The following is a 55,457-nucleotide window of genomic DNA, read 5'->3' on the forward strand; positions in this document are numbered from 1 at the left end:
ACGGCGGGATCGAGCTGCTCGACCTGGACCGGCTGATGGAAGCGGCCGGCGTGCCGCTACAGTGAATCGCACGGAGGGGCAGGGATGACGACGGACAGTGAAGCGGCGATGCCGCCGGCCAGGCACGAGCGCATGCGAAGGGGAGCGCTCGGCGCCTGGTGGGGGCAGGGCGCCCGCACGGCTTTCCTGATGAGGCCCGACTGGACCGGCCTGCAGGTGACGCCTTTCAACGTGGCCTGGCTCGTCGCCGTCCCCTTCGGGCTGAGTGTGGCTTGGCAGCGGCTGTCGATCGATGGGCCGGCGAACTTCTACTGGCCTGCGCTTCTCTCGGGCTGGCTGCAGACCGTCGTGGCCGCGTGGCTGTGCTGGTGGCTGGTGCCGGCCGGTGGAACGCCGGGCTCGCCGCGCCATGCCCCCGGTCCCGCAGCGTTGTTCGGCCTGCTGGCCGCCCAGGCCCTGCCCCTGTTCACGCTCCTCGCCGTCGCCGGCTTGGCCCTGCGGCCCGGCGGCGACATCGATCTGACCAGGCTGGGGCCCTGGACCTCGTGGGGCGTGTCGATGGCGATGCTCGCTTGGTATGAGGCCGCCGTGCTGACGCTCTGCTGGCGCAGCAGCCCCGCCCCCACGCGTGTGAAGGTGACGGCCTGCCTGCTCTCGGTGGCCTGTACGGCGGTCATCCAGGCCTCGCCGGTCGGCCTGTGGTACCCGGCCGAGCCTGCCTCCCGGGCGCGCGAGCCCGAGCTGAAGCTGACCCAGGCCCTCATGGAGCGCCAGCCGCAGCTGCTGGCGGAGCAGCTGCAGGCGCTGCGGCCCTCTCGCCGCAACGTCATCGATCTCTACACCATCACCTTCGCGCCCTACGGGCATGCGGACGTGTTCCGGCGCGAGAGCCAGCTGGTGGCCGACGTCATGCAGCAGCGTTTCGACAGCACCGGGCGGACCCTGCAGCTCGTCAATCATCCGGGCACCGCGGAGCAAAAGCCGTGGGCGACGCCCCTGAACCTGGAGCGCGCCATCCACCGCGTGGCGGAGGTGATGGACCGCCGGCAGGACATCCTGTTCATCCACCTCACCTCCCACGGCGCCCACTCGGGGGCGCTGTCTGCCGGCCTGTGGCCGATGGAGGTGGAGGAGGTGACCCCCGCCATGCTGCGGCGCTGGCTGGACGAAGCCGGCATCCGCTGGCGCGTGGTGTCGGTCTCGGCCTGCCATTCGGGCAGCTGGATAGAGCCCCTGGCCGGGCCCGACACGCTCGTGATGACCGCCTCGGACATCGAGCACACCTCCTACGGCTGCGGCCGGCGCTCGGAGCTCACCTTCTTCGGCCGTGCGATGTACGAAGAGCAGCTGCGGCAGACGAGATCCTTCGAGCAGGCGCATGCCGAAGCCCGCAGGGTCATCGAGCAGCGCGAGCGTGAAGCGGGCAAGAGCGACGGCTACTCGAACCCGCAGATCTCGATGGGCGATGAGATGCGCCAACAGCTGCTGAGCCTGCGCGTGCAGCTCGAGCCCGGGGCGCCCTGAGCCAGCCACCTAAAATCGCAGCCCCTTCCCGAAAGACCGGCATGAGCATCAAGAGCGACAAGTGGATCCGCCGCATGGCGCAAGAGCACGGGATGATCGACCCGTTCGAGCCCGGCCAGGTCCGCCAAGCCGCGGATGGCCACAAGATCGTCAGCTACGGCACCTCGAGCTACGGCTACGACATCCGCTGCGCCCGCGAATTCAAGGTCTTCACCAACATCCACTCGACCGTCGTCGACCCGAAGAACTTCGACGAGAAGAGCTTCGTCGACATCGAGAGCGACGTCTGCATCATCCCGCCCAACAGCTTCGCCCTGGCGCGAACGGTGGAGTACTTCCGCATCCCGCGCACCGTGCTGACGATCTGCCTGGGCAAGAGCACCTATGCGCGCTGCGGGATCATCGTCAACGTGACCCCGTTCGAGCCCGAGTGGGAGGGCTACGTCACGCTGGAGTTCAGCAACACCACGCCGCTGCCCGCCAAGATCTACGCCGGCGAGGGCTGCGCGCAGGTCCTGTTCTTCGAATCGGACGAAGTCTGCGAAACCAGCTACGCTGACCGGGGCGGCAAGTACCAGGGCCAGCGCGGCGTGACGCTGCCCAAGACCTGAAATCGTTGGTCAAGCCCGGGGCAGGCTCGCCGCTTGCCGCAGGCCGGATGTCTGGAGGGTCAGACCATGAAGTGGGAAGGCAACCGGCAGAGCGACAACGTCGAGGATCGCCGTGACCAGGGCGGCGGCTTCGGCGGTGGCGGGCTGCCGTTCGGGATAGGCGGCCGCGGCATCGGCCTGGGCACGGTGGCCGTGGCCGTGGTGGCCGGCTGGATCTTCGGCATCAACCCGCTGACCATGCTCAGCATGCTGAGCGGGGGCGGCGGACCGCCGCCATCGACGCAGGCGCCGGCGCATGCGCCACCGGCCAACGACAAGGAGGCGGCCTTCGTCTCCACCGTCCTGGCCGACACGGAGGACGTGTGGACGGAGATGTTCCGCGGCAATGGCGGCCAGTACCGCCCGCCGCATCTGGTGCTCTTCCGGGGCGCGACGGCCACCGCCTGCGGCACCGGCCAGACGGCCATGGGGCCGTTCTACTGCCCGGGCGACCAGAAGGTCTACATCGACCTGGGCTTCTACGAGACGATGCGCCGCCAGCTGGGCGCGCCGGGCGACTTTGCGCAGGCCTACGTCATCGCCCACGAGGTCGGCCACCACGTGCAGAACCTGATGGGCGTCACCGGCCAGGTCGAAGAACGCCGCGGGCGGATGAGCGAGGCGCAGGCGAATGCGCTTTCCGTGCGGGTCGAGCTGCAGGCCGATTGCTTCGCCGGCGTGTGGGCCTATCACGCCAACGCGTCCCGGCAGATCCTCGAATCGGGTGACGTGGAAGAGGCGCTGAACGCCGCCTCGCGCATCGGCGACGACACGCTCCAGCGCGAGGGTCGTGGGCGGGTGGTGCCCGAGACCTTCACCCACGGCACCAGCGCCCAGCGGGTCGGCTGGTTCCGCCGCGGGATGCAAAGCGGCAAGGTCGGCGATTGCGACACCTTCAAGTCCAAACAGCTGTAGGAGCGCGATGCGCACCGGCCCCCGTTCAAAGGCCCTGATCTCGGCCTGGCTGGATTTCCAGCCACCGGCCCAGCGCGAAGTGGCGGTCTCCCTGCGCAGCGCGGTGCGCGAGGCCGAGCCGGAGCTGGAAGAAATCATCCGCTGGGGCCAGCTCGTCTTCGTCTGGAGCGGCTCGCCCCTGATGGCCATCGCGCCCCACCGCGGCCACGTCAACCTGCAGGTCTTCAACGGCCACCTGCTACCGCCCGATGTCGCGCCGCTCGAAGGCGGCGGCCGCGGGACTCGCAGCTACCGCTGCCGCCTGCACCAGCCGGTCGACGTCGTCCAGGTGCAGATGCTGGTCGCGGCCAGCGTGGCCCGCGCGCCACGGCCTGAACACATCGGCCTGCCGCGGGACGAGCCGGAGCCGGGCGAGCCTTGACCGCTCACTCGGTCGACCGGCTCGCCGTGGGCGGTTGCACCGCCTCCAGCCAGTCGCAACGCACGCGCTGGTGCTCGTGCAGCGTGCGGCGCAGTCCCAGGTAGCCGCGGGGCGCGAAGAACAGGGCCACGCAGGCCAGCACCGCCCACGGGTCGTCCAGCATGAAGAAAGCCGGGGCGCCCATCCAGCCCATCAGCCACAGCGTGAGGACGGCGTCGCAGGCGTGGTATTCGATCGGCTGCCGGGCGCGGTGAGCCACCATCCAGGCCTTCATCGCGGAGAGTTGGGAGACGGTCATGGCGGACTCCTGGGCGGCGGCTGGGGCGGTTCGACTTTAACGCTTCGTCAGTTTCGCGTCAGCTTTGATGTCGCTTCGAGTAGGGGAGGGCCGGCCCCATGGTCTGGAGCAAGGGCTGGGCCGACACTGCCCGCATGGACACCTCATCTCCTGTCACCGCCACGCCGCCCGGCCCGCGCCATTCGAACGCCCACGCCCGGATGGCCGCGTTGGCGGAGCGTGGAAAGGTCGTCTCGGCGGCCGACGCGGTGCGCCTCGTGCACGACGGCGACATGCTGGCCACCGGCGGCTTCGTCGGCATCGGCTTTCCCGAGAACCTGGCCGTCGCGCTGGAGAAGCGCTTCGTGGAGACGGGCGCTCCGCGGCGCCTGGGCCTGGTCTACGCCGCGGGCCAGGGCGATGGCAAGGAGCGGGGCTTGAACCACCTCGGCCACGCCGGCCTGTTGGGCAGGGTCATAGGCGGCCACTGGGGGCTGGTGCCCCGGCTCCAGGCCCTGGCCGTGGGAGGCGAGATTGAGGCCTGGAACCTGCCGCAGGGCGTGATCTCGCAACTGTTCCGCGACATCGCCGCGGGCAAGCCCGGGCACCTGAGCCGCGTGGGCCTGGGCACCTTCGTCGACCCGCGCCTGGGCGGCGGCAAGGTCAACCGGAACACCACCGAGGACCTCGTCCGCCTCATGCCCATCGACGGTGAGGACTTCCTCTTCTACAAGACCTTTCCCATCGACGTCGCCTTCGTGCGCGGCACCACCGCCGACCCCGACGGCAACGTGACGATGGAGCGCGAGGCGCTCACGCTGGAGGCGCTGGCCATCGCCATGGCGGCGCGCAACTCCGGTGGCATCGTCATCGTGCAGGTCGAGCGCCTGGCCGCGGCCGGCTCGCTGCACCCGCGCCAGGTGAAGATCCCCGGCGTGCTGGTGGATTGCGTGGTCGTCGCCGAGGACCCGCGCTACCACCAGCAGACCTTCGCCGAGCCCTACAACCCGGCCTTCGCGGGCGAGATCCGCCTGCCCGCCGGCGAGGTCGAGCCCATGCACGCCGGCAAGCGCAAGGTCATCGCGCGCCGTGCGGCGCTGGAGCTCAGGCCGCACGCGGTCGTCAACCTCGGCATCGGCATGCCCGAAGGCGTGGCCGCGGTCGCGGCCGAGGAGCGGGTGATAGACCTCATCACCCTCACGGCGGAGCCTGGTGTGATCGGCGGCATCCCGGCCGGCGGCCTGAACTTCGGCGCCGCGGTCAACACCCAGGCGGTGATCGACCAGCCCTACCAGTTCGATTTCTACGATGGCGGCGGGCTGGACCTGGCCTTCCTCGGCCTGGCGCAGGCCGACGCGCAAGGCAACGTCAACGTCAGCCGCTTCGGCAAGCGCCTGGCCGGCGCGGGCGGCTTCATCAACATCAGCCAGAACGCCAAGAAGCTCGTCTTCACCGGGACGTTTGCCACCGAGGACGGGCCGAAGTTCGTGGCCGAGGTGGAGCAGCGCACCTTCTCCGGCGCGGAGGCGAGAAGGCGCGGCCAGCAGGTGCTCTACGTGACGGAGCGGGCTGTCTTCCGCCTGCATCCGCAGGGCCTCGAACTGACCGAGATCGCCCCTGGCCTGGACCTGGAACGCGACGTCCTCGCACACATGGCCTTCAAGCCCATCCTGGAGCGCGAGCCTCGTCGCATGGAGGCCTCGCTCTTCGAAGACGGGCCGATGGGACTTCGCGCGCGCCTGCTGTTGCTGCCCCTGGCCGAGCGCTTCACCTACGACGCCGCCCAGCGCACGCTCTTCGTCAACTTCGAGCACCTGAGCATCCGCACGGCGGACGACGTGGAGGCCGTGCGGCGCGAGATCACCTCGCGCCTGGAGCCGCTGGGCCACAAGGTCAACGGCGTCATCAACTACGAGCACTTCGCGCTGGCACCGGAGGTGGAGGACACCTGGGCCGCGATGGTGCACGAGGTGGTCGAGCGCCACTACCTGCAGGTCACGCGCTACACGAGCTCGGCCTTCCTGCGCGCCAAGCTGGGGCCGGCGCTGGCGGCGCGCGGCGTGACGCCCAGCCTGTTCGACACAGCCGCTCAGGCGCGCGCGGGGCTGAAGACACCGTGAACCCGGGCGCCGCGGGCGCGGCGATTGCTCCGTCCAGGTCGATGGACGTCCGCCGGCCTTGGGTATCGCTGTGTGCGGCGCTGGCCACCGCGGCAGCGCCGGTGGTGGGCGCGCCGGCCGCCGCCCCGCCCGACCTGGCGCAGGCCCGCCGCGCGGTGGTGGCCGGTGCCAACAGCTTCAGGCAGTCCCAGGGACTGGCCTCGCTGTCGACCCAGCCGCAGCTCGATGCCGCCGCCGCCGACTTCGCCGCCTACATGGCGCGAACCGAGCGCTACAGCCACGAGGCCGATGGGCGGCAGCCCTCGCAACGCGCCGAGGCCAGGGGCTATGCCTGGTGCCTGGTGGCCGAGAACCTGGCCTACATGATGAGCTCGCGCGGTTTCGCGACCGACGAGCTGGCGCAGCGGCTCGTGAAAGGCTGGATCGATTCGCCCGGCCATCGCCACAACCTGCTCCAGCCCGGGGCCACCGAGACCGGTGTCGCGATCGCCCACAGCGCCGCGAGCGACCGCTACTACGCCGTGCAGATGTTCGGCCGGCCGGCGGCCCTGCGGGTGCGCTTTGCGCTCAGCAACCGCAGCGGCCAGTCGGTCCGCTACCAGCTGGGCGACAAGAGCTGGGCCCTGGCGCCCGGCGTGACGCGCGAGCACGAGCAATGCGAAACGCCCGACTTGCGCATCAGCCTGCCAGGCCGTGCCCAGGCCGTGCCTTTGCAGCCAGCCAACGGCGCGCGGCTGCGCATCGAGCCGGATGCGGCCGGGCTGCGCGTCGTCAACGAAGGGTAAAGCCATGTCACACGAACGAACTGCGCGAGGGGACTTCGGTCCAACTGGCATGAAGCGTTGGATGACCCCGCTGCTTTGCGCGATGACGGTGAGCGCCTGGGCGCAGGCCCCCGGATCGCCGGCCTGCCAGCAGGCGATGAGTGCGCTCCAGGCCGAAGAGGCCAGCGTGCTGTCATCTCGCGAGGCCGGGGCGAGCGGAGCTCCGAGCGCTACCGATTCCGCCGTCGCCTCCGCGCGCCTGCAACCGTGGCGCGAACGCGCCGCCCGCGCGTGCCTGGGCTCGGCGGGCAACGCCTACACGCCACCCGCGCGCACCGCGCAAGACCCGGTCACCGTGCCCCCCGTGTCGCTCGGCCCGCCGGTCAAGCTGCCGCCGGCGCCGACGACACCGGCCGCCCCCGTCGTCCCCGCCCGCTCCGATGCGCTGACCACCATCGTCGGCTGCGATGCCTCAGGCTGCTGGGCCAGCGACGGCTCGAGGCTGAGCCGCAACGGCTCGACACTCACGGGCCCGCGCGGCGCCTGCACCTTGCAGGGCGCCGTGGTGCGCTGCCCGTAGCGCGGGGGCGCGTCCTCAGGCCAGCCCCGCCACCGCGCTGCCTTCTTCGGCCGATGCCGGCGGCGCGATGGTGCGCAGCGCCAGCTCGGCGCTGTTGAGCGAGCCCTCGATGAAGCCCTGGTAGTCGGAATAGGTTTCGCCGACGATGTGCACGTTGCGCGCGCCGCTGCCGAAGTCGAAGGCCTTGAAGGCGTCCATCACCTTCCAGGAACGCACGCCCGGCTGCCAGCCGTGGTTGGCGGCGCCGTAGGGGGCGCGGGCCCAGTCGCGGATGCCGTAGGTGACGATGGACTGGCGCACGTGGGCCGTGGCTTCGTCCAGCGACATCTGCTGGAACACGCGCCGGGCCTGCTCGGTCAGCCGCACTTCGTCGCCCTGTGAAGAACTCGACTCAAGCGAGCGCTTGACGTCGCGTGCGACGAACAGGGCGAAGGCGTCGACGATGCGCCCGTTCTGGTCGACCTCGGCGCGGTCGTGGCGATGCGGATCGGTGACGTAGGTGCGCCAGAACTCGGTGGAAGGCCGGTCCATGTACAGCAGCACCATGCCGTGGCCGTCGGGGTCGTTCTCGCGCGGGCGGCGGAAGTAGTGCACCTCGCGTGTCGGCATGCAGTTCGCGTGCTGCTGGGGCGGCTGGTCGTGGTCCCACCACGGGGCGTTGCTCACGAGGAAGACCTTGAGCATCGGGAAACCGTTGACGCTGTCGAGCTGGCGGGCGATGTGGCGCGGCAATTGCGGAGACAGCTTGACCAGCGGCAGTCGCGGCAGGGCGAGGATGAGCCTTTGCGTGCCAATCTGCACGATGCCCCCCTGGGTACGCACGTCCAGCAGCAAGCGGCTGCTGCCCAGCCCCGCCGGCTGCAGGCCCAGCAGCGTGTGTCCGCCGGCCAGGGTGACGTTCGGGTGCCGTTGCAGATCGGCCAGCAGCCCTTCGGTCAAGCGGGCGGAGCCGCCCGAGATGGTGGCCAGCTCGCGGCCCACCGTCTTCAGGGCGCGCAGCCACCAGACGATCCATTCGATGGCGTTCAGGTTCTCCGGGATCATGTGATAGAAGGTCCCGGTGTCGCGCAGCTTCACCAGCGCACGGTGGCTCAGGATGCCCTGCGCCGACAGCGCGTTCCAGAAGCCCGTGGCCCACAGGGGCTGGCCGTGGAGCTGGGCGTGCTTGCGAAGACTCATGTAGTCGTCTTCGGTCAGGCTGTCTATCCAGGCCTGGTCGTCCGGTGCGCGGCCCATGATGAGCATCACCCCGCGCTGCAGCAACTGCAGCGAGTTCAGCCCCCGCTCTTCGGGCGGCAGGTCGAGATCGGGCGCGGCCACGCGATCGGAGCCGGGGCCGGCGAAGGGCAGCAAGTCGACCCCGAGCTCTTGGCACAAGGCCGCGAAGCGCGGCTGCAGCGTCGGCTCGAATCGCATCGGGCCCATCTCGGCGAGGAAGCCGTCCAGCTCTTCCGTCTCGATGCGGCCGCCCCAGCGGTCGGAGGCGGCTTCGAGGATCAGGAGACGGTGGCCTGCCTCGGCAAGCCGGCGCGCGCAGTACAGGCCGGCGATGCCGCCGCCTGCGATGACGATGGGGTGCTCGTTCATCCGACCTCCGTGCTCAGGCGCGGATTGTCGGCAGCACCAGGGTCACCGCCAATCCCCCGCCTTCGCGGTTGGCCAGCGCGATGCGGCCGCCATGGGATTCGGCGATCTCGCGCGCCAGGGCCAGCCCGAGGCCTGTGCCGCTGCGCTTGGTCGAATAGAAGGGCAGCAGGGCCTGCGCGAGCACGGTCTCGCTCATGCCCGGCCCCCGGTCGGATACGGTGAAGCGTAGATCGCCATCGCGCAGGGAGACGGCCAGCGCCACCTCGTCGGGCGCACTGCCCGACTCATGCGCGTTCTTCAGCAGGTTGATGAGCGCCTGCTCGACCTGCGCGGCGTCGAACCAGCCGTCCTCGACGGGCACGGCGCCTTCGAGCCTGAAGGCCGCATGGGCGGCCAGGCGCTCGATGAAGCCGGGCCAGTCGACCGCGGCGGGCTGCGGCTGGGGCAGCTTGGCGAATCGGGCGTAGCCGGCCAGGAAGGCATGCAGATGGGCGGCGCGGGCGCCAATGCTTTCGAACACGCCGGGCAGGCGCTCCGCCTGGCCGCGGCGCGCCAGCTCGGCGCCGGTGTGCGCGAGCGAAGAGATGGGCGCCAGCGAGTTGTTCAGCTCGTGGCTGATGACTCGGATGACGCGCTTCCAGCTCGCCACCTCCTCGCGCGCCAGCTCGCGGGTCATGCGCCGCAGGAGCACCAGCCTATGCGGCTGGCCCTGCAGCAGCAGCGCCCGCTGAGAGAGGTGGAAGTGCTCCTCGTGCCCCGCCTCGTCGACGACCGAGAACAGCTGGTCCTGGCGGCTTTGCAGGGCCGTGCGCAGGTCGGCCGGCGCATCGGCCAGGACTTCTTCGTCCAGCGCGAGGCCGAGCAGGCTGCGGCCTTGGGCAAGCAACTGCCGTGCGGCGATGTTGGCGTAGACGATGCGGCCGTCGGCTTGGGTGAGCAGCAGCGCGAGCGGCGTGTTCTGCACCACCGTGTCGAGCAGGAGCTCGCGCTGGGCCAGCTGCTGGCGCTGCTCCCGCAAGGCCTGGCCCAGCTCGCTGTGCAGTCGCAGCAACTCACCGAGATCGCCCGAGCCCTGGGCCCGGATCGACATGCTGAAGTCGCCCTCGCGGTAGCTCAGCACCGAGCCTTGCAGTGCGCGGAGGAGCCGTTGCAGCGGTGAGACGGCCCGTGCCGCGGCAGTGAGGATGAACGGCAGCATCAGCAGCAGCGTGAGGCCCAGTGCCGCGGTGCTGCCCGGTGCGGGCGCTGCCAGCGGCCACTTGAATCGGCGATGCAGTTCTTCGAGCAGTTGCGGCAAGGGCCATTGCGCGATGGCCGCGTGCACCAGGCCGGTGGCGATGACGATCACGAGCAGCAGCAGCGCGAGCCGTGCCTGCAGGCTGTCTCCCAGGCCACGGAGGGAGGGTGGCAGCTCCATCACTCAGAGATGCCGTAGCGCTCCATGCGTCGATACAGCGCCTGGCGCGACAGGCCGAGCGCCTGCGCCGCCCGGCTGACCACGCCGTGGGCTTCGGCCAGCGCGGCCAGCACGGCCTCCTTGCCGGGCTCTTCGAGGTCGCGCACGGCCGCGTGCCGCGCCGGCAGCTCGATCTGCAGATGCTGCGGCTGGATGGGACCTCCACCGGCCAGCAGCGCCGCGCGAGCCATCACGTTCTTCAGTTCGCGCACGTTGCCGGGCCAGCTGTGGGCCAGCAGAGTTTCGCGCGCCGCGTCGGTGAGCGTGGCCGCGCTGTCGCGCAGGAAGTGCGCGGCCAGGGCCAGCACGTCGTCTCGCCGCTGTGCCAGCGGGGGCACCTTGAGCTCGAACACGTTGAGGCGGTAGTACAGGTCCTGCCTGAAGCTGCCCGCAGCCACCATGGCCCGCAGGTCGGAGTTGGTGGCGCTGATGATGCGCACCTTGGCTTCGCGCGTGCGGCTGGAGCCCAGGCGCTCGAAGCGGCCGGTCTCCAGCACCCGCAACAGCTTGACCTGCCCGGCCAGCGGCAGGTTGCCGATCTCGTCGAGGAACAGCGTGCCGCCGTGCGCGGCCTCGAAGCGGCCCTCGCGGGCACGATGGGCACCGGTGTAGGCGCCGCTGTCTGCCCCGAAGAGCTCGGCCTCGATGAGCTCGGAGGGCAGCGCCCCGCAATTGAGTGCGACGAAGGGCAGCTTGCGCCGCGCCGAGTTGCCATGCACCAGGGCCGCGACGTGCTCCTTGCCAACGCCGTTGGGCCCGGTCACCAGCACGGGCAGGTCCGTGCGGGCGACCTGCGCGGCCAGTTCCAGCATCGACAGCATCGCCTCGCTGGCGAAGACGAGGCCGTCCAGGTCGAAGCCCGCCGTCAGCGCGGCGCGGCGGTCGCGCCTTTCCTGGCGGGTGCGGATGAGTTCGCGGTTCGAATCGCCGAGCTCCAGCAGGTTGCCGACGGTGGCCAGCAGCTTGGCGTCGTCCCACGGCTTGGCGAGGTAGTCGGCGGCGCCGGCCTTGACCAGCTCGACCGCGCTCTCCAGCCTCGTCCACGCCGTGAGCAGGATCACCGGCAGGTCGGCATTGCGCTCGCGCAGGGCGCGGAACAGCGCCACGCCTTCTTCGCCCGAGGTGGTGTCGGCGCTGAAGTTCATGTCCTGGATCACCAGGTCGACGCGCTTGCCCGCCGCCATGGCCAGCCCCTCGGCCGGCGTCGCCGCGTGCAACGCCCGGATGTCGCGCAAGGACAGCAGCAGCGTGAGCGCCTCTCCCACGCCCGGGTTGTCGTCGATGATCAGGACGGTGTGCATCGGATGGTGGCGATTCTCTCCTCAGCTGCGCAGCGCCTGTACCGGCGGCAGTGCGGAGGCGCGCCGCGCCGGTGCCAGCACCGCGAGCTGCCCCAGGCCCCACAGCACCAGGGCGCCCACGGGCAGGTACCACAGCGGCAGGCGCGGCATCTCGTAGCTGTTCATGAGCACCAGGCTCAGCACGAAGGCGCCGCCCATGCCCAGCGCGATGCCGAGCGTCGAGAGCAGGAAGTTCTCGAGCTGGAAGTAGCGCAGGATCTGGCCGCGCGTGGCGCCCATGGCGCGGCGGGTGCCGATCATCCGCGTGCGCTGCTGGACCCAGAAGCTCGCCAGGCCCACGATGCCGAAGGCGGTGACCACCAGCAGCGCGACGATCACGCCGACCATCAGCCCCACCATCGAGTGATCCTGCGCGTAGAACGCCGCACGCATCTCGGACAGCGTCTTGGCGTCGTGCAGGATGCGGGTCGGGTCGTTGCGCTCGATGATCGCCGGCGCCGCCTTGAGCACCGCCTCGCGCTGGTCCGGATCGGTGCGCACGAGGAAAGTGCCGCCGCGGAAGCTGGGACGGACCGGGAACAGCATCGCGTAGCCCTCGTCGCGCTCGGACCGGCCGGGATAGGGATGCGTCAGCCGCTCGACCACGCCAACGATGGTGGACGGCCGCTCGACGTAGCCGTACAGCGGCTGCCCGACGGCCGACTGGCCGGGGTAGAGCTTCTCGGCCAGCTGGCGGTTGACGATGACCTGGCCGACGTTCGGATCGTCCTGCTTGTCGATGACCGAGCTGGCCTGGTACTCCTGCGGCTGGAAGTCGCGCCCGTCGATCAGGCGAAGCCCCATCGTGGCCAGCGCCTGCTCCCCGCCGGCGTAGAGCGAGGCGGCCACCCGCGGGCCGGTCTTGTCTGCGGTCTTGCGCACGTCCGTGTTGCTGCTGTTGTTGCCGTAGATCACCTGGCTGACCAAGGCCACGCTCTTGACGCCGGGCAGCTGGCGCAGCGCGGCCACGTCGCGCGCCGTGACCTCGTCCACGTCGGCCTGGCCGCCGGCGGAGCGCACGCCGAGCACGACGAGCTCGTTCTCGGGCAGTCCGCTGTCGTGGTTCAGCGTCTCGATGCGCTGGCTGATCATGTGCAGCGCGTTGCAGACGATGGCGCTGGTCAACGCGATCTCCACGATGATCAGGCCGGCGGCGGTCTTGTGGCGGCGAAGGGTCGAGAGAATGGGCAGCAGGTCCATGGTGCGGCTCCTCACTGGGTCTTGAGTTGCTGGGCGGGCGTCACGTTGGCGGCGCGCCAGGCGGGCAGCAGGCCGGCCAGCACGCTGGCGGCCAGGGCGAGGCCGAGCGTGAGAGCCAGCATCGGCCAATCCATCCGGGCCAGCGCGGCGTACTCGGCCGGGCTCTGCCGCACCAGCCACAGGCCTAGCGCAGCCAGCAGCAAGCCGAGCGCACCGCCGGCCAGGCCGAGCGTGCCGGCCTCCACGACGAACTGCGAAAAGATCGCGCCGCGGGTGGCTCCGAGAGCGCGCCGCACGCCGATCTCCGTCGAGCGGCGCAAGCACTTGGCCAGCAGCAGGCCCACGGTGTTGGTCAGGCACACCAGCAGGAAGCCGAACGCCAGCCAGACCTGCAGCCGCACGTCGCCCGGCAGCACCTGCTTGTGGACCAGCCATTCGGTGACGTTGCGCAGCCGCACGTTGGCCGGGCGCTCGAAGCGGCCGGCGCGGCGCTGCTCCTCGGAGTACTGGACGAGGTAATCGCGGAAGGCCGAGGCCTGGTCGGCCGACTCCAGCTCCACCCAATACTGCACCCAGCTGCAGGGCGCGCTGAGGTCTCGCGGGTTGGGAGTGTTGTCCCAGCAATCCATGTTGCCGGACGAGCCCCACTTCAGCGCCTGGGAGGTCGAGAAGGGCATGTAGACGTCCTCGGCCTTCTGGTAGCTGCCCATGGTGAGGTCGAAGTAGTGCGGCACCGGGCGCCAGTCGTTCAGCACGCCGGCCACGCGCAGCAGCTGGCTGCGGATGCGCAGCTCGCGCCCCACGCTGTTCTCGCCGCCGAACACCTTGTCGTTCAGCGACCTGGAGATCACCACCACGCGGGCCTGCGCTTCGTCGGCCGCGGCGTCCCAGCCACTGCCGTAGAGAAAGGGCGCCTCGAACATGGCGAAGAAGTCGGCCGAGGTGAAGCGCGCGGGGGCATAGAAGGGCTTGATGGTGGCCGACTCCGGCTGCACCGCCAGGTTGGCGCCGGTCATCATCACCTGGCGCTTGGCATGCCGGGCTCGCAGCAAGGCTTCGGCGTCGAAGCGGGTCAGCTGGAAGGTGGGCTCCTTCCCGGGCTGGTAGCCGATCATGTTGCCGGCATCGAGCTCGACGTCGAACAGGCGCGCGCTCTTGTGCGGGATCGGGTCGCCCGACAGCACGTGGTAGACGGTCAGCGTCGTCATGCAGGCGCCTATGCCGAGGGCCAGGGCGAGCACCATCAGCACGCTCAGGGCCCGGGCAGACCTGAAGCTGCGCAGCGCGAGGTCGAAGTAGTAGGCAAGCATCAGACGGGCTCCTTCGCTTTGAGCAGCCATTGATTGACGGTGGCGAGTTCGGCCTCGCCCAGGGCACCCGCGGCCTGCTGCAGCAGCAGCCGCGCCAGGACGTAGCCGTGCCGCGCCTGGTCGTGCGCGCTCTGGGCCAGGGCCTGGGTCTGGATGGCCAGCAGCAGGTCGGTCATGGTGCGGGTGCCCAGGCTTTGGCCCGAACGAGTGGAGGCCAGGGCCTGGTCGGCGGCCGTGACCGCCGCCCGCGTGGTCTCGATCAGCGCGGCGCCGGCCGTGACGGCCTGCACCTGTGCCTCGGTTTCGCGCATCAGCGCGCGGCGCGCGACTTCGAAGTCGTCGCGGGCGATGTCACGCTGCCAGGCCGCCTGCCGCACCGCGGATTGGGTGGCACCGCCGGCAAACAGCGGCACGGTCAGGGTGACGGCGAGCTGCGTGCCACCGCGCCGCTCGGCCTCGGTCGTGCCCGCACCGCCGAGGCGGCCCGACTCCACGCCGGCACGCAAGGTGGGCCAGTGAGCGGCGCGCGCGGCGACTATGCGTTGGTCGCCGGCATCGACGACGCGGGCCTGGGCCTGCAAGGCCGGATTGGCCTGCAGCGCACGCGTGACCCAGGCCTCGGGGGCGGCCGGATCCGGCGGCACGGCCGGCAGCTCGGCGGCCAGGGGCTTGAGCTCGCCCGGAGGCTGGCCGGTGAGTTCAGCCAGGGCCTGGCGCGCATCGGCCAGGGCCTGGCGCGCCTGCAGCGTCGAGCCGCGTGCGAGCGCGTGGTAGGCGCGAGCCTGGTCGACATCGACCTGGGCCGACAGGCCGGCCTCGAAGCGCTTGGAGGCCTGGGCGACCTGCGCCGCGAAGGCATCCTCGTTGGCCTGCGTGGTGGCCAGCGCGGCCTGGGCCGAGAGCACCCCGAAGTAGGCGGTGGCTACGCGGGCGCACAAGGCCTGCTCGGCTGCGCGAAGGCGCAGGGATTCGGCCGATTCGAGTGTGCGCTCGGCGTCCCAGCGCCGCAGCGCGCCGAGGTCGAACAAGGCCTGGGTCACGGTGCTGGCGAGCTCGCGGCTGCGCGAGCCGTCCTGCTGGTCGCGCCTCTCGGTGGCCGAGAGCTGCCACTGAGGCATCAGGGCCGCGCGGGCCTGCACGGCGGCTTCGCGTTGCACGCCGCGGCGGGCGTCGGCCGCGGCCAGCACAGGGTCTGCGGCGCGGGCCTGTGCGTAGACCTGCAGCAGGTCTTCGGCGTGGGCCGCGCACATGAGCGCAACAGACGAGATCGCCAGGATGGACGAACGAAGGCGCATGGCGATCAAGAGGCCGCCGCGGCCTGCGGGCGGAACAGCGTGGGGTTCAGGTGCAGCTCGGCGGCGATGTCGACCACCTGGCCGTCGATCACGTGCACGTTGCGCTGGGCCCGGGCCGCCAGCTGCGGGTCGTGCGTGACCATCACGATGGTGGCGCCCTCGCGGTGCAGCTCTTCCAGCAGGTCCATCACGCTGCGGGCCATCTGGCTGTCGAGGTTGCCGGTCGGCTCGTCGGCCAGCAGCAGCCGGGGGCTCCCGGCCAGCGCGCGCGCAATGGCCACGCGCTGCTGCTGGCCGCCAGACAGCTCGTTGGGGTAGTGCCGCGCCCGGGCTGAAAGGCCGACGCGCGCCAGCGCATCGGCGGCGCGCTGGCGGCGCTCGGCGCTGCTCAGCCCGCGGTAGCGCAGCGGCACCTCGATGTTGTCGATGACGCTCAGGTCGGGGATGAGGTTGAAGGCCTGGAAGATGAAGCCGATCTTCTGGTTGCGGATGCGCGAGCGCTCGTCGTCGCCCATGCGGCTGACATCCACGCCGTCGAGCTCGTAGCGGCCGCTGGTGAAGGCCTCCAGCAGGCCGGCGATGGTCAGGAAGGTGGTCTTGCCCGAGCCGGAAGGGCCGGTCACGGCGACGAACTCGCCGGGGCGCACCTCGAGGTCGAACTGGCGCAGCGCATAGGTCTCGACCATCTCGGTCCGATAGACCTTGGACAGGGATTGCATCTTCAGCATGGCGGGAATCCTTTTCCGGTGGCTAGGTTCAAGGGCTGACGGTGACGCGCTCGGCACCGTGGAAGTTCTCGGCGCCCGAGATGACGACGCGCTCGCCTGGAGCGAGGCCCTCGACGATCTCGACGCGCGCCAGGCTCTGGGCGCCGACCCGGATGGCGCGCTTCTCGGCCAGGCCGTCGCGCAGCACGTAGGCGAAGCGGCCACCGCCTTCGTCGACGAAGCTGCCGCGGGCCACCGAGAGCACGTTGTCGCGCTGGTCCAGCAGCACACGCACCGACAGGCGCTGGTTCTGCCGCAGCTGCGCGGGCAGGGCGCCGTCGAAGCGCAGGCGGGCCGCGACCTCGTTGTTCACCACCTCGGGCGAGACCGAGCTCACGCGGCCCTTCCACTGCTGGCCGTTGCCGCTGATCTCGCCGGGCATCCCGGGTTGCAGCTCGCGGGCGAAGCTCTCGGCCACCTGCATCTGCACTTCGAGCTGAGAGAGGTCGACGACGGTCAGCAGCTTCGCATCCTTGGCCACGCTCATGCGGTCGGACACGAACAGCTGGCCGACCTGGCCGTCCACCGGCGAGCGCACGGTCAGCTCGTCGCTCTGGCGCTCGATGTCCTTGACCAGCAGCTGCTGGCGTTCGAAAGCCTGGCGCTTGGCGGCCAGCTCGAAGCGCATCGCGTCATCCTTCAGGTTCAGCATCTCGCGCGCCTGCTTCAGCGCCACCTCTGCCCGGTCGACGGCGTCCCGGGCCTGGTCGACCTGCGAGCGCGCCGTGGCACCGGCCTCGAAGGCCTGGGTCTGCCGCGCCAGCTCGTTGCGGGCGGTCTTGTGGGCGATGGTGGCGGTCTCCAGCGTGCCCTGGCCCTGGGCCCGCTGCTGGCGGGAGTCGGCCTCGGCGCGCAGGGCTTCGCTGTGCAGGGCGTCGGCATTCGAGCGCTCCTGGGCGAGTCGGGCGGCCAGGTCCGGGCTGGCGATGCGGGCCAGCGGCTGCCCGCGCTGCACCTGGTCACCGGCCTGCACCAGCAGGGTCACCGTGCCGGCGCTGCCGGCGTACAGCGTGGGGCTGACGGCGGCGACGACCTTGCCTTCGCCGGCCACGTCACGTGTCAGCGGACCGCGCGAGACCTCGGCGACGGCCAGGCGCGACAGGCTCACCGAGTTCTGCGTCGACCAGCCGCGCGACAGCGCCGGCCAACCCCAGACCAGCAGCGCGATCGCGGCCAGGCAGGCGCCGGCAATCCACCAGGTGCGCCGCTGCAGCCAGCCGGGGGCGGGGCTCAGCACGCGGTCTTGGGACGAGGTGTCTCTGATCATGGTGTCCGAAGGATCGGGAGGCGGCGACAGCTGATGTGTCGCAAGCTCCGTACCGCCTCATGCGAAACAAAATCTCGTTTCGCATCAACGACTTGGCGATGACCGGCCCGCCATCGGGCTGTCCGCGGACACTCCGGCGGACAGCCTCGCCGGACACCTTCTGTTGCCACCATGGTCTTTGATGGCGCTTGAAATTTGGGATAAATTTCCCAGACATGGACGCCCCGAACCGTTCCCAGCGCATCTTGGAGAACGCCGTTGCCACGCTGCTTCGGCCGCTGTTCCGGGTGCTCCTTCGCCAGTCCATGTCCTTTCTCGCCTTCGAGGAGCTCGCCAAGCGCGTCTTCGTCGACGTGGCGATGAAGGACTTCGCGCTGCAGCACAAGCAGCCGTCGATCTCTCGCGCGGCGATTCTTTCGGGCCTGACCCGCAAGGAGGTCAGCCGGCTGCTGGCGGTGTCGGGCCCCGGCGAGACGGTGGGAGGCGAGCGCTACAACCGAGCGGCACGGGTGCTCACCGGATGGCTGCGCGACGCCGCGTTCATCGATGCGAACGGCATGCCGCGGCTGTTGCCCGAGGACGGCGAGAAGGGCTTCGCCGAGCTTGTGCGGCGGTACAGCGGCGATGTCCCGGCGCGCGCCGTGCTCGACGAACTGGTGCGCGTCGGCGCGGTGCTCAAGCGGCCTGACGGGCGGGTGGAACTGCTTTCCCGCGCCTACGTGCCTTCGGCCAGCATCGACGAAAAGCTCGCCATCCTGGGCAGCGACGTGGCCGATCTGATAGACACCATCGACCACAACATAGAGGCGCACGGCGAGGCGCCGCGCTTCCAGCGCAAGGTGATGTACCACCGCATCCCGGCCAGCGCGGTGCCGGGGTTTCGGCGCGTCTCGGCCATGCAGGCGCAGGCCCTGCTGGAGCGCATGGACCGCTGGCTGATGGACCATGACACCGGCCCCGAGCCCGGCGCGCCCGCACCGCGCGCGGCTCGCCTCGGCCTGGGCATCTACTACTTCGAGGAGCTGTTCGAGCCCTCGGGCGAAGCAGGAGAAGACACACCATGAACAAGATGACGCGTTGGGCGCTGGCGGCGATGACCGCCGGCGGGATGTTGCTGGCTGGCTGTGGTGGGGGCAGCGGCGGGGGCGGCGGAGGCATCGGCGGCACCGGCTACATGCGGGTGTCGCTGACCGACGCCCCCGCCTGCGGCTACGACGAAGTCAACATCACGATCGACCGGATCCGCGTGAACCAGAACGCGAACGCCTCGGACACCGACTCGGGCTGGACCGACATCGTGCTCAACCCGGCGCGCAAGATCGACCTGCTGACCCTGCAGAACGGCGTGATGGAGGCCCTGGGCGAGACGCCACTGCAGCCGGGCAAGTACACCCAGCTGCGCATGGTGCTGGTGGAGAACAGCAACGCCAACCCGCTGGCCAACTCGGTGGTGCCCACGGGCGAGGACGAGACCGAGCTGCACACCCCGAGCGGCAGCCAGAGCGGCATCAAGGTCAACATGGATGTCGACGTGGCCGAGGGCCAGGCGGTCGACCTGGTGCTGGACTTCGACGCCTGTCGCTCGGTGGTGAAGGCGGGCAACTCGGGCCGCTACAACCTGAAGCCGGTGATCGAGGCGATCCCGCTGGTGACCACGGCCGGCCAGGCGGTGGTCGGCTACGTGGATCCGGCGATCGCGCTGCCCACCACCACGGTGAGCGTGCAGCAAGGCGGCGTGGTGGCCAAGGCCACCGTGCCCGACGCGGCCGGCAAGTTCACGCTCTACCCGGTCCCGGCCGGGAACTACCAGCTGGTGATCAGCGCCGAAGGCCGGGCCACCGCCGTGATGACGGGTGTGCCGGTGGACACGGTCGCCGTGACCAACGTGAGCAGCGCGGGCGTGCCCATCGTGCCGCCCGTCGCACCCTCCGGCACGGGGGACGTCACCGGCACCGTCTCGCCCGCCACGGCCACAGTGCGTGCGCTGCAGACCTTCAGCGGCGGGCCGACGGTCGAGGTGGCCCATGCCCCGGTCGATGCCTTGTCGGGCGCGTTCGGCTTCGCGCTGCCGATCGACCCGCCGCAGCGCACCGCCTACGTCGCATCGCCGAGCTCGATCACCTTCACCGGCGACCCGACGGCGGCGGGCCTCTACGCCATCGAGGCGGCCTTGGCCGGGGCGGTGAAGACGCAGGACGTGGACGTGACGGCGTCGGTGCCGCCGCTGAGCTTCACCTTCCCTTGACGCGGGGCGCGACAGGCGCTGGCAGCTTCGCCAGCGCCTCGTCGCTCACACGTCGCGGACGTGTGCCGGACCGGTTCAGCGCAGCAAGTCCAGCGTGCGTTGCGGGAACTGCCCGATGCGCGGGAACACCGTGGCGAGATCGCTGTCGGGAACGCCCATCCAGGTGGCCAGCGTGGCGCCGAGCTGGTCCACCGAGATGGCCGGCAGCATGCGGCCCTGGCCGACCTCGTCGCTCGCGCCCAGCTCGCACCGCGGCACGGCGCCGACCCACTGGCGCGGCTTGACGGCGCCGCCCATCACCAGGTGGTGGCCGGCCCAGCCGTGGTCGGTGCCATCGCCATTGGCGGTCAGCGCGCGGCCGAAGTCAGAAGCGGTGAAGCTCAGCACCGCGTCGCCCAGGCCGGCGTCGTTCATCGCGGCCTGGAAGGCGGCCAGGGCATCGCCCAGCTCCTGCAGCAGGGGCGCGTGGCCGAGCGCCATGCCGCTGTGCAGGTCGAAGCCAGGCATGCTGACGAAGAAGGTCTGCCGCTTCATGCCGAGCCGGTCGCGCGCCGCGACCAGGCGCGCGACCATGTCGAGCTGCAGCCCCAGTGGCGTGGCCGGCAGGCCGAAGCTGCCGATGCCGGCCAGGGCGGAGTCGAGTTGGGTGGCGCCGGTTTCGGCGACCTGGGTGCGGCGGGCGAGCTCGCGGCGCATGAGCTGGGGGCTGCCGCGGGTCAGCGAATTCAGGATGGCGCCGGCCGAGCCCGGGGCGCCCGGCACCGGGGCCACGTGGATCGGCCCGGTCGAGGCGAGCATGAACTCGTTGACGGACGAGCCGGTGGAGAAGACGGCGCTGCCGTCGAGCGACATGGCGGTGAACAGCGAACCCTGCTGGCCGGCGTCGTTGGCCAGCAGGTCGCCGATGCGACCGCCCCAGCCGGACTGGGCGCCCTCGGCCAGCAGCGACTGCCATTCGCTGAACTGGTCGTTGTGCGACATCAGCTTGGGCGGCAGGTGGCGCTGGGCGAAGAAATCCTCGCGGGTGGTGGGCTGCAGCAGCGTGCCCACCCGCATCGCGAGGGCCAGCTGGCCGTTGGTGAACAAGGGGTGCAGCGCCTGCAAGGCCGGGTGGAAGGCGAAGGCCTGCCCATCGGGGAAGGCGAGCGCCGGATCCAGCAACCAAGGCGCCAGGGCGTCGCGGGTCAGGGCGAGGTTGCCGCGGGCCTGCGCGTAGCGAGCGTGCGTGGGCTCGTCGAAGCTGACGATGCTGTTGTGGCTGTCGTTGCCGCCGTAGAGGAAGACGCAGACCAGCGCGCGGTAATCCGGTGGCAGCGTGGCCGCCGAGGCGGCGCCTATCGAGGCCAGGCTCAGGCCCAGCGGTGCGGCGGCGCCGAGGGCGGCAAATTGGCTGGCGTGACGAAGGAAGGCGCGGCGGGAGAGAGTGCTCATGCGGTGGCTCCTCACCAGGCCTGGACGACGAAGGCGGCCGAAGAGGCCACCAGCTGCAGCGCCACCTGGATCCTCAGTTTCGGATTCAGGGGCGACACCCCGGACACGAGTTGCGTGAAGGCTTCCTCGTCCGCCATCGACAGTGAAGCCCCGGTGAGGATGAGGCTCACCCGCTGCACCAGGGCGCGCGGTGCCAGGCCGCGCAGATGGCCGAGCTCGATGAGCAGGTAGTCGTCAGCCACGCGGACGAACTCGTTGATCTTGTTGATCGACGCCGCGATGATCGGCCCGTTGAGCAGCTGGAATTCCGGCGCCACGTAGCCCTGCGCGCCCAGCTCGGACTGCGGCGCGGCATAGCCGGGGCGGAAGAAGTTGAACACCGTCGGCGATTTCAGGGGCGCCTGGCCGACGCCGGTGGAAGCGCCGCTCAGGTTGGCGATCGGGAAGACGATGGTGCCGGGGTCGCCGGCTTCCATCGCCCGGGCCACAGCGACCAGGCGCAGCATGGGCTCGCGCACCTTGCCGCGGATGTCGGGCAAGTCGCCGCCACCGACGTCGCCGGCACGGGCTTCCGGATCGAGCAGGACGGCGCGCAGCACTGCGCGCAGGTCACCTCGCACGCCCTGGCCGTTGTTGGCGAAGGCGGCCGACACGCGGCCCACGTAGCCCGCGCTCGGGTTGCTGGTGACCAGGCGCTGGATCAGCTGGCGGCCGATGAAGGGCCCGACGTTCTCATGCGCGAAGACGATGTCCAACGCCTTCTTCAGGCAGGTCTCTGCCTTGGTGCCGGCGGCGATCACCTTGCCGAGAAAGCGGATTTCCTCCGGCGAATGGTTGGCCGCCACCGGAACCATGGGCTTGGACCACTCGGCCATGTCTGGCTCGCCGTTCACCGGCTTGGGCACGCGCCAGCCGGTGAACACACGCGCCAGGTTGAACACGTCGTCCTGGGTGTAGGTTTCCTGCGGCTTGCCCTTCTTCAGCTTCAGGCTGCCGTCGGCGTTGAGCTTGTACAGGCCGATGGAGAACAGCTGCATCAGCTCGCGGGCGAAGTTCTCGTCGGGGACCCTCGTCTCCTTCCCGTCGGGCCCGTATTCGGCCTTCAGGTTGTCGCGGTACGAGAGGTACACGCCCATCGCGGAGCTGCGCGCGATGCCGTCCAGCAGCTCGCGGAAGTTGCCGAACGCGCGGTCGTTCAGCATGTCGACGTAGGCGGCGGCGGTGACCTGGTTCTGCCCTATGCCGATGATGCCGACGCGGGTGGTGATGACGAAGATCTCGAGCAGCGCGGCAACCACGCGCTGGCGCAGCGCATCCGGCCCGGTCATGAACGCGCGCCAGGCCTCGTTCATCATGAACTCGGAGTTCTCCGGGCCGAAGGTGTGGACGATGCCGACATAGCTCCAGCCGCCGAGAGCGTCGCGCTGTTCGAAGATGCGGTCGACGTGGCGCGGGCCTCGCGGCGCGGCGAACTGGCTCTCGATCCACGCGGCCAGGCCCTGTGTGCGCACGGCAGCCAGGCTGGAGACGGTGGGCCCGTGGCTGGCCTGGATCAGGAAGCGCGCCGCCCCCTGGGCGTCGACCTGCCCCTGGCCGTCGGGGGCGAATGCCGCGGCGAGTTCTTCGGGCGTGTAGGGCGTGTAGTCGGCAGGGGCGGCGAGGTCGCGACGGCGCTCAGCCTGACTTTTCGGTTCAGCGGCTTGTTCGTCGGCCTGGCCGCCGCCGCAGGCCGCCAGCATGGCCGCGGCTGACACCCCGGCGATGGATGGCGCCATGGCGCTCTCGCACCTGGCCTCGGCCTCGGCCGCAACGTCGTTCGACATGAAAGCTCCCGTCCCCTCTGACACGCCAGTGTGAGGCGGCGCCGGGCATGAAGGAATCCCACGCTCCCAGGCTCTGAACTTTTGTGCAGGCGCCAACCCTGACGGGCGTGAGATTCAGCTCGACTGCGTGGTGTCCGGCAGCGGCTGCGCCAGCCCGGCGACCAGCAGGCGAAGCAGTTCGGCGCCCATCTCGCTGGCGGCCGTGGCGTGTTCGTCGGCGTCCAGTCCGAACAGGTCTATGGCCTGGCGCTCGAGCACCAGCGTCACGTAGCCGTGCATCAGCGACCAGGCGAGCAGGATGCGCTGCCCCAGCTCGGAGGCCGGCAACCGGCGTTCGGCCATCACGGCGGCGATGGCCTCGCGCAGGCCGTCGCCCAGGCGCTTGCCCGCGCGGCGAAGCACGGCGTCCGTCGGATCGAGCCGGTCGCGGCGGAACATCAGCTGGAACAGGGCGCGATTGGCCAGGGCGAAGTCGATGTAGGCCTGGCCGCCGGCGCGCAGCCTGGCCGTGGCGTCGTCGGCGGGCGCCAGCGAGACGTAGCCGTCGATGGTGTCGGCCAGCCTCTCCAGCCCGGCGGCAGCGCAGGCGGTGAGCAGGCCGCGCGCATCGCCGAAGTGATGGGCCGGGGCGGCGTGCGAGACGCCGGCGCGGCGGGCGCATTCACGCAGGGTAAAGGCCTCCAGGCCCTGCTCGCGGATGAGCGCCTCGGCGGCGTCGACCAGCGCCTCGCGCAAGGCGCCGTGGTGGTAGCTATCCGTGGAGGAGGGAAGTCGCCGCGAGGACATGAGGGGATTCTAACTTGACACTGTCAAATTTGGGTCATAGCATTCGCCCATCGCAATCTTGACGGTGGAAAGATATGAACTCCCTGATGCTCGATGCGGTGCTGGCCTCGGTCCACCACCTGTTCGTCTTCTCGCTGGTGGCGGTGCTGTTCGCGGAGCTGGTGCTGGCCAGCGGCCCGCCCGATGCGGCCCGCCTGCGCCAGCTGGCCAGGCTCGACAGCGCCTATGGCCTGCTCTCGATGGGCATCATCGCCGCCGGCTTCCTGCGCGCCACCTACGGCGCCAAGGGGTGGAGCTTCTACGCCCACAACCCGGTCTTCTGGACCAAGATCGGCGCCTTCGTCGTGGTGGGCCTGCTCTCGGCCGTGCCCACGGTGCGCCTCCTGCGCTGGCGCAAGGCCGGCATCGTCCCCGACGCGGCGGCCATGCGCTCCACGCGGCAGTGGATGCTCGCCGAGGTCGCGCTCGTGGCGGCCATCCCGGTGATCGCCGTGCTGATGGCGCGCGGGGTTGGCTACTGAGCCAGCCTGCAACGAGGCCTATCGCTGCCGGCTCCCGCGCACCAGCGTGGACATCGAGGAGGCCACCGCCGACCAATCGTCGGGGGTCAGAATCTTGAAGGCGGCCGCGCGAAGCGAGGTGTCTTCCCTGGCCACGTGGGCCCGCAGCAGCTTGCGGTGCTGCGCCAGTCGCTCGGCACATGCTTCCGCCGCGTCGGCGCGTCCTTCGGCGAGGGCGTCCAGCAGGGCAAGGGCCTCGGCGAGCAGTCGATCGCATTCGGCTTGCTCATGCTCGTGGGCTTCGACGAGTTCGTTGGCGCCTGGCTCGGCAGACCTGGATTTCAGCGCGCCGATCAAGGCCGCGCCCTTGGGGCGGTGGGTCTCGTCGTCGAAGGCGCGCAGATCCTCGAGCAGGCGCTTGAGCGCCCGCAACTCCGCGCCGGGCTTGTGCCAGGCATCGGTCGCCGTCGCCCTTTGGATGGAGCCGAGGAATTCGCGGATCCGCGCGTGTTCCGCCATGAGGATGCGCCAGGCCGATTCGGATGCGAGCACGATGCCCCTTCGCCCAAGGTCGACTACGGATGCCCGATTGTGCGCGCCCACCCTGCCGAGTGCCGCGCGGTGCCACGCGGTGCCACGGGTGACACCGGGCAAGCGGGGAGCCTGTCACCACGGCGTCCCGATGGGGCTGGAGGCTTCGCTGCCCGGTCCGGAGCCGGTCTTCTTCTTCGCGCCGGACCGGCTGCGCAGCGCTCGAAGGATTGGGGTCGCGAGGGCATCGAGCCGCGGGTCAACGCGCAATGGGCCGGCTTCGTGCAAGGCGCTCGCGAGTGGCTCACCGTGCGGCACGCGACGGGCGCGGCCGCTGTGCAGGCCGCCTACGCCGAGGCACTGGCCGGGCGCATATCGCCGGACACCGGGCTGGTGTTCTCGCTGCGCGAGCCGCGCTGAGCGGCCGGACCAGCGCGCCGCTTCACCAGCCCGACGGGCCCGCGCCGCGGCGTGAGGCGGGCAGGATCGGCCGGCCCAGGGGCCAGTCGGTGCGGTCGCGAGCTTCTGCGGTCTCGCCGCCCGTCCGCATCGGCGGCCGATGCGGCTGGGCCAACGGCAGGCCGAGGGGTTCGCGCTGGCGGGTCGGGTGGAGCGAAAGGCGGATCACGGGCTTCCTCGGACAGACGGACCTGGGACGTGGCGATTGCAGCGCAGTGTTCGTCAGAAACGCATCAGGATTGAGTCGGCGACGTCAAGATGTCACGGCCTGATACTGCTTGCGTGCCCGATGCGGCTCGTCGCGCCCGACCGCCCATGAAAAACGCCTCCCGAGGGAGGCGTCATCCGTTCAGCGGCGAGCCCGGCTCACCACTCGCGCAGCTTCACGCGCAGCCGCGCGATCGACTGGCTGTGCAGCTGGCACACGCGCGACTCGGTCACGCCCAGCACGGCCGCGATCTCCTTCAGGTTCATGTCGTGCTCGTAGTACATGCTCATCACGTACTGCTCGCGCTCGGGCAGCTTCTTGATGGCCTCGACCAGCGCCTGGCGCATGCGGTGGTCCTGCAGTTGCGACAGCGGGTTGACGTCCTCGTTGGCGACGTGGCGGTCGAGGAACTCGTCGCCACCTTCGTCGCCCGACATGTCCTCCAGGTAGACGAGCTGGGTGCCGCGCACCTTGGTCAGGGTGTCCTGGTATTCGGTCAGGCTGACGCCCATCTCCCTGGCGATCTCGCTTTCCTGCGGGGCGCGGCCGAACTGCTGCTCGAGCTTGTGCACGGCGGCCTCGATCTCGCGCTGCTGGCGGCGGTTGCCGCGGCTCATCCAGTCGCTGCCGCGCAACTCGTCCAGCATGGCGCCGCGGATGCGCTGGGTGGCGAAGGTCTCGAACTGCACGCCCTGCTCGGTGTCGAAGCGGCCGAAGGCGTCGTGCAGCCCGATCATGCCGACCTGGATCAGGTCGTCGATCTCGACGTTGGCAGGCAACTTGGCGATCATCTGGTGGGCCAGGCGGCGCACGAGAGGGCTGTACTGCTTGAGCATCGCATTGGCGTCGAGGCGGCCGGTGGCGGTGTACATAGCGGTCTCCGGGGAATCAGTAGGCGTGTTGGTCGTGGGCCACGCCCAGGGGGGCGAGGCCGAAGCCGGTGTCGGGCGCTTCGGGGTCCAGCAACTGGTTGGCGGCCAGGCGCGCGAGCGCGGGCGTGGCGGGCGAGTCGGCGGGGTCGCGCTTGTCGAGCCAGACGGCCTCGCGCACCACGGCCCCGAGGAAGCTGTCGGCGCAGCTCGCCAGCCGCTCGGCGATGCGCTGCGCGGCCTTGGGCGCGCCGGCCATGCCGGTCAGCAGGTCGAAGGTCATCAGGTTCGATCGCTGCGCGAGCAGCTTCATCGAGGTGTAGGCATCGGTGAGGCTCGCCGGGTCGAGCGAGGTGACGAGCACCGGCCGCACCTCGCGCCGGCCGAGCAGGCGGACCAGGTCGCGCGGGTTGGCGTGCAGCAGGATCACGTCGGCCTGGGGCGCGGCGGTCTCGACCGCGCTCAGCCAGGCCTCGCACGAGCCGCGCGTGTTGACGTGGCGAAGCGGCAGGCCACGGGCGGCCAGGTAGCTCATGCGTTCACCCAGCGATTCGATGGCGGCGGTCAGGTCGATCTCGGCCATCGCGTTGGCGCGCGGCGCACTGTCCGCCGCATCGACGACCAGGGTGTGGGCGCCCAGCTCGTGCAGGGCACCGGCCAGGCGCTCCAGCAGGATGGGCGTGCAATCGACGTGGGCGTTGAAGGCGACAGGCACCAGGCGCTGGCGGCGGCCGGAGGCGAAGAGCCTGCGCAGGCCCTCGGCCTGGTCCATCGGGCCGTGGCCGGTGGAGGACCATTCGTCGACGCTGGGAATCTGGACAGGCATGGCGAAGAGCTCGTTCAGATGTGCAGCGACGAGGCGCTGGAGCGGCCGCCGCGCGGCGCGGTGGCGAAGACCAGCTGGACGTCGTCGGCTTCGAGCTTCCAGGTCGGGTTGCTGCTGGCGCGGAGCGCGCGCTGCACCATGGCCTGGGCCGACAGGCGGTGCCAGTCTTCGGGCACGCGCTGGCCGTTGGCCACGCCGAGCACCTTGAGCTTGTGGCGGATCAGCGCGTCGAGCGCCGGGGCCAGCTTGACGGCCTCGTCGATCTTGCTGAGCACCACGCCCTTGCACTGGGCGGCGCGCCAGCTGGTGATGACCTCGTCGATGGTCTCGCCCTGGGCCGAGGCATCGACGACGAGGATGCGCTGGATGGAGCGGTGCGAGAGCATGTCCAGCAGCTCGCGGCAGCGGCTGTCGCGCTGGGCCATGCCGGCGGTGTCGATGAGCACCATCTTCTTGCCGGCCAGCAGCTCGAGCAGGTCCTCCAGCGAGGCGCGGTCGTGGGCGGTGTGCACCGGCACGCCGAGGATGCGGCCGTAGGCGCGCAGCTGCTCGTGGGCGCCGACGCGGTAGGCATCCAGCGTGATCAGGCCGAGGTTGGCGGCGCCGTACTGGGTGGCGAAGGCGGCGGCCAGCTTGGCGGTGCTGGTGGTCTTGCCGACACCAGTCGAGCCGATCAGCGCGAAGACGCCGCCTTGCTCTTCCAGCGCGGGCTCCTGGTCGCCGGCATGCAGGTTGCGCTCCAGCACGCCGGTGGCCCAGGCGGTCTCGTCGGCGGCGCTGGCGGGCAAAGCGTCGGCCAGCTTGCGGATCAGGCCGGGCGAGAAGCCGGCGTCGAGCAGCTTCTGCGCGAGCTGGGCCTGGCGGGGCTGCCGCTGCAGTTTCTCCATGAAGGCCAGGGCGCCGAAGCGCTCCTCGATCAGGCCCTTCATCGAGCGCAGCTCGCTCATCATGTCCTGCTGGTCGCGGCGGCTGGCGGCCGGCGCGGGGATGTCTTCGGGCACGGTCGAGAGGCTGGGCATGGCGGCGGCGAAATCACGCGGTTCTGCGCGCGAGTCGGCACGCGGCTCGGGGCGGGTGTCCTCGGCGCGGGGCAGCGCGCGGCGGGCCAGGGCCGGCTCGGCCACGGCGGCGCGCGGGGCGGGGCGGGGAGCGGGCGCTTCGGCCGGCAGGATGTGGGCACCCATCTCGTCCTGGCCCAGGGCGGCCTGGCGGCGCTTGAGCATGCGTTCGCGGACGTAGTCCTGGAACGACAGGGTGCTCATGGCCATCTGTTCGACGTCCTCCTGGACTTCGGGCATGGTCGCGCGGCGGCCGGCGGCAGCAGGCTGGGCGGTCTGACGCTCGACGCGGGCCGACAGGCTCTCGCGGCTGGCGGCGGCGCGCGGGGCGGCGGCCTGTGGCGCGGCCTCGGCCACACGCTCGATCTGCTCCATCGAATCCGGCGCCATCGCGAGCACTTCGACGCCTTCGGCCGAGGGCTTGGTCGACAGCACCACGGCGTCTTCGCCGAAAGCGTGGCGAACGAGTGCGAACGCTTCGCGAGAGGTGCGGGCGGTAAAGCGTTTGACGTTCACGACGTTGCTCCAATGATCGAGCCGATCCGGATCGAGTGGGTCTCAGGAATCTCGCTGTGCGCCAGCACCTTCAGCCGAGGGGCGGCGCGCTTCAGAAGCCGGGCCAGGGGGGCGCGCAGGGCATCGGGCACCAGCAGGCAGGCGGGCACGCCGAGGTTCTCCTGCTTGCGCACGCTGTCGGCGGCCTGCTTGGTCAGGGCCTCGGCGACGCCCGGGTCCAGCACCGCGCCGTGCGGCGAGTTCAGGGCCTGGTTGACGAGGCGCTCGAGTTCGGGCTCCAGCGCGATCACGTCCAGCTCCTTGGCCGGGCCGTAGATCTGCTGGACGATGGCCGGGGCCAGGTGGATGCGGATGCGGCGGGCCAGTTCGGCCGGGTCGGTCACCATGGAGGCGTGCTCGGCCAGGCATTCGATGATCGAGCGGTAGTCGCGGATGTGAACGCCCTCGTCCAGCAGCAGCTGCAGGACCTTCTGGAACGTCGCGATGCCGACCATCTTGGGGACCACGTCTTCTATGAGTTTGGGGGCGAGTTTCGTCACATGCTCGACCAGCGCCTGGGTCTCCACTCGGCCCAGCAACTTGGCTGCATTTACTTGCATCAAGTGTGAAAGGTGGGTCGCCACGACGGTCGAGCAATCAACGACCGTATAGCCATTCAATTGGGCCTGCTCGCGGTGGCGCTCCTCGATCCACACGGCGGGCAGGCCGAAGGCCGGGTCTATGGTCTTGGTGCCAGGCAGTTGAGGGACCGAGCCGCCCGGATTGATCGCCAGGTGCATGCCCGGGAAGGCCTCGCCTTCGCCCACCACCGCGCCGCGAAGGCTCACGCGGTACATGCTGGGCTTGAGGTCCAGGTTGTCGCGGATGTGCACCGAGGGCGGCAGGAAGCCGACTTCCTGGGCGAACTTCTTGCGGATGCCCTTGATGCGCGCCAGCAGGTCGCCCTTGCGGTCCTTGTCGACCAGTGCGATGAGGCGGTAGCCCACTTCGAGGCCGAGCGTGTCGACCGGCTGCAGGTCGTCCCAGGTGGCTTCGGCATTGGCGGCCGGGGCCGGCTGCGAGGCATCGGTCTTCGGACGTGCGGCCTCGGCCTTCGCGCGCTTGGTCAGCCACCAGGCGTAGTAGCCGATCACGCCGCTCATCAGCAGGAAGACCAGGTGCGGCATGCCGGGCACCAGGCCCAGCAGGCCCAGGATGCCGGCCGTCAGGCCCAGCGCGCGCGGCGAGTTGAAGACCTGGGTGCGGATCTGGTGGCCGATGTCGTGCTCGGAGCCCACGCGCGAGACCACCATCGCCGCAGCCACCGAGATCAGCAGGCCGGGGATCTGTGCGACCAGCGCGTCGCCGACGGCCAGCAGGATGTAGGTGCTGGCGGCGTCTCCGGCCGACAGGTCGTGCTGGGCCACGCCGATGATGAAGCCGCCGACCACGTTGATCAGCAAGATCAGCATGCCGGCGACGGCATCGCCGCGCACGAACTTCGAGGCACCGTCCATGGAGCCGAAGAAGTCGGCCTCCTCGCCCACTTCCGAGCGGCGCTTCTTGGCCGTCGCCTCGTCGATCAGGCCGGCGTTCAGGTCGGCGTCGATCGCCATCTGCTTGCCGGGCATCGCATCGAGGGTGAAGCGCGCGCCGACCTCGGCGATGCGCTCGGCGCCCTTGGTGATCACGATGAAGTTGATGACGACCAGGATCGCGAACACGATCAGGCCGACCGCGAAGTTGCCGCCGATCAGGAAGTGGCCGAAGGCCTCGATCACCTTGCCCGCCGCGCCCGGGCCGGTGTGGCCCTCGATCAGCACGACACGGGTGGAGGCCACGTTCAGCGACAGGCGCAGCAGCGTGGTCACCAGCAGCACGGTCGGGAAGGCCGCGAAGTCCAGCGGCTTGATCATGTTGGCCGCGACCAGCATGACCATCAGCGACATCGCGATGTTGAAGGTGAAGAACAGGTCCAGCGCGAAGGGCGGCAGCGGCAGCACCATCATCGACAGGACCATCACGATGAACAGCGGTGCCATCAGGGCCTTCGCCATGACGGCGTTCTGCTGGCCGAACAGGGCTTGCAGTTGCTGTTGAAGGGTGTTCATCGGGGCTTGATGGAGGCGAGGGATCTTGTGAACGGATGTTGCCCGGCCGGCCGGAAAACTTGAGCCGGAAAAGCGCCGTGAAAGCGGCTGTCTTCATGAGGCCCCCACGCCCCTTGCCAGGGGCGCCTTGCAGGCCGCGCCGTGCCAGCGGCCCGGCCCCTCGCCAGGCACGAACAGTCCACTGGACTGTTCATGTCCGGGCGAGGCCGCCCGAGGGGGCTCGCGCAGCGGACCGGCGGAATGGTGCCCCCACGGCCCCTTGCCAGGGGCCTGCCCCCCAAGGGGGCTCGCGCAGCTGACCGGCAAAGCCGGATCCGCGCACGCCCATGGAGGGGGCGACGCTACGCGTGCCCCGTGTCGGACGTCACGGCGAGACGCCGTCAGGGGGGCGGCCGGCGACCCTTGGCCTGGAAGGCGGAGGAGTGCGGGTCGAGTTCGTCGGGCACGTGGACCTGGGGATCGGCGATGGCCGCGTTCGGCGAGCGGCGAAGCGCATACACCCAGGCCAGCACCTGCGCCACGGCGGCGAAAAGATTGGCGGGGACCTCGGCGTCCAGCTCGCAGTGCGCATACAGCGCGCGCGCCAGCGGCGGTGCCTGCAGGACGGGCACCTTGGATTCGCGAGCGAGGTCGCGGATCTTGAGCGCCAGCAGGTCGGTGCCCTTGGCCACCACCCGAGGCGCGCCCATCCTGGTGTCGTCGTACTTCAGGGCGACGGCGTAGTGGGTCGGGTTCATCACCACCAGGTCGGCCTGGGGCACGGCGGCCAGCATGCGCTTGCGGCCCATCTCGCGCATGCGCGCCTTGATCTTGCCCTTGACCTCGACGTTGCCCTCGGCGTCCTTGTGTTCCTGCCGCGCTTCCTCGCGGGTCATCTTCAGGCGCTCCAGCCACAGGTGGCGTTGCAGGGGCACGTCGATGAGCGCCCAGCCGCCGACGACCAGCAGCATCAATCCGAAGCCGCTGGCGATGGTGCCCGACAGGGTCGCGATGCCCTCGGGCAGCGGCATGGCGAGCAGTTGGGCGAGGCCCTGCCATTGCGACTTCAGGTAGGCCACGCCGACCGCCCCGATGATCAGCGCCAGCAGGACCATCTTGGCCAGGTCGATCAGGTGCTGGCGCGCGAACATGCGACCTATGCCGGAGATGGGGTTGAAGCGGCCGAAATTGGGCTTCAGGGCCTTGAAGCTCATGCTCCAGCCGCCTCCCATCACCGCTGCGAGTACTGCCACGCCGGCCATGATCACCCCCATCGGGATGACGACCAGCAGGCCTTGCAGGAGCAGGGCCCAGAACTGCCGGCCCATCATCTCGGGATTGGCGATGGTCTCGTGGTCGAAGCGCAGGCCCGAGGCCAGCAGGTTCTGCATCCAGCCCGACAGGGGCCGGGCCGCGGCCATCAGCAGCGCGCCGCCGGTGGCCAGCGCTGTGAAGTGGGCCAGGTCGCGGGAACGCGGGATCTGCCCGTCCTCGCGGGCACGGGCTTTCTTCCGCTCTGAGGCGGGTAAGTTGCGGTCCTGGGCGGAGTCGGCCATGTCGACAGGCATGGTGCCGGGCGGGCTGGCGGACTTGAGCGGGAAAAGCCGGCTGATTCACGGCCATTTGCGATCCGGCGCCGCAATAATCCGCAGCCGTGAGCGCCGTGACCATCGTCCCCACTCCAGAGCCCGGCGTCACGAGGGCGCAGGTCGAGGTGCTGCCTCCCGAGGCCTGCCGCAATTGCGGAGCGCCGCTGCCTCATCCGCGGCCCAACTACTGCGGCCACTGCGGGCAGGAGACGCACCTCAAGCCACCGACCGTCGGCGAGTTCCTGCAGCAGTTCGGCGGCAGCTACATCGCGATGGAAGGAGCGCTGTGGCGCACCTTGCTGCTGCTGCTGTTTCGCCCGGGCCGCCTGACGAAGGAGTACTTTGCCGGCCGCAAGCGGCGCTACGTGCTGCCGCTGCGGCTGTACTTGACGATCAGCGTGGTGGCGCTGCTGGCGCTGCAGTGGTCCGGCGCCGTGCGGCCGCCGCCCGACAGGCCGCTGATCCAGCTCGATGGCGGCGCCAAGGACGACTTCACGGTGATGGACATGGGCAGCATCGTCGCCCGTGTGCAGGACGGGAAGTTCGTCTGCAAGGGCCTGCCCGAATCATGGTGCGAACGCGGCAGGGAGCGCTTCTCGCTCGACGCGAAGGGCCTGGAGCGCGAGATGCGCCAGGTGCCCGAGCGCTTCGTCCGGCACTGGGGCAGCGCGATGTTCGCCCTGCTGCCGATCTACGCGCTGCTGCTGAAGCTGGTCTACCGCAGCCGCCGGATGCGCTGGTCCGAGCACCTGGTGTTCGCGCTGCACCTGCACGCCTTCATCTTCGCGATGGTGATCGTGCAGCTGGCCGACATCGGGTGGGTGCACGACCTGGCGATCCTCGCGATGCCGGTCTACTCCGTCATGGCCCTGCAGAAGGTCTACGGCGGCCGCTGGTGGGCCACCACGCTGCGCGTGATGACCCTGGGCTTCCTCTACTTCGTGGCCATGGTGATGGCCATGGCCGTCGTGGCGATCTGGGCCTTTATGACGTAGAACTCCCACGGCCCCTGCCCGGGCCGCCCGGGACCCCGAGCGCGCGCAGCGCCGCTCCCTACCAGGGCGTGCGCGGATCCGGCTTTGCCGGTCCGCTGCGCGAGCCCCCCCGGGGGGCAGGCCCCGGCAGGGGCCGTGGGGGCATTGCTATTGGGCGAGGCTGGAGAGGACGCCCTGGACGGCTTCCTTCAGCTTGGCCTTGGCGAGGTCGTTGCACTGCTCGCGCGTGGCGTTGGGCAGGGCGTCGAAGGCGGTGGCGGTCTTGTTGGGCTTGAAGACGAGCGAGCGGCCGGTGGCGGTGAGCGGCAGCATCATCGCGCGGGCGGTGATCACGCAGGTCTTGGCCTGGTTGAAGCCGCCCTCGACCTGGCTGACGAATCCCCAGCGGCGGACCGGATAGAGGCGGTCGAGCCGGGCGGTCTTGCCGGCGAGAGCCTCGGTCCAGACGCCCTGGGCGGCGGCCTTGTCGATCAGGCCATCGGTGGAATGGTCCAGGGTCTTGTACACCGGGTCGGCGGCTTGAGCGGTGGCGGCCAGCGCGAGCAGCGGGGCCGCGACGAGGCAGGCGAAGCGGATCTTCATGGGGTCCTTTTCATGGCTCGGGATGAGGCGGCGGAAGTATGCCGCCAGTTCCCGCCGCCCCCGCGCGGCGCCCCGCCGCAGGACTCTGGGTTTTCCCTAGAAGACGCTGCCCCCCGAGCGCGCGCAGCGCCGCTCCCTACCAGGGCGTGCGCGGATCCGGCTCTGCCGGTCCGCTGCGCGAGCCCCCTTGGGGGGCAGGCCCCTGGCAAGGGGCCGTAGGGGCCCCATCCCTCCGGTCCGCTGCGCGAGCCCCCTGGGGGGGCAGGCCCCTGGCAAGGGGCCGTGGGGGCCCCATCCCTCCGGTCCGCTGCGCGAGCCCCCCTGGGGGGCCTCGCCCGGACATGAACAGTTCAGTGGACTGTTCGTGCCTGGCGAGGGGCCGGGCCACTGGCCCGGCGCGGCCTGCAAGGCGGCCCCTGGCAAGGGGCCGTGGGGGCTTCATTCATTCCGCACCAGCAGCAGCTTGCCGCCCCAGAAGTCCACCTCGACCACGCCTTCGTCGAACGAGACACGCCAGCTGTAGACCGGGTTGCCGGTCCAGTGCGTGCCGGTGTGGAAGGCGCCGATCTGGAAGCCCGGGAAGGCGCCGCGGTCGACGGCCGGCAGGCGCACGTCGGTGTCGGCCAGGCTGGACAGCTCCTTGATGTTGGGCGTGCGCCAGGCCTTGCCGCTCGACAGCGCCTGCGCCTTGGCGTGCTCGACGGCCTCGCCCACGGTCAGGAAGGTCGCCGGTGCGCCGTCGCAGGTGCTGCCGTTCCACGCCTGGCCCTCGGCGCAGCGCCGCCAGACCAGGTGGGTGGACTTGTCCAGCACCTCGCCGCCGTTGGCGACCCAGCGGTGCGCCGGCGGCGTGCGTCCCTCGCGCACCAGCCGCACCGCGAACTCGCCGTACTGGCCGCCGTGCCAGATCGTCTGGCCGTTGTAGAAGTTCACCGCCCAGCGGTAGGCCGAGCTGCCGCCGTTGACCTTGGCGCTGCTGGCCGTCCAGTGCAGGGCGGCGGCCGAGTTCGGGAACCAGCGGCCGTCGATCATCGGCCCGCCCTCGCCCACGCTGAAATCGACCAGGCTTTCCATCTCGACACGCGTGGGCAGGCGCCAATCGGACGCTCCGCACAGCCCGGTCGCGTTAATCGATTGGACGTAGTAGCTGGCATCGCCGGGCAAGCCATTGCCACGGTTCTTGAAGCGAGCCCGGCCGTCGCGCGGGCCGCCGTCATCGGTCTTGACCTCCCACATCGCCCCGGTAACCTTGTCGCGTACGCAGGACCAGGCGGTGGCGCTGTGCGGGAGCACCTCGCCGTCCGCCCCGATCTTCTCGAAGCTGAAGCCGGCGCGGCCGTTGCCATCGTGCGAGGCGATGGCATCACGGCCGAATTCGCCATCCTGGCCGGTGCCCTGGCAATCGGGCGTGAAGATGTAGCCACGCTGCTCGTCGTACACCACGCACTGCGTCAGGCCGGTGTCGTCCAGCCGCGGCTGGCGGCCGGCTGTTGTCTCAGCGCCGGCGGCCAGGGCCAGCGCGGGCACGGCAGCGAGCAGCAATGACACGGACAGGCAGCGATCGACTGGCGGCATGCGCGACTCCTGCGGGCTTCGGGATGGGCGGCAGTATGTCCGGCCCCCGCCACCGCACCAGCCCGCCAGCCCCCTAGCTCAGCAGGGGGTTGCGCCTCGGGGTGTGACTTGCTGCACCACATGGCGCCGCGGCGCCTTTCTCAGGCGGGCGCTTGATCCGGCCAAGGCGGCCTGCCGCGGCATAGAATTTCCTTCCCCATGCTGCGAGGGCGGTGGTCGTGCTGGTCAGCGCACATCCGAGTCACCGGAGAGGTCCGTCGCGCATGAAGAGGTGGAGCGATCACCTCGTTGCACTGTCCTTCGCTCTCGCAGCGCTGGCGACCAGCGGGCTCGCTCATGCGCAGGACATCCGCGTCGCCGAAGTGCCCCTCGTCGCGGGCGCCCCGATCCAGTTTCACCGGTTGCCGTCGCCAGCCCCGCCTCTGCCGGTGCAACGCATAGTGCAGGACCGGTACGGGTTTCTCTGGCTGAGCGCTGCGGACGGCTTGCGCCGCTACGACGGCTACGGCTTCATGAAGGTGCCGGATGGGCCGAGCGCGAACAGCGTGGGCTTCATGATCGGCCACTCGCTGGCGACGGACCGCGCGGGCCGGCTGTGGATTGGCGGGGACGACTCGCTCAGCAGGTACGACCCTTCGACCGGCAGCTTCTCGCAATACCGCTCGCCCAACGAGGCCTGCGGCACCGTCGCGATCGCGCACGACATCGTCGAGGACACGGACGGGGTGGTCTGGCTCGCGACGGACGACGGGTTGACGGCCCTGGATCCGGCCACGTCGAAGACGACCTGCCATCGGCCGCGCTACACGCCCGGGGTCGGCGAGACGCGTGTCATCGCGATGCTTCCGGTGCGCGACGGCACCCTGTGGGTCACCAGCAGCGAGGGCCTCTACCAGCTCGACAGGCGCACGGGCAAGGTCACCCGCCACCTCAAGCTCGAGACGTCCTCCGGCCGCAAGCTCACCTGCATGGGCTTTCCTTCGAAGCCGTTCCAGGACAGCAGCGGAACGCTGTGGTTCGGCCTGTCCTCAGGAGGCGACCTGGCCTCGGTCGACGTCGCCAGCGGCGAGGTCACGGTCTATGCGTTCCGCGACGGCACGTTGCCGCCGAACGCGTCCTCCGGCGTCGTGTCGATCCAGGAGGATCGCGAGCGGGCGCTCTGGCTCGGCACCGACAAGCTCGGCCTGGTGAAGTTGACGCCGGACCGCACGCAGGCGGTCTGGTACCAGAGCAACCCCGACGATCCCGACGGCCTGCGCGGCGACCTCGTCATCAGCCTGTTCAGGGACCGCGACGAGAGCTTCTGGTCGACGACGAAGGCCGGGGCCGTCTACCGCTTCGAGACCCAGGCGGCGCGTTTCCGCTCGTACCGCCACCAGCAGGCGGGGCCGCAGAGCCTCGGCAAAGGCGCGGTGACCGCGGCTTTCGCCGAAGACGCCGACACGCTCTGGATAGGCACGGACCGCGGCCTGAACCGTGTGGACCGCGCGACGGACCAGGTCACGCAGATCGACCAGCCGGCCTTCGCACGAGGCGTCAGCGCGATCGCGAAGGACCGCGCCGGCCAGCTCTGGTTCGGCACGAACGGCAACGGTGTCGTCCGCTTCGATCCCGCCTCGGGCAGCTACACGACCTTCACCCGCGATGCCGCCGAGCCGCGATCGCTGAACCATGGCCGGGTCACCGCCCTTCGGGTCGATCGCGGCGGCAGCCTCTGGGTCGCGACGGATTTCGGCCTCAGCCGCTGGGAGCCGCAGACGCAGGACTTCTCGACCTTCAGCCCGCAGCCCAAGAGCCTGGTCCAGTACCGCTCGATCTCGGAGGACGCGAGCGGTGCGCTGTGGCTGGCGACTTCCTCGCACGGCTTGCACCGTTTCGACCCGGGCACGGGCACCTTCAAGGTCTTCGACGCCGAGCTCCGTGCCGCCCATCCCCCCGGCCACAACCGGGTCAACTCGGTCCACGTCGACCGCGCGGGGATGGTCTGGGCCGCAACGTTCCGCGGGCTGGGCAGGTTCGATCCTCGCAACGCGAAGTTCACGTCTTTCGACTCGAGGTCGGGGCTTGCCGCCGATACGGTGTACGGCATCCTCGAAGAAGACGACGGACACCTGTGGGTCAGCACCCCGAACGGGCTGTCGCGGTTCGATCCGCGCACCGGGATCTTCACCAACTACCACGCGTCGGATGGTTTGCTGACCGATCGCTTCGCCGCGCCGGTGGTCGCCGCCAGGAGCTCGAGCGGGGAGATGTTCTTCGGCTCGCAGAAGGGGCTGGTGGCGTTCTTCCCGGGGCAGGTGGTGGAGCGCAAGCCGGCCCTGCCGGTGTTCCTGACCGACTTCCGCTTGTTCGGCGAGCCGGTGTCGACAGGAACCGCACCGCTGGAGCAGCCGATCTGGTCCGCTGCCTCGCTGAAGCTGGAATCGCGCACCATCGTGTCCTTCGACTTCGCCGCCCTGAACTATGCCGATCCGGCGCGCACCCGCTACCGCTACCGGCTCGAAGGCTTCGAAACGAAATGGAACGAGACGGACAGCGCCCGGCGCAGCGCGACCTACACCATGCTGCCGGCGGGCGCCTACAACTTCGTGGTCCAGGCGCGCGGTGCCCGTGGAGAGTGGAGCGAACGCACGCTCAGGATCCTCGTTCCGCCGCCTTGGTATGCGACCTGGTATTTCCGGGTCCTCGTCGCCACTGTGCTGCTGACGACGCTGTGGCTGGCGTATCGACTGCGCGTGCGCCAGCTGCATCGCCGATACGAGATCGCACTCTATGCGCGGCTTGGCGAGCGGGCCCGCATCGCGCGGGAGCTGCACGACACGCTGCTGCAGTCGTATCAGGCGTCGCTGCTGTGGTTCCGCACGGCCATCGACGCCCTGCCGCAGCGCCCGCTCGAGGCCAAGGAGCGGCTCGAGCTCGCCCTTGACCGTGCGGAGTCGGCGATCGTGGAAGGGCGCGATGCGGTGCAGGGCTTGCGCGCCTCCACCGTCACGGTCAACGACCTCGCCGAGGCGATCGCCGCCATCGGCTCCGGCCTGACCAATGGCCACGCCGGAGCCGAAGCGCCGGTGGTCGGTGTCGCGGTCGACGGAGCGTCGCGCAACCTGAACCCGCTGGTGCGCGAAGAGGCGTGCCGAATCGCGGGCGAGGCGCTTCGCAACAGCTTCCACCACGCCGAGGCACGGCACATCACCGTCACGTTGCACTACGGCGCTCGGCAGTTCCGGCTGACCGTCGCCGACGACGGCAAAGGCATCGCCGCCGCGACGATGCAGGGCCAGCAGCCGGAGGGCCACTTCGGGTTGCCCGGCATGCGCGAGCGCGCCGCCGTCATCGGCGGGCAGCTGGACGTGCGCAGCGCGACCGGTCGCGGCACCGAGGTGGAGCTGCGCGTGCCCGGGCGCGACGCCTACCTGGGCGACGCGCGCCCATCGCGCTGGTGGGACGCCTTCTGGCGTGCGCGACCGGCGGCGGAGCACGCCGATCGGCCAGGCATGGACGCCTGATCGTCGCGGCGGCTTGGTCGACGCCGCCGACGAGCGCTAGCGGGGCGCGGGCGCATCCCGCTGCATGGCGCCCGACAGCAAGACCTGGCGGCCCTTCGCTGTCGGGACCGCGGACAACAGGGCGCTGGCCACAGCGGCCGCGTCGATGGGCCTGTAGTTGGCGGGAACCAGGAAGCCGAGGGCCTTGCCCAGCGCGTACCCCCATTCCTCCCCGCGCCGGGTCGGCTGCCCGAGGGCTTCGCGGTGGCCCACCAGGAGCGAAGGGCGCGCGATGACCAGGCCTTCGAAGGGCAGCTGCGTCAACTTGTCTTCGAGCTCCCCCTTCACGCGGCTGTAGAAGACCTTCGAACGGGCGTCGGCCCCCATGGCGCTCACCAGGCCGGCTTTCCTCACGCCGGCAGCCCGTGCCGCCTGGGCCACGGCCAGGTTCGCGTCGTGGTCGACGGCGCGGAACGCCGCCTGGCTGCCGGCCACCTTGATCGTGGTTCCCAGGGCCAGGTAGACCTCGTCGGCCGGGGGCAGGCCAGGCAGGGCCTTGAAATCGACGACGAGAGCCGCGAGCTTCGGGTGCTGCAGAGGCGGCCTTCTGCGACCCAGGCAGTGCACCGCGGCGACCGTGGGGTCGGCCAGCAGACGCTGGAGGATCTCGTGGCCGACCAGGCCGGTGGCGCCTGCGACGATGACGGTTCGCCGATCCATGAGGCCTCCTCGTGGCCAGCCGTGCGATGGACCGATTCTCTTCGTTGGCGCGGCCATGCCCGATAGGCATGCGCGCAACTTCGCCGGGCCCGTGTCGTCAGTCCAGCCGGATGCCGTTGTCCTTGATCAGCTGGCCCCAGCGCTCGCGCTCCGCCTTCGCGTACGCGGCCATCTGCTGCGGCGTGCCGGGCAGGGCCTCGAGCGAGAGTGTCTGGAAGCGGGCCTTCACCGGCGTGGAGTTCAGGGCGGCCTGCAGCGCCTGGGCCAGGGGCGCGACCTGCGCCGGCGGCGTGCCGGCCGGCACCACCAGGCCTTGCCAGGCGTAAGCCTCGAAGCCCGGCAGGCCTTGCTCGGCCAGGGTCGGGATGTCGGGGAAGGTGGCCGGGCGCCGGGCGCTCGCCACGCCGAGGGCGCGCAGCTTGCCGCTGGTCAGGTGCTGCTGCACGCTGGCGCTGTCGATGAGGCCAAACGGCACCTGGCCGCCGATCAGGTCCTGCACGGCCGGCGCGGCGCCGCGGTAGGGCACGTGCGTCAGCTTCAGGCCGGTGCGCTCGCGCAGCAGTTCGGTAGCGAGGTGGTGCGGGCTGCCCAGGCCCGGCGAGGCGTAGTTGACGCCCTCGGGCGAGGCCTTGGCCCAGGCGACGAACTCCTTCCAGTTCTTCACCGGCGACTTCTCCGGCACCACCAGGATGAGCGGGAAGCGCGCCAGCAGCCCCACCGGCACGAAGTCGCGTTCGGCGTCGTAGGGCAGCTTCGCGAACAGCGACGGATTGGCCGCCAGGGTGGCGAAGTCCGCCGTCAGCATCACGTGGCCGAGGTCCCTGGATTTCGCGACGTACTCGGCGGCGATGTTGGTCGCGGCGCCGGGCTTGTTGTTGACGACGATGGGCCGGGCGAGCGTCCTGGCCATCTGCTCGGCCACGGTGCGGGCGACGATGTCGCTGCCGCCGCCGGCCGCGTAGCCCACCACCCATTCGAGCGGCCGGTCGTCGGCGTAGGAGGCCATGGGCAGCGAGGCGGCCAGGCTCAGGGCGAGCGCGGCCAGCGCGCAGTGGCGCGCGTGGCGAAGGGGCATGGGATCTCCGGAGGTGGATTCAGCGGCCGCTGTCGCGGGCCGCTTCGAGGGCCTGCTTCAGCACGTCCAGTTGGCCGATGTGGTTGGCCAGCAGCAGGACGAGGCGGGCGTTGAGCGCGTGGCTCTGCGCTTCGCTCAGGTCGCGGTGGGTGTCTATCAGGGCCTCGTAGAAACTGTCGGGGGCGTCGAGGTTGGGTTCGGTCACTAGCTTCATGGCTGGGGTCTCCTCAGGCCGCTGCGGGCAGGGCCAGCGCGCGCCGTAGTGCGGCGGCGACGTCTGCTGCGGTGGGGGCGCGCCAGCGAGCGCAGACGTGCTGGTCGGGCCGCAGCAGCACCACCGTGCCGGGGCGGGCGTCGTAGCGCTCGGCGGCCAGGCCTTCGGGCGGCAGGTGGATCAGCTGCACCGGAACGAGCCCTTCCGCGCCGGCCGTGACGGCCGCGCCATCGCCACCGAAGACGAGCGCCATGAACCCGTGGCCGCTCGCCTTGCGCAACAGCCAGGAGCCATCCGGCAGCGGTGCATCGAAGGCCGGCGCGCCAGGCACCATCGCGCCCTTGAAGGCCTCGCGGTCCGGTGTGTTCAGGGTTGATTCGTGCAAGGTGGCCGGCACCGACAAGCGCCCGCTGTTGACGATGCGGCGCGCGAAGGGGTGGTGGCGTGCCAGGTCCAGCGTGGCGTCGCGGAACAGGCGCGAGATCGGGCTCTTGGGCGTGATGAAGTCGGTGGCCCGCGTCGAGTTCAGGAGGTTCTCGTCGGCGGCGTACTCGCGCTCGGGACCGTAGGTTTCCAGCAGCGCCGGGGGCGCGACGCCGCGCAGCACGAGGTCCAGCTTCCAGGCGAGGTTCTCGGCGTCCTGCACGCCGGAGTTGGCGCCGCGCGCACCGAAGGGCGAAACCCCGTGTGCGGCGTCGCCGGCGAAGATCACCCGGCCGTGCACGAAATGCTCCATGCGCAGGCAGGCGAAGGTGTAGACGCTGGCCCATTCGAGCTCGAAGGGCACCTCGTGGCCCAGCGCGGCGCGCATCATCGCGTCGACCCGGGGCTTGATGCGCTCGGGCTGCTTCTCGGCCTCGGGGTCGGCGTCCCAGCCGAGCTGGAAGTCGATGCGCCACACGCCGTCGGGCTGGCGGTGCAACAGCACGCTTTGATTCGGATGGAAGGGTGGGTCGAACCAGAACCAGCGTTCCGCGGGGAACTCGGCCTGCATGCGCACGTCGGCGATCAGGAAGCGGTCGCGGAAGACGCGGCCCTTGCTTTCCTGGCCGAGCATCGCGCGCATCGGCGAGCGCGAGCCGTCGCAGGCGGCCACGTAGTCGGCCTCCATCTCGTAGCGGCCCTCGGGCGTGTCTATGCCGAGCAGGACGCCGTCATCGCGCGGGTCGCAGGCCACCACGTTGTTCTGCCAGCGGATCTCGAGGTTCGGCAACTCGGCAGCACGCACCGCCAGGTAGGCCTCGGCGTAGTACTGCTGCAGGTTGATGAAGGCCGGGCGCTCATGGCCGGGTTCGGGCAGCAGGTTGAAGTGGTAAAGCAGCTCCTCGCGGAAGAAGACCTTGCCGACGTTCCACTCCACGCCCTTGGCGCACATGGCATCGCCCACGCCGAGGCGATCCCAGATCTCCAGCGCGCGCTTGGAGAAGCAGATCGCCCGCGAGCCGGTGGACAGCTTGTGGTCGTTGTCCAGCAGCAGCACGCGCTGGCCAGTGGGTTGGAGTCTTTGGGCCAGGTCTATGGCCAGGCTCAGGCCGACCGGGCCCGCGCCCACCACCACCACGGGGTGGCGGGCGGGCTTGGCGGCGTCCTGGTCGGCGCTGCGGCGGTAGTCGAAGGCGTGGCGCTGGATCGTGGCGCCGTCACTGTCGTAGCTCAGCGCCATGGCCTCAGCCTTCCAGCGTTTCCCACATCTGGCGGTCGCGCTCGGCCGTCCAGACGCGCGGGTCGCGGTACTGCGTGGCTTCGTCGTAGCAGCGCGTGACGTCGAAGGGCATGCAGTGGTCGAAGATCACCCAGTGGCCGTACTTGGGCTTGAGCGCCGCGTAGGTGGCCTTGTAGACCGCGTTCAGGTCCTTGCCCGCAGCCACGCCGGCCTGGACCTGGGTCCACACGTCGCTGATGAACGAGCGGGTGGCCTCCAGGCCCTGCTGCACCTGGGCCTCGCCCTTGAGCGCCGGGCCGCGGCCGGGCACCAGGGCCAGCGGCTTCAGGGCGGCGATGTTGTCCAGCGTCTGCGGCCAGTCCTGGAAGTAGGCGTCGCCGGCGTAGGGGGTGGCGTCGAACTCGACCAGGTCGCCCGACAGCAGCGTGCGCTCCTGCGGCAGCCAGACGACGGTGTCGCCCTTGGTGTGGCCGCGGCCGAGCTGCAGCAGCTGGACCTCGAGCTTGCCCAGCCACACGGTCAGCTTGCCGCTGAAGGTCATGGTCGGCCAGGTCAGGCCCGGCGGCACCGTCTCGACGTTGCTGAACAGGCGGGGGAAGCGGCCGATCTCGCTGGCCTTGTCGGCCTCGCCGCGCTCGACGATCAGGTCAAAGGTGTCCTGGCTGGCCAGGATCTGCTGCGGCTGGTAGGCGCTGGCGCCGAGCACCCGCACGGCGTGGTAATGCGTGAGCACCACGTACTTGATGGGCTTGTCGGTCACCTCGCGGATGCGGCGGATCACGTCGGCCGCCATGGCCGGCGTGGCCTGGGTGTCGGCCACCAGCACCGCGTCGTCGCCGATCACGATGCCGGTGTTCGGGTCGCCCTCGGCCGTGTAGGCCCAGGCGTGCTCGGAGAGCCGCTCGAAGGTGACCTTCTTCTCTTCGGTATCCGCATGGCTGGCGAAGGCCTTGGTGCTCATTTGACCCCCTTGGCGCTGCGCGCCGTCCCCCCGAGGGGGAGTTCGCCCTTGGGGCGGCCCTGCGTGCTCATTTCGTCTCCTGGCTGAAGTTTGTCAATAACGAATGGCTTTGCAGTCTAGCGATAAGTTTGTCATTGTCAAATTGATTTGCCAGAATGGGCCGATGGACATCGGTGAAGAAGAAGCGGGCAAGGCGCAGCGCGCCATCCAGTCGGTCGAGGTCGGTGGTCGGCTGCTGCTGGCCCTGGCCGAGCACCTCTCGCCGATGACGCTGAAGGACCTTGCGGCCAGCGCCGGGCTGCCGCCGTCGCGAGCCCACCCCTACCTGGTGAGCTACGGCCGCCTGGGCCTGGTGCAGCAGGACGGTGCGAGCGGCCGCTACGCGCTGGGGCCCGCGGCGCTGCAGCTGGGCCTGGCGGCCTTGCACCAGTGCGATCCGGTGCGGATGGCGGAGCCCGTGGCCGAGGCGCTGGCCGCCGAGACGGGCCAGGCCGTGGCGCTGGCGGTGTGGAGCAACTTCGGCCCCACGGTGATCCGCATGATCGACGCGCGCCAGCCGCTGCACGTGGCCATGCGGGCCGGCACGGTGATGTCGATCTTCGGCACGGCCACCGGCCGCGCCTTCGCAGGCGTGATGAGCCGCGAGCGGGTGGCCGCGGCGTTGACGGCCGCGGCGCTGGGCGACCCGGCGGCCGGCGCCAAGCCGCCGCGCGCCGAGCTGGTCGCGCAACTCGCCTCGGCCCACGAGGAGCTGGCAAGCCACGGCTGCACGCGCGCCGTGGGCCGGCCCATCCCGGGCGTCAACGCCTTCAGCGCCCCGGTCTTCGACCACGACGGCGAGGCGGCCGTGGTGATCACCCTGCTGGGCCACCAGGACCACATGCCTTCGGCCTGGTCGTCCTCGATGGCGGCGGCCCTGAAGCGCGCCGCGGCCGAGGTGTCGGCGCAGCTCGGCTATCGCGCGGGCTGATCAGCACGGCGGCCTGCCGCAAAAACCAGGCTCGGGTCGACGGCCCCATGCGATAAGCTGGATCGCCGAGCGGTCGTTTGGGGAGGCGGAAACTGCGGACCAGTCGTTGGTGGGGCCTGTGGCCGATCCTGGCGTTGGCATTGACGCTGGCGATGGCGTGCCCGGTGCACGCGGAGCATGCATCGCTGCGCGAGTACGGGCGTCCAGAAGGGCTGGACAACCTCGCGGTCCGCACGCTGGCCCAGGATGCCGAGGGATTCCTCTGGGCCGGCACCGAGAACGGTCTCTATCGCTTCGATGGCGGTCGCTTCCGGCGCGTGGGCGGGGAGCAGGGGTTGTCGTGGGTGAATGCGCTGGCCCCGCAGGCTGACGGGCTGTGGATCGGCACCCCTGCCGGCCTTTGGTGGTGGCGGCGCGGCACGCTCGTCAAAGTCTCTGCGGGGGACGCCGGGCCGTTGGCGGTCCTCGGCCTGGGCAGCCTGGCGGCGGGAGCTGACCGAACCCTCTGGGTGGCCGCCAAGAGCGGTTTGCACAAGGTCACGCCGCTGCCCGATGGCCAGGGCTGGCGTGCCGAGCGTGTCGTCGACGAGGCCGGGCGATCCGGACCGGGCCATCTCGGCGGCCTGCTGGCGCAGCGGGACGGGACCCTGTGGTTCGGCTGCGCCAAGGCCCTGTGCCGGCTCCGCGACGGACGCACGGAAAGTTTCGGTCCCTCGCGTGGCGTGCCGAGCTCGTTCTGGAATCGGCTGATGCTCGCCGGCGACGGTTCCGTGTGGGCCCGTGGTGGCAGCCACCTGGTGCAGATGGCACCCGGTGCCGAACGCTTCGTGCAGCAAGTCAATGCCGGCCTCGAGGCGGACGAGGCCGGTTCCTACGCGCTGGCCGAAGATGCGCAGCACCGCATCCTCACCGTCGCGCGCAGTGCGTTGCTGCGCTGGGATGGCCAGCGCTGGGAGCGGTTCGGCCCGGCGGCCGGCCTGAGCTTCGACGGGTGGCTGATGTCCCTGCTTGTCGACCGCGAGGGCGGCCTCTGGCTGGGATCCGGCGGCAATGGCCTGCTGCAGTGGCGGGGCTACGGCCCGTGGGAGAACTGGTCGGTGGGCGACGGCCTGCCTGATGGGGTGGTTTGGCGCTTCCTGCGCGAGAAGTCCGAGGCCGGGCGGCCGTTGTATGTCGGTACCGGCAAGGGCGTGTCCGTGTGGGACCCGCGGGCGCGCAGGTTCCGCTTCCTGGCGTCGAATGCCTCGGGCGCGGTGGACATCGGTGCGCTCGCGGTCGATTCGCAAGGGGTGCTCTGGGCCGGGACCTGGGGCGGCCAGGTGGTTCGCTACTCCGGCTCGCCGATCGCGCGCGGCCGGGTGGATGCCACGGTCGGAAGGGGCGAGACGATCTACGGGCTGCTGCCCGATTCGCCGCCGGGGCCGCTCATCATCGGCCTGCACCGCCTGTACGACTGGCGCCCCGCCCGCCCGGGCCCACCGCCGAAGCCGATGGACGAGGCCGTGGTGGGCCGGGGCACTTTCGGCGGCGCCTGCCGGGGGCGCGACGGCCACCTTTGGGTGGGGAGCGAAGAAGGCCTGGTGAGCGACCGGGCCGGGCGCCTGGAACTGTCCAAGGCGGGAGGCGGCGACATCTTTCGCATCGCGTGTCTGCAGGACGGCGGCCTGCTGGTGACCAACGGCGAGGACAGGCTTCACCGGATCGAGCTCCAGGGAGACCCGTTCCGGCGGGTCGATGTCACGCCGGCCGTGCTGAAGGGGCGCAGCGTGGTGGCCCTGCTGGAAGACCGGCGCGGCTGGTGGTGGGTGTCCACGGATGCCGGCGTGGCCGTGTTCAACGGGCGGAGTTGGCGCTGGCTCGACCAGGCGGCCGGCCTCGTCTGGAGCGATACCTCGGGCGGCGGGCTGTACGAGGATGCCGACGGCACGGTCTGGATCGGCACCAGCCGCGGCGCTTCGCACATGCTGGCTCCGCAGGCCCTGTTCGAGCCGGTGCTCGGCACGGTCTCGATCGAGGAGGTGCGCAGTGGATCGCGCACCGTGCCGCTGGACGCCAGGCCCGGGCTCGCCCTGCCGTGGACCCAGGATGCGCTCGAAGTGCTGCTGGCGGCGCCGGTTTACGGGGGGCGCCATGCGATGCGCATCGAGTACCGGCTGACCGGCTTCGACGATCGTTGGGCAGCGGTGCCGGGGGACTCCGTGCGCCTGACGGGCCTGCCGCCCGGCGCCTACCGTTTCGAGGCCCGGGTGATCGACCATGAGCTGGGTGTGGCCTCACCGGCCACGGGCTTCGGCTTCGAGATCGAGCCGCCCTGGTGGCGCACGCCGCAGGCTTACGCCTTGGCGATCTTCGGCGCCCTGGTGCTGGGCTTCATCGCGCACCGCTGGCGGGTGCGCCAGGTCGTCCGCCACGCGCAGGCGCTGGAGGCCCTGGTGCGGCACCGCACCCAGGAGCTGGAAGCGTCGCGAGAGCAGTTGCGCGAACTAGCCACGCGCGATGGATTGACCGGCGCCTGGAACCGGCGTGCGTTGATGGAAATCATCGAGCGCGAGGTGGGCCGCGCGCGGCGCGAGCGCTCGCCACTCACGCTGCTGCTGGCAGACATCGATCACTTCAAGCGAATCAACGACACCTTCGGCCATCCGGCGGGGGATGCGGTGCTGCGCGAGTTCGTGAATCGCCTGACGAGGGCCGTGCGCCCCTATGACGCCGTCGGTCGGTACGGCGGGGAGGAGTTCGTGCTCGTGCTGCCGGGGATGGATGCGGTCCGGCCCGACGACGGGCGGCGGCTGCAGGCCGTGCATGCGGTGATCGCCGCCGAGCCCATGCCCCAGGCGGGCCGCGTGACCTGTTCCTTCGGCGTGGTGACGCTCCTGCCCGGCATGCAGGCCGACGTCGACCAGCTCATCGCCATGGCCGACCGCGCGCTCTATCGGGCGAAGAACAACGGGCGGAACCGGGTGGAGTACGCGCAGGAGTCGGATGAAGCACCAGCATGAGGTGCCGCGCTTCGAAGCCTGTGGCTCAGCTCAAGGCGCGGTGCCCGGCAGCAGGATCCCGCGGTCCACCGTGTCGATCTTCGTGTGGCCGCAAAAGGCCATGGTGAGGTCGAGCTCGCGGTGGATGATCTCCAGCGCCTTCGTCACCCCCAGCTCGCCCATCGCGCCCAGGCCGTAGAGGAAGGCGCGGCCGATGAGGGTGCCGCGGGCGCCGAGCGCGCGGGCCTTGAGCACGTCCTGGCCCGAGCGGATGCCGCCGTCCATCCAGACCTCGATGCGCGAGCCCACCGCCTCGGCAATCGCCGGCAGGGCCTGGATCGATGACGGCGCGCCGTCGAGCTGGCGGCCGCCATGGTTGCTGACGATGAGCGCGTCGGCGCCGCTGTCGGCGGCGAGCCTCGCGTCCTCGGCATCCATGATCCCCTTGAGGATCAGCTTGCCGCCCCAGCGCTTCTTGATCCACTCGACGTCGGCCCACGACAGGGCCGGGTCGAACTGCTCGGCCGTCCAGGCCGACAGCGAAGACAGGTCGCCCACGCCCTTGGCATGGCCGACGATGTTGCCGAAGCTGCGACGCTTGGTGCCCAGCATGCCGAGGCACCAACGTGGCTTGGTGGTGAGGTTGATGAGGTTGGCGAGGGTCGGCTTGGGCGGCGCGGACAGGCCGTTCTTCAGGTCCTTGTGGCGCTGGCCGAGGATCTGCAGGTCCAGCGTCAGCATCAGCGCCGAGCACCTGGCGGCCTTGGCGCGGTCGATGAGGCGCTCGATGAAGTCGCGGTCGCGCATCACGTAGAGCTGGAACCAGAAGGGTTGCGCGGTGTGGGCGGCGACGTCCTCGATCGAGCAGATGCTCATGGTCGACAGCGTGAAGGGCACGCCGAACTTCTCGGCCGCGCGGGCGGCGAGGATCTCGCCGTCGGCGTGCTGCATGCCGGTCAGCCCCGTGGGCGCGATGGCCACCGGCATGGCGACCTTCTGCCCGACCATGGTCGTCTCGGTGCTGCGGCCTTCCATGTTCACCGCCACGCGCTGGCGCAGCAGGATCTTGCCGAAGTCGGCTTCGTTGGCGCGGTAGGTGCCTTCCGTCCACGAGCCGGAGTCGGCGTAGTCGTAGAACATGCGCGGCACGCGGCGCTTGGCGATGAGGCGCAGGTCCTCGATGTTGGTGATCACGCTCATCCGGTTGTCTCCGTGCTGGTTCTTCGCGACTGGCCCGGATGCTAGCGGCGCCCCTGTCCGGCCGGGCGGAAAGAAATTCAGGCGAAGGCGGAACCCGTTTCCGGTGCGACGAGGGCGAGCCCTTCGGCCGCGGCCTGGTGGCCTGCGGCGCGCAACCATGTCGCGAAGGCGGAGGCGCCCGGCGAGATCGGCTCGGCGGGCAGCAAGTGGTAGGCCGTCGTCGCCGGCACCAGCGGCGTCCGGCCGACTCCGAGCGCGGGCACCAGCTCGCCCGAAGCCAGCATCTGCCGCGCCAGCGCGGGCCGGGCCAGCGCGACGCCCTGGCCGCACCGGGCGGCCTCGAGCGTCAGGCCCAGGTCGACCAGGCGCGGGCCCGTGTCCGGCTCGGCCCAATCCAGCTCCATCGCGCGGAACCAGGGCAGCCAGGGTTCGACGGGCGTGCGCAGAAGCGGAAGGCGGGCGAGGTCGGCGGGAGTGCGCGGCGGATCGACGGCCAACAGGGCCGGGCTGGCCAGCGGCAGGAGGTGGTCCAGCGACAGCGGCGTGATCTCGGGTCCGAAGGAGCCGATGGCTCCGTGGCGGACCTGCAGCTCGGCTTCGGCGCCGGCGAGGTCGAGGAAGGGGACGGAGAGCACGACCTCCAGCTCGATCTCGGGATGCGCCTGCGTGAAGCTCGGCAGGGCCGGTACCAGGACCTGCCGCGCGAAGGTCGGCGGGGCGCTGATGCGCAGGCGCTCGCGCCGCTGGGCCGTGCGTTGGTGGAGCGGGACGGCGCCCAGCAGCGCCAGGGCGGCGCGCACGGAGCCGAGGTACTCCTTGCCGGCGGCCGACAGCGTGAGCGCCTTGGCGCCGCGCTGGAACAGGGCGGCACCCAGCAGCTCCTCCAGCGCGCCTATGCGCTTGCCCACCGCGCTGGCCGTCAGCGAGAGCTCGTCGGCCGCTCGCTCGAAGGTGCCCAGGCGCGCCGCGGCCTCGAAGGCGCGCAGGGCGTCGAGCGAGGGCAGGCGAAGGTCGGGCGGCAAGGGTGCGGTCACGGCCGCACTCTAGCGCCGGCTCGGCTCAGCCGCCGCCGGGCCGCCCCTAGGCAGCTGATCCCCTTGGGGGACCGACGCCGAAGGCGGCGTAGGGGCCCATTTTTTTCAGGCCGTTTCCGTCTCGCCCGGCTGCGGCGCCGCCGAGCAACTCTTGCCGCCGCAGCCGGTGATGGGCCGCGCGGCCGGCGGGCGGGCGATGTGACCGGTGGCGGGGTCGTGGCCGATCTGGTCGAGATGCGAAGCCAGCGCCGCATCCATGGATTGCGCGTGGACGCGAAACCAATGGCCCAGCTCGGGCAGCACGCGTTGCATCGGGCCGAAATCGCCCAGCTCGCGAGCCAGGCGGTCGACCTCCTGCATCAGCTCCAGCACTTGTGCGTGCTGGAAGCTGTGGCAGTTCTCGCGTGCGAACCCGGACTCGGCCATCCAGCGGTCCTCCTGGCCGAAGTGCGCGCGGGTGTGCTCGATGAGCGTGGCATACGAGGCCAGGGCGACGGGCGGGGATTCGGCCAGGGCCGCTTCGGCGGCGGCCAGGAGCGCGACGAACTCCTCGTGCGTCGCATCCATGGCGGGGTGATCGAGGACGAGTTCGTCGGACCAGGTCAGCATGGGTATCTCGTGGGGCAACTCGGGTTCTGGCGCGATCTTGAAGGGCGCTTCGCGCGGGCTGCGCCCCTTCTGCGGCCGGCTTGCGCCAGATCAAGTCGAGCGGCTCACACCCGCCGGCGCCTGGGCGTGAAGTTGAGCTGGCCGGCGGCCTTGGTGGACGGGCCGGCGTCGACCTGCACCTTCACCGGCGACTGCTCCTGCAACTGGTCCGGATGCCACAGGGTGACTTCGGCGGCACCCTCGGGCACGCCCTCGAGGTGGGCGATGCCCTTGGCGTCGGTCTTGGCGAACCAGGGGGTCGCGCTCACGTAGACCTGGCCGCGCATCGAGCCGTGGATGTGGCAGCCCAGGCCGATCGGCCCGGCGTGGTTCAGCTTGACCTCGGCCGTGGTGGTGCCGGACTTCTTGGATGGAGCCGCGGCGGTCTTGTATTCATCGTCGTAGCTGCTGCTTCGCTGGGCGGTCTTGGCCGCGTCCAGCCGCAGCTCGAAGTACTCCACCGCCGGCATGCTCCCCAGAGGCCCGCTGGGCATGGAGCGCACGTGGTGGTCGTAGCCGTCCTGGTTCACGAAACGCAGCGTGCTGCCCACCGGCACGACGGTGAGGAAGGGCACGAAGCGCAGGTTCTCTTGCGCGATGACGACAGGTGCTGCGGCGGGCTTGGGCGAGGGCTGGTTGGGCACTTGCAGCAGCACGACGACGTCGGCGGCGGGTTGGCCATCTCGGTCGGTGACGGTGATGTCCAGCGTGCCCGCGACGGAAGCTGAGGAGGCCGAAGCGGCCAGGACGAGTGCGGCGAAGGAGGTCGTCAGGTGGGTCTTCATCGTGGTGGCTCGGACTCAGGGGACGTTGATGATCTCGCGGTGCATGGGCGCCAGCAGCGCCAGGAGGCGGTTCTGCGTGCCGAAGGGGATGCCCCGCGCATCCATCGACTGCTGGAGCACCTCGACCAGCGCATTGAAGGCGGCGCGGTCGATGTCCACGCCTTCGTGCACGCGTTTCATGTCCGGGCCTTCGCGCCGGCAAGGGCCGCCGGACACCTCGCAGATCTGCAGCACCAGCTCGGCCCGGATGTGCGCCTGGTCGGCTTCCTTGAAGAAGGGGTTCATGCGCGGGTCGGCCAGCAGGCGCTGCATGAAGTCTTCCATCAGCGCTTCCAGGCCGGGCCGGGCGCCGAGCTGGCGGTAGAGGCTGTCGTCGGCGGCGAAGCCGGGGGTGGACAGGGCGAGGGCGCAGATCGCGGCGGACAGCAGACGGGCGAGCAGGGATGGCATCTTCATGGCAGACCTCAGAACGCCAGCTGGGCGGAAAGGTAGGCGCCTGTCTGGCGGCGGGGCACGACCGCCGGCACGATGTGGCCGAGGTCGACGTAGGCGGCGGTCAGCGAGAAGGCCTTGCAGGGCGCCCAGGCGATGAAGAGGTCGGCCCAGTCGTCCTCCTTCAGGCCCGCGCCGAGCGGCGAAGGGTTCAGGTTGTCGGGCTTGGCGCGGTACTCGATGCCGAGGGCCAGGTCCTTGCGCAGCAGCCAGGCCAGCGAGACCTCGGGTTGCAGCGAGTAGCCGTCGTGGGCCGTGCCGCCGAAGCCGAGCAGGCCGTTCTGGTTGGCGCGGGTCAGGCGCAGGGTGCCGTTGACCAGCACGCCTGGCGCGAGGAACAGCTTGGTGGCGCTCAAGTAGAGGTCGGTGCCGCTGGTGTCGGCGCCCAGCGCCTTCAGCGTTGGCGCCAGGCCGCCGGCATCGACGTGCTTTTGCTCCAGGCCGACGGCCAGCTGCGGCAGCCAGGTGTCGCTGTCGAGCACGGCTTCGCCCACGAAGTGCCACTTGAAGCCGATGATGTCCTGCTTGAGGTGCAGGCCCGGCAGGCCGAGCGCCGGGCCGGTGGGGCCGGTGTCGAAATCCTGGTGGGCGAGCGAGACCTCGAAGCGGTCGTCCACGCCTGCCGCGGCCCCATAGGCGTTCATCGCGTAGGCCTGGGTGGTGGTGCGGGTGGCGAAGGCCGTGGCGCCGAACTGGTGGGCGGTGGCGTAGCTGGCCGTCACCGCCCAGGGCGTGAGGCCGCCGCCGGCTGCGCCGTCTATCGAGCTGACGCCGCCCGTCAGCAGCAGCTTGCCCTGGCCGTGGGTGAGCGGTGGCGCGGGGTCCTCGGCCGCGTGGGCGGCGAGTCCGAGGCCCATCAGCAGGGCGGCGTAGAAGCGGGCGTGGCGTGGCGGCATGCGATCGGGCGGAGTGTCGGTGCTCCAGCTACGGGGCAGCTGCGGCATTGGATGCACGCCGCGGCGGCGCGGCGCGCCCTTTCGCCGCCGCGCCGCGGGCTGCCGTGCGTTTGTTCACGCCTCGCCGTCGAAGAGCGGCAGGTTGTAGGCGGCCGGCGGCTCCTCGGCGGTGGTTGCCGCCGCCGTGGTGCGTTTCGGAGCCGCCCCGGCACGAGCCCGCGCCTGTGCCTGCCGGGCCTGCCACTCGCCCGGCGTCATCAGCTTGCCTCCGCGCACGCCCAGCAGGCGCAGGCGGCGAGTCAGGTCGACCCGCTTGAGGCACTCGCCGGCCGCGCGTCGGATGGCCAGTGCATCGGACGTGGGCTCGGGCAGCGTCAGGTCGCGGGTGGCGATCTTGAAATCGTCGAAGCGCAGCTTGATGCCAATGGTCTGGCTGAGGTAGCCCTTGCGCTGCAGGCCGGCGGCGAGCTCTTCGCACAGCTGGGTGAAGATGGTACCGAGCTGGGCCTTGTCGCGCACGGCGTGCAGGTCGCGGTCGAAGGTGGTCTCGTGGCTCATCGAGACCGGCTCGCCATCGGTGACCAGCGGCCTGTCGTCGCGGCCCCAGGCGGCGTCGTTCAGCCAGGCTCCGTAGCTGCGGCCGAAGTGCTCTATGAGCCAGGGGCGTTCACAACGGGCCAGGTCGCCCACGGTCTGGATGCCGAGCTCGGCCATCCGGGCCGCCGCCTTGGGCCCGATGCCGTTCACCTTGCGGGCGGCCAGGGGCCAGATGCGGGTCGGCACATCGTCCATCGTCAGCACGGTGAGGCCGTCGGGCTTCTCCAGCTCGGAGGCCAGCTTGGACAGCAGCTTGTTGGGCGTGACCCCTATCGAGCAGGTCAGGCCGCCGGTGGCGCGCTTGACGTTGTTCTTGATCTCCAGCGCCAGGGCCCGCACGCCGCCGAGGGGGTCGTGCCCCACCGGCTCCTGGGCGCCGGGGACGTTCGTCAGGTCGATGTAGATCTCGTCTATGCCGCGGTCCTCGATCACCGGGGCCAGCTCGGCCACGGCCGCCTTGAACCGGCGCGAGTACAGGCGGTACTGCTCGAAATCCACCGGCAGCAGCACCGCGTTGGGCGCGAGCGCGGCGGCCTTCATCGTGCCCATGGCGGAGAACACGCCCATGGCTCGGGCCTCGTAGGTGGAGGTGGTGATGACCCCGCGGCCGGCGTAATCCTTCAGCAGCGAGTAGCGCCGGGTGCCGTCGGGCAGCACTTCGGGCTGGTGGCGCCGACCACCACCCACCACCACCGGCTTGCCCCGCAGATCGGGGTAGCGCAGCAGCTCGACGGACGCGTAGAAAGCGTCCATGTCGAGGTGGGCGATGAGACGTCGGGGCGGGGGCATACAGGCGGCAGACCTGTATGGATTATCAGTGCCTGATGGCGCTTGTGCCAGTGGGCAGGCTGGGCTTCGACAGGCTCAGCCCGAACGGGATGGAGGTTGGAGCCATCCCACCCCCCGTTCGCCCTGAGCCTGTCGAAGGGCCTCGCGCAAGGAGGCTTCGACGAGCTCAGCCCGAACGGCGTGGACGTTGGAGGCATTTCACCCCCCGTTCACCCTGAGCCTGTCGAAGGGCCTCGTGCAAGGAGGCTTCGACGAGCTCAGCCCGAACGGGGTGGAGGTTGGAGCCATCCCACCACCCGTTCGACCTGAGCCCGTCGAAGGGCCTGAAGCACAAAGGCATCGACGAGCTCAGCCCGAACGGCGTGGAGGTTGGAGCCATCCCACCCCCCGTTCGCCCTGAGCCTGTCGAAGGGCCTGAAGCACAAAGGCTTCGACGAGCTCAGCCCGAACGGGTTGGAGGTTGGAGCATCCCACCATCCGTTCACCCTGAGCCTGTCGAAGGGCCTGAAGCACAAAGGCTTCGACGAGCTCAGCCCGAACGGGTTGGAGGTTGGAGCATCCCACCACCCGTTCACCCTGAGCCTGTCGAAGGGCCTGAAGCACAAAGGCTTCGACGAGCTCAGCCCGAACGGGTTGGAGGTTGGAGCATCCCACCCCCCGTTCGCCCTGAGCCTGTCGAAGGGCCTGAAGCACAAAGGCTTCGACAGGCTCAGCCCGAACGGGGTGGAGGTTGAGCCGTCCCACCACCCGTTCACCCTGAGCCTGTCGAAGAGGCCTGAAGCACGAAGGCTTCGACAGGCTCAGGCCGAACGGAAGGGAGCTTGAGCCAGAGCGGGGGAGGTTGATCCCGAACGCGGTCGAGCTGGATGCCCTCAGTGCCCCAGCCGCGCGCGGTGCCTTTCGATCTGCGCGCGCACCTGCTGAGGAGCGGTGCCGCCGATCACGTTGCGGGCGTTGAGCGAGCCGGTGAGGCTCAGCACCTCGAACACGTCCTCGCCGATGCTCGCATGCAGGGATTGCAGCGCTGTCAGCGGCAGCTCCGACAGGTCCACGCCTCGACCGAGCGCCTCCTTGACGGCGTGGGCCACCACCTCGTGCGCGTCGCGGAAGGGCAGGCCCTTCTTGACGAGGTAGTCGGCCAGGTCGGTCGCGGTGGCGTAGCCGCGTCGGGCGGCGGACTGCATGGCCTCGGCCTTGACCTTGAGGCCTCCCGAACGGGTGCCGTTGGCGGCATCGATCTCGCCACCCACCATCTCGGCCATGATGCGCAGCGTGTCCTTGACCGTGTCCACGGTGTCGAACAGCGGCTCCTTGTCTTCCTGGTTGTCCTTGTTGTAGGTCAGCGGCTGGCCCTTCATCAGGGTGATCAGCGCCATCAGGTGGCCGACGACGCGGCCGCTCTTGCCGCGGGCCAG

At 70.4% G+C, this 55,457-nt stretch carries 50 protein-coding genes (2 of these 50 running past the window's edge); 17 read left to right on the plus strand and 33 right to left on the minus strand.

Annotated features, from left to right (window positions below; genetic code table 11):
• The 5 genes from ACS5PM_RS04085 to ACS5PM_RS04105 all read left to right on the plus strand — a co-directional run.
• Positions 1 to 65: the 3' end of a Crp/Fnr family transcriptional regulator gene (locus tag ACS5PM_RS04085; protein ID WP_439385735.1), read on the plus strand. It extends 658 nt beyond the left edge of the window; 65 of the gene's 723 nt are visible here — the last part of the coding sequence; its start codon lies beyond the left edge, outside the window; its stop codon occupies positions 63 to 65.
• Between the two features lie 19 nt (positions 66 to 84).
• Positions 85 to 1,524: a C13 family peptidase gene (locus ACS5PM_RS04090; protein ID WP_439385737.1), complete on the plus strand. Its 1,440-nt coding sequence runs from the start codon at positions 85 to 87 to the stop codon at positions 1,522 to 1,524.
• 41 nt (positions 1,525 to 1,565) lie between these two features.
• On the plus strand, positions 1,566 to 2,135 hold the full coding sequence (dcd, locus tag ACS5PM_RS04095; RefSeq protein WP_439385739.1) for a dCTP deaminase: 570 nt from the start codon (positions 1,566 to 1,568) through the stop codon (positions 2,133 to 2,135).
• Positions 2,136 to 2,201: 66 nt separating this feature from the next.
• Positions 2,202 to 3,089 carry a KPN_02809 family neutral zinc metallopeptidase gene (gene ypfJ / locus ACS5PM_RS04100; protein ID WP_439385741.1) on the plus strand — a complete coding sequence of 296 codons (888 nt, stop codon included), beginning with the start codon at positions 2,202 to 2,204 and terminating at the stop codon, positions 3,087 to 3,089.
• 7 nt (positions 3,090 to 3,096) lie between these two features.
• Entirely contained in the window at positions 3,097 to 3,510 is a 414-nt protein-coding gene (locus ACS5PM_RS04105) for a DUF1801 domain-containing protein (RefSeq protein ID WP_439385743.1), read from the plus strand.
• Between the two features lie 4 nt (positions 3,511 to 3,514).
• Here ACS5PM_RS04105 and ACS5PM_RS04110 read toward each other — a convergent pair whose 3' ends face one another.
• Positions 3,515 to 3,808, minus strand: coding sequence for a hypothetical protein (locus tag ACS5PM_RS04110; protein ID WP_439385745.1), 294 nt, complete (start codon positions 3,806 to 3,808; stop codon positions 3,515 to 3,517).
• Positions 3,809 to 4,008: 200 nt separating this feature from the next.
• Here ACS5PM_RS04110 and ACS5PM_RS04115 point away from each other — a divergent pair, with 200 nt between their 5' ends.
• The 3 genes from ACS5PM_RS04115 to ACS5PM_RS04125 all read left to right on the plus strand — a co-directional run bounded on the left by ACS5PM_RS04115 (position 4,009) and on the right by ACS5PM_RS04125 (position 7,251).
• Positions 4,009 to 5,907: an acyl CoA:acetate/3-ketoacid CoA transferase gene (locus tag ACS5PM_RS04115; RefSeq protein WP_439386841.1), complete on the plus strand. Its 1,899-nt coding sequence runs from the start codon at positions 4,009 to 4,011 to the stop codon at positions 5,905 to 5,907.
• Positions 5,904 to 6,692 carry a CAP domain-containing protein gene (locus tag ACS5PM_RS04120; protein WP_439385747.1) on the plus strand — a complete coding sequence of 263 codons (789 nt, stop codon included), beginning with the start codon at positions 5,904 to 5,906 and terminating at the stop codon, positions 6,690 to 6,692. The genes ACS5PM_RS04115 and ACS5PM_RS04120 overlap by 4 nt, the downstream gene beginning before the upstream one ends.
• A gap of 61 nt (positions 6,693 to 6,753) precedes the next feature.
• The gene (locus ACS5PM_RS04125; RefSeq protein WP_439385749.1) at positions 6,754 to 7,251 is read left to right on the plus strand and encodes a hypothetical protein; all 498 of its coding nucleotides are present in this window, start codon (positions 6,754 to 6,756) and stop codon (positions 7,249 to 7,251) included.
• Positions 7,252 to 7,266: 15 nt separating this feature from the next.
• Here the strand turns inward: ACS5PM_RS04125 and ACS5PM_RS04130 are convergent, their stop codons facing one another.
• From ACS5PM_RS04130 to ACS5PM_RS04165, 8 genes are read right to left on the minus strand one after another with little or no spacing between them, the layout of a single operon-like run.
• Positions 7,267 to 8,838 carry a flavin monoamine oxidase family protein gene (locus ACS5PM_RS04130; protein WP_439385751.1) on the minus strand — a complete coding sequence of 524 codons (1,572 nt, stop codon included), beginning with the start codon at positions 8,836 to 8,838 and terminating at the stop codon, positions 7,267 to 7,269.
• Between the two features lie 13 nt (positions 8,839 to 8,851).
• A complete protein-coding gene (locus tag ACS5PM_RS04135; protein WP_439385753.1) occupies positions 8,852 to 10,255 on the minus strand; it encodes a sensor histidine kinase in 1,404 nt (467 codons plus the stop codon).
• On the minus strand, positions 10,255 to 11,595 hold the full coding sequence (locus ACS5PM_RS04140) for a sigma-54-dependent transcriptional regulator (protein WP_439385755.1): 1,341 nt from the start codon (positions 11,593 to 11,595) through the stop codon (positions 10,255 to 10,257). The genes ACS5PM_RS04135 and ACS5PM_RS04140 overlap by 1 nt, the downstream gene beginning before the upstream one ends.
• 21 nt (positions 11,596 to 11,616) lie before the next feature.
• Complete coding sequence (locus tag ACS5PM_RS04145; RefSeq protein ID WP_439385757.1) at positions 11,617 to 12,834, minus strand: ABC transporter permease; 1,218 nt, start codon at positions 12,832 to 12,834, stop codon at positions 11,617 to 11,619.
• 11 nt (positions 12,835 to 12,845) lie between these two features.
• Positions 12,846 to 14,144, minus strand: coding sequence for an ABC transporter permease (locus ACS5PM_RS04150; RefSeq protein WP_439385759.1), 1,299 nt, complete (start codon positions 14,142 to 14,144; stop codon positions 12,846 to 12,848).
• A complete protein-coding gene (locus ACS5PM_RS04155) occupies positions 14,144 to 15,439 on the minus strand; it encodes a TolC family outer membrane protein (RefSeq protein WP_439385761.1) in 1,296 nt (431 codons plus the stop codon). Before ACS5PM_RS04155 ends, ACS5PM_RS04150 begins: the two co-directional genes overlap by 1 nt.
• A 5-nt stretch (positions 15,440 to 15,444) precedes the next feature.
• A complete protein-coding gene (locus ACS5PM_RS04160; RefSeq protein WP_439385763.1) occupies positions 15,445 to 16,167 on the minus strand; it encodes an ABC transporter ATP-binding protein in 723 nt (240 codons plus the stop codon).
• Between the two features lie 28 nt (positions 16,168 to 16,195).
• A complete protein-coding gene (locus tag ACS5PM_RS04165; RefSeq protein WP_439385766.1) occupies positions 16,196 to 17,473 on the minus strand; it encodes an efflux RND transporter periplasmic adaptor subunit in 1,278 nt (425 codons plus the stop codon).
• A gap of 215 nt (positions 17,474 to 17,688) precedes the next feature.
• Between ACS5PM_RS04165 and ACS5PM_RS04170 the strand changes: the two genes are divergently transcribed.
• Both ACS5PM_RS04170 and ACS5PM_RS04175 read left to right on the plus strand, forming a co-directional pair.
• Positions 17,689 to 18,537 carry a DUF6502 family protein gene (locus ACS5PM_RS04170; protein WP_439385768.1) on the plus strand — a complete coding sequence of 283 codons (849 nt, stop codon included), beginning with the start codon at positions 17,689 to 17,691 and terminating at the stop codon, positions 18,535 to 18,537.
• On the plus strand, positions 18,534 to 19,718 hold the full coding sequence (locus tag ACS5PM_RS04175; protein ID WP_439385770.1) for a DUF4382 domain-containing protein: 1,185 nt from the start codon (positions 18,534 to 18,536) through the stop codon (positions 19,716 to 19,718). The genes ACS5PM_RS04170 and ACS5PM_RS04175 overlap by 4 nt, the downstream gene beginning before the upstream one ends.
• Positions 19,719 to 19,793: 75 nt before the next feature.
• On the opposite strand, the gene ACS5PM_RS04180 is transcribed toward ACS5PM_RS04175, so the two are convergent.
• The 3 genes from ACS5PM_RS04180 to ACS5PM_RS04190 all read right to left on the minus strand — a co-directional run bounded on the left by ACS5PM_RS04180 (position 19,794) and on the right by ACS5PM_RS04190 (position 23,758).
• Positions 19,794 to 21,149, minus strand: a complete 1,356-nt coding sequence (locus ACS5PM_RS04180) for a DUF1501 domain-containing protein (protein WP_439385772.1) — start codon at positions 21,147 to 21,149, stop codon at positions 19,794 to 19,796.
• Positions 21,150 to 21,160: 11 nt separating this feature from the next.
• Positions 21,161 to 22,972: a DUF1800 domain-containing protein gene (locus ACS5PM_RS04185; RefSeq protein ID WP_439385774.1), complete on the minus strand. Its 1,812-nt coding sequence runs from the start codon at positions 22,970 to 22,972 to the stop codon at positions 21,161 to 21,163.
• A gap of 114 nt (positions 22,973 to 23,086) precedes the next feature.
• The gene (locus ACS5PM_RS04190) at positions 23,087 to 23,758 is read right to left on the minus strand and encodes a TetR/AcrR family transcriptional regulator (RefSeq protein WP_439385776.1); all 672 of its coding nucleotides are present in this window, start codon (positions 23,756 to 23,758) and stop codon (positions 23,087 to 23,089) included.
• A gap of 74 nt (positions 23,759 to 23,832) precedes the next feature.
• On the opposite strand from ACS5PM_RS04190, the gene ACS5PM_RS04195 reads away from it, so the two are divergent.
• A complete protein-coding gene (locus ACS5PM_RS04195; protein WP_439385778.1) occupies positions 23,833 to 24,279 on the plus strand; it encodes a DUF2214 family protein in 447 nt (148 codons plus the stop codon).
• Positions 24,280 to 24,297: 18 nt separating this feature from the next.
• On the opposite strand, the gene ACS5PM_RS04200 is transcribed toward ACS5PM_RS04195, so the two are convergent.
• Positions 24,298 to 24,912 (minus strand): hemerythrin domain-containing protein, encoded by a 615-nt coding sequence (locus ACS5PM_RS04200; protein ID WP_439385780.1) that lies wholly within the window; start codon positions 24,910 to 24,912, stop codon positions 24,298 to 24,300.
• 159 nt (positions 24,913 to 25,071) lie between these two features.
• Between ACS5PM_RS04200 and ACS5PM_RS04205 the strand changes: the two genes are divergently transcribed.
• The gene (locus tag ACS5PM_RS04205; RefSeq protein ID WP_439385783.1) at positions 25,072 to 25,209 is read left to right on the plus strand and encodes a hypothetical protein; all 138 of its coding nucleotides are present in this window, start codon (positions 25,072 to 25,074) and stop codon (positions 25,207 to 25,209) included.
• Between the two features lie 405 nt (positions 25,210 to 25,614).
• Here the strand turns inward: ACS5PM_RS04205 and ACS5PM_RS04210 are convergent, their stop codons facing one another.
• From ACS5PM_RS04210 to ACS5PM_RS04230, 5 genes are all read right to left on the minus strand, one after another.
• Positions 25,615 to 26,328 carry an RNA polymerase sigma factor FliA gene (locus ACS5PM_RS04210; protein ID WP_439385785.1) on the minus strand — a complete coding sequence of 238 codons (714 nt, stop codon included), beginning with the start codon at positions 26,326 to 26,328 and terminating at the stop codon, positions 25,615 to 25,617.
• A gap of 16 nt (positions 26,329 to 26,344) precedes the next feature.
• Entirely contained in the window at positions 26,345 to 27,151 is an 807-nt protein-coding gene (locus ACS5PM_RS04215) for a MinD/ParA family ATP-binding protein (RefSeq protein ID WP_439385787.1), read from the minus strand.
• Between the two features lie 14 nt (positions 27,152 to 27,165).
• Positions 27,166 to 28,725, minus strand: a complete 1,560-nt coding sequence (gene flhF, locus ACS5PM_RS04220; RefSeq protein ID WP_439385789.1) for a flagellar biosynthesis GTPase FlhF — start codon at positions 28,723 to 28,725, stop codon at positions 27,166 to 27,168.
• The gene (gene flhA, locus ACS5PM_RS04225; protein ID WP_439385791.1) at positions 28,722 to 30,815 is read right to left on the minus strand and encodes a flagellar biosynthesis protein FlhA; all 2,094 of its coding nucleotides are present in this window, start codon (positions 30,813 to 30,815) and stop codon (positions 28,722 to 28,724) included. Before flhA ends, flhF begins: the two co-directional genes overlap by 4 nt.
• A gap of 380 nt (positions 30,816 to 31,195) precedes the next feature.
• The gene (locus ACS5PM_RS04230) at positions 31,196 to 32,350 is read right to left on the minus strand and encodes an EscU/YscU/HrcU family type III secretion system export apparatus switch protein (RefSeq protein WP_439385794.1); all 1,155 of its coding nucleotides are present in this window, start codon (positions 32,348 to 32,350) and stop codon (positions 31,196 to 31,198) included.
• Between the two features lie 98 nt (positions 32,351 to 32,448).
• Between ACS5PM_RS04230 and ACS5PM_RS04235 the strand changes: the two genes are divergently transcribed.
• On the plus strand, positions 32,449 to 33,378 hold the full coding sequence (locus tag ACS5PM_RS04235; RefSeq protein ID WP_439385796.1) for a DUF3667 domain-containing protein: 930 nt from the start codon (positions 32,449 to 32,451) through the stop codon (positions 33,376 to 33,378).
• 147 nt (positions 33,379 to 33,525) lie between these two features.
• Here ACS5PM_RS04235 and ACS5PM_RS04240 read toward each other — a convergent pair whose 3' ends face one another.
• Together ACS5PM_RS04240 and ACS5PM_RS04245 are read right to left on the minus strand one after the other, a co-directional pair.
• Positions 33,526 to 33,960 (minus strand): hypothetical protein, encoded by a 435-nt coding sequence (locus ACS5PM_RS04240; RefSeq protein ID WP_439385798.1) that lies wholly within the window; start codon positions 33,958 to 33,960, stop codon positions 33,526 to 33,528.
• Between the two features lie 438 nt (positions 33,961 to 34,398).
• Entirely contained in the window at positions 34,399 to 35,535 is a 1,137-nt protein-coding gene (locus tag ACS5PM_RS04245; protein ID WP_439385800.1) for an Lcl C-terminal domain-containing protein, read from the minus strand.
• A 263-nt stretch (positions 35,536 to 35,798) separates the two neighbouring features.
• On the opposite strand from ACS5PM_RS04245, the gene ACS5PM_RS04250 reads away from it, so the two are divergent.
• Positions 35,799 to 39,041 carry a sensor histidine kinase gene (locus tag ACS5PM_RS04250; protein WP_439385802.1) on the plus strand — a complete coding sequence of 1,081 codons (3,243 nt, stop codon included), beginning with the start codon at positions 35,799 to 35,801 and terminating at the stop codon, positions 39,039 to 39,041.
• 36 nt (positions 39,042 to 39,077) lie between these two features.
• On the opposite strand, the gene ACS5PM_RS04255 is transcribed toward ACS5PM_RS04250, so the two are convergent.
• The 5 genes from ACS5PM_RS04255 to ACS5PM_RS04275 all read right to left on the minus strand — a co-directional run bounded on the left by ACS5PM_RS04255 (position 39,078) and on the right by ACS5PM_RS04275 (position 43,653).
• Positions 39,078 to 39,740, minus strand: coding sequence for an NAD(P)H-binding protein (locus ACS5PM_RS04255; RefSeq protein ID WP_439385804.1), 663 nt, complete (start codon positions 39,738 to 39,740; stop codon positions 39,078 to 39,080).
• A 97-nt stretch (positions 39,741 to 39,837) separates the two neighbouring features.
• Entirely contained in the window at positions 39,838 to 40,815 is a 978-nt protein-coding gene (locus ACS5PM_RS04260) for a Bug family tripartite tricarboxylate transporter substrate binding protein (RefSeq protein WP_439385806.1), read from the minus strand.
• A gap of 19 nt (positions 40,816 to 40,834) precedes the next feature.
• Positions 40,835 to 41,029, minus strand: a complete 195-nt coding sequence (locus ACS5PM_RS04265) for a DUF2783 domain-containing protein (protein WP_439385808.1) — start codon at positions 41,027 to 41,029, stop codon at positions 40,835 to 40,837.
• Between the two features lie 13 nt (positions 41,030 to 41,042).
• Positions 41,043 to 42,692 (minus strand): FAD-dependent oxidoreductase, encoded by a 1,650-nt coding sequence (locus ACS5PM_RS04270; protein WP_439385810.1) that lies wholly within the window; start codon positions 42,690 to 42,692, stop codon positions 41,043 to 41,045.
• Between the two features lie 4 nt (positions 42,693 to 42,696).
• Positions 42,697 to 43,653 (minus strand): MBL fold metallo-hydrolase, encoded by a 957-nt coding sequence (locus tag ACS5PM_RS04275; RefSeq protein ID WP_439385812.1) that lies wholly within the window; start codon positions 43,651 to 43,653, stop codon positions 42,697 to 42,699.
• Positions 43,654 to 43,816: 163 nt separating this feature from the next.
• Between ACS5PM_RS04275 and ACS5PM_RS04280 the strand changes: the two genes are divergently transcribed.
• A complete protein-coding gene (locus ACS5PM_RS04280; protein ID WP_439385814.1) occupies positions 43,817 to 44,623 on the plus strand; it encodes an IclR family transcriptional regulator in 807 nt (268 codons plus the stop codon).
• A 134-nt stretch (positions 44,624 to 44,757) separates the two neighbouring features.
• Positions 44,758 to 47,622, plus strand: a complete 2,865-nt coding sequence (locus ACS5PM_RS04285) for a ligand-binding sensor domain-containing diguanylate cyclase (protein WP_439385817.1) — start codon at positions 44,758 to 44,760, stop codon at positions 47,620 to 47,622.
• Positions 47,623 to 47,652: 30 nt separating this feature from the next.
• Here the strand turns inward: ACS5PM_RS04285 and ACS5PM_RS04290 are convergent, their stop codons facing one another.
• The 7 genes from ACS5PM_RS04290 to ACS5PM_RS04320 form a co-directional block, all read right to left on the minus strand.
• Positions 47,653 to 48,801 (minus strand): alpha-hydroxy acid oxidase, encoded by a 1,149-nt coding sequence (locus ACS5PM_RS04290; protein WP_439385819.1) that lies wholly within the window; start codon positions 48,799 to 48,801, stop codon positions 47,653 to 47,655.
• A 77-nt stretch (positions 48,802 to 48,878) separates the two neighbouring features.
• Positions 48,879 to 49,835: a LysR substrate-binding domain-containing protein gene (locus ACS5PM_RS04295; protein WP_439385821.1), complete on the minus strand. Its 957-nt coding sequence runs from the start codon at positions 49,833 to 49,835 to the stop codon at positions 48,879 to 48,881.
• A 105-nt stretch (positions 49,836 to 49,940) separates the two neighbouring features.
• Positions 49,941 to 50,444, minus strand: a complete 504-nt coding sequence (locus ACS5PM_RS04300; protein WP_439385823.1) for a hemerythrin domain-containing protein — start codon at positions 50,442 to 50,444, stop codon at positions 49,941 to 49,943.
• A 104-nt stretch (positions 50,445 to 50,548) separates the two neighbouring features.
• A complete protein-coding gene (locus ACS5PM_RS04305) occupies positions 50,549 to 51,268 on the minus strand; it encodes a cupredoxin domain-containing protein (protein WP_439385825.1) in 720 nt (239 codons plus the stop codon).
• Between the two features lie 15 nt (positions 51,269 to 51,283).
• Positions 51,284 to 51,724 carry a group I truncated hemoglobin gene (locus ACS5PM_RS04310; RefSeq protein ID WP_439385827.1) on the minus strand — a complete coding sequence of 147 codons (441 nt, stop codon included), beginning with the start codon at positions 51,722 to 51,724 and terminating at the stop codon, positions 51,284 to 51,286.
• A gap of 8 nt (positions 51,725 to 51,732) precedes the next feature.
• On the minus strand, positions 51,733 to 52,656 hold the full coding sequence (locus ACS5PM_RS04315; RefSeq protein ID WP_439385829.1) for a DUF3034 family protein: 924 nt from the start codon (positions 52,654 to 52,656) through the stop codon (positions 51,733 to 51,735).
• A gap of 114 nt (positions 52,657 to 52,770) precedes the next feature.
• Positions 52,771 to 54,042 carry a DNA polymerase Y family protein gene (locus ACS5PM_RS04320; RefSeq protein ID WP_439385831.1) on the minus strand — a complete coding sequence of 424 codons (1,272 nt, stop codon included), beginning with the start codon at positions 54,040 to 54,042 and terminating at the stop codon, positions 52,771 to 52,773.
• A 369-nt stretch (positions 54,043 to 54,411) separates the two neighbouring features.
• Between ACS5PM_RS04320 and ACS5PM_RS04325 the strand changes: the two genes are divergently transcribed.
• The gene (locus ACS5PM_RS04325) at positions 54,412 to 54,867 is read left to right on the plus strand and encodes a hypothetical protein (protein WP_439385833.1); all 456 of its coding nucleotides are present in this window, start codon (positions 54,412 to 54,414) and stop codon (positions 54,865 to 54,867) included.
• Between the two features lie 47 nt (positions 54,868 to 54,914).
• On the opposite strand, the gene argH is transcribed toward ACS5PM_RS04325, so the two are convergent.
• Positions 54,915 to 55,457, minus strand: partial view of an argininosuccinate lyase gene (gene argH / locus ACS5PM_RS04330; protein WP_439385835.1) — the end only. The gene runs 888 nt beyond the window's last position; only the last 543 of its 1,431 coding nucleotides appear in the window; the start codon falls outside the window, past its right edge; the stop codon is at positions 54,915 to 54,917.

It is taken from the genome of Ideonella flava (assembly GCF_051857595.1).
GTDB lineage: Bacteria > Pseudomonadota > Gammaproteobacteria > Burkholderiales > Burkholderiaceae_C > Ideonella.

Bases quoted from the DNA above. Each gene is read 5' to 3' on its own strand.
- ACS5PM_RS04265 (WP_439385808.1), bottom strand. From the start codon at position 41,029: ATGAAGCTAGTGACCGAACCCAACCTCGACGCCCCCGACAGTTTCTAC.
- ACS5PM_RS04160 (WP_439385763.1), bottom strand. From the start codon at position 16,167: ATGCTGAAGATGCAATCCCTGTCCAAGGTCTATCGGACCGAGATGGTC.
- ACS5PM_RS04300 (WP_439385823.1), bottom strand. From the start codon at position 50,444: ATGCTGACCTGGTCCGACGAACTCGTCCTCGATCACCCCGCCATGGAT.
- ACS5PM_RS04155 (WP_439385761.1), bottom strand. From the start codon at position 15,439: ATGCGCCTTCGTTCGTCCATCCTGGCGATCTCGTCTGTTGCGCTCATG.
- ACS5PM_RS04190 (WP_439385776.1), bottom strand. From the start codon at position 23,758: ATGTCCTCGCGGCGACTTCCCTCCTCCACGGATAGCTACCACCACGGC.
- flhA (WP_439385791.1), bottom strand. From the start codon at position 30,815: ATGAACACCCTTCAACAGCAACTGCAAGCCCTGTTCGGCCAGCAGAAC.
- ACS5PM_RS04180 (WP_439385772.1), bottom strand. From the start codon at position 21,149: ATGAGCACTCTCTCCCGCCGCGCCTTCCTTCGTCACGCCAGCCAATTT.
- ACS5PM_RS04260 (WP_439385806.1), bottom strand. From the start codon at position 40,815: ATGCCCCTTCGCCACGCGCGCCACTGCGCGCTGGCCGCGCTCGCCCTG.
- ACS5PM_RS04175 (WP_439385770.1), top strand. From the start codon at position 18,534: ATGAACAAGATGACGCGTTGGGCGCTGGCGGCGATGACCGCCGGCGGG.
- ACS5PM_RS04135 (WP_439385753.1), bottom strand. From the start codon at position 10,255: ATGGAGCTGCCACCCTCCCTCCGTGGCCTGGGAGACAGCCTGCAGGCA.
- ACS5PM_RS04105 (WP_439385743.1), top strand. From the start codon at position 3,097: ATGCGCACCGGCCCCCGTTCAAAGGCCCTGATCTCGGCCTGGCTGGAT.
- ACS5PM_RS04130 (WP_439385751.1), bottom strand. From the start codon at position 8,838: ATGAACGAGCACCCCATCGTCATCGCAGGCGGCGGCATCGCCGGCCTG.
- ypfJ (WP_439385741.1), top strand. From the start codon at position 2,202: ATGAAGTGGGAAGGCAACCGGCAGAGCGACAACGTCGAGGATCGCCGT.
- ACS5PM_RS04215 (WP_439385787.1), bottom strand. From the start codon at position 27,151: ATGCCTGTCCAGATTCCCAGCGTCGACGAATGGTCCTCCACCGGCCAC.
- ACS5PM_RS04255 (WP_439385804.1), bottom strand. From the start codon at position 39,740: ATGGATCGGCGAACCGTCATCGTCGCAGGCGCCACCGGCCTGGTCGGC.
- ACS5PM_RS04125 (WP_439385749.1), top strand. From the start codon at position 6,754: ATGACCCCGCTGCTTTGCGCGATGACGGTGAGCGCCTGGGCGCAGGCC.
- ACS5PM_RS04185 (WP_439385774.1), bottom strand. From the start codon at position 22,972: ATGTCGAACGACGTTGCGGCCGAGGCCGAGGCCAGGTGCGAGAGCGCC.
- ACS5PM_RS04090 (WP_439385737.1), top strand. From the start codon at position 85: ATGACGACGGACAGTGAAGCGGCGATGCCGCCGGCCAGGCACGAGCGC.
- ACS5PM_RS04115 (WP_439386841.1), top strand. From the start codon at position 4,009: ATGGCCGCGTTGGCGGAGCGTGGAAAGGTCGTCTCGGCGGCCGACGCG.
- ACS5PM_RS04275 (WP_439385812.1), bottom strand. From the start codon at position 43,653: ATGAGCACCAAGGCCTTCGCCAGCCATGCGGATACCGAAGAGAAGAAG.
- ACS5PM_RS04150 (WP_439385759.1), bottom strand. From the start codon at position 14,144: ATGCTTGCCTACTACTTCGACCTCGCGCTGCGCAGCTTCAGGTCTGCC.
- ACS5PM_RS04140 (WP_439385755.1), bottom strand. From the start codon at position 11,595: ATGCACACCGTCCTGATCATCGACGACAACCCGGGCGTGGGAGAGGCG.
- ACS5PM_RS04170 (WP_439385768.1), top strand. From the start codon at position 17,689: ATGGACGCCCCGAACCGTTCCCAGCGCATCTTGGAGAACGCCGTTGCC.
- ACS5PM_RS04270 (WP_439385810.1), bottom strand. From the start codon at position 42,692: ATGGCGCTGAGCTACGACAGTGACGGCGCCACGATCCAGCGCCACGCC.
- ACS5PM_RS04320 (WP_439385831.1), bottom strand. From the start codon at position 54,042: ATGCCCCCGCCCCGACGTCTCATCGCCCACCTCGACATGGACGCTTTC.
- ACS5PM_RS04250 (WP_439385802.1), top strand. From the start codon at position 35,799: ATGAAGAGGTGGAGCGATCACCTCGTTGCACTGTCCTTCGCTCTCGCA.
- dcd (WP_439385739.1), top strand. From the start codon at position 1,566: ATGAGCATCAAGAGCGACAAGTGGATCCGCCGCATGGCGCAAGAGCAC.
- ACS5PM_RS04315 (WP_439385829.1), bottom strand. From the start codon at position 52,656: ATGCCGCCACGCCACGCCCGCTTCTACGCCGCCCTGCTGATGGGCCTC.
- ACS5PM_RS04290 (WP_439385819.1), bottom strand. From the start codon at position 48,801: ATGAGCGTGATCACCAACATCGAGGACCTGCGCCTCATCGCCAAGCGC.
- ACS5PM_RS04210 (WP_439385785.1), bottom strand. From the start codon at position 26,328: ATGTACACCGCCACCGGCCGCCTCGACGCCAATGCGATGCTCAAGCAG.
- ACS5PM_RS04195 (WP_439385778.1), top strand. From the start codon at position 23,833: ATGAACTCCCTGATGCTCGATGCGGTGCTGGCCTCGGTCCACCACCTG.
- ACS5PM_RS04165 (WP_439385766.1), bottom strand. From the start codon at position 17,473: ATGATCAGAGACACCTCGTCCCAAGACCGCGTGCTGAGCCCCGCCCCC.
- ACS5PM_RS04310 (WP_439385827.1), bottom strand. From the start codon at position 51,724: ATGAAGATGCCATCCCTGCTCGCCCGTCTGCTGTCCGCCGCGATCTGC.
- ACS5PM_RS04110 (WP_439385745.1), bottom strand. From the start codon at position 3,808: ATGACCGTCTCCCAACTCTCCGCGATGAAGGCCTGGATGGTGGCTCAC.
- ACS5PM_RS04280 (WP_439385814.1), top strand. From the start codon at position 43,817: ATGGACATCGGTGAAGAAGAAGCGGGCAAGGCGCAGCGCGCCATCCAG.
- ACS5PM_RS04240 (WP_439385798.1), bottom strand. From the start codon at position 33,960: ATGAAGATCCGCTTCGCCTGCCTCGTCGCGGCCCCGCTGCTCGCGCTG.
- ACS5PM_RS04305 (WP_439385825.1), bottom strand. From the start codon at position 51,268: ATGAAGACCCACCTGACGACCTCCTTCGCCGCACTCGTCCTGGCCGCT.
- ACS5PM_RS04230 (WP_439385794.1), bottom strand. From the start codon at position 32,350: ATGGCCGACTCCGCCCAGGACCGCAACTTACCCGCCTCAGAGCGGAAG.
- ACS5PM_RS04145 (WP_439385757.1), bottom strand. From the start codon at position 12,834: ATGGACCTGCTGCCCATTCTCTCGACCCTTCGCCGCCACAAGACCGCC.
- ACS5PM_RS04245 (WP_439385800.1), bottom strand. From the start codon at position 35,535: ATGCCGCCAGTCGATCGCTGCCTGTCCGTGTCATTGCTGCTCGCTGCC.